At 62.3% G+C, this 57130-nt stretch carries 49 protein-coding genes and 1 pseudogene (1 of these 50 cut by a window edge); 22 read left to right on the top strand and 28 right to left on the bottom strand.

Going from position 1 to position 57130, the window contains the following annotated elements:
• On the top strand, positions 1-1108 hold the 3' portion of the coding sequence (locus tag LC343_RS00245) for an MFS transporter (protein WP_223475080.1). Its footprint begins 116 nt before the window's first position; only the last 1108 of its 1224 coding nucleotides appear in the window; its start codon lies off the left edge, out of view; the stop codon is at positions 1106-1108.
• Positions 1109-1161: 53 nt separating this feature from the next.
• Positions 1162-2541, top strand: coding sequence for a glutamate--tRNA ligase (gene gltX / locus LC343_RS00240; RefSeq protein ID WP_223475079.1), 1380 nt, complete (start codon positions 1162-1164; stop codon positions 2539-2541).
• Here the strand turns inward: gltX and LC343_RS25195 are convergent.
• The 4 genes from LC343_RS25195 to dgcA all read right to left on the bottom strand — a co-directional run bounded on the left by LC343_RS25195 (position 2459) and on the right by dgcA (position 8048).
• Positions 2459-3697: a DUF2865 domain-containing protein gene (locus LC343_RS25195; protein WP_223475078.1), complete on the bottom strand. Its 1239-nt coding sequence runs from the start codon at positions 3695-3697 to the stop codon at positions 2459-2461. The two genes, gltX and LC343_RS25195, sit on opposite strands and share 83 nt — an antisense overlap.
• 105 nt (positions 3698-3802) lie before the next feature.
• Positions 3803-6157, bottom strand: a complete 2355-nt coding sequence (locus tag LC343_RS00230) for an NADP-dependent malic enzyme (protein WP_223476079.1) — start codon at positions 6155-6157, stop codon at positions 3803-3805.
• 35 nt (positions 6158-6192) lie between these two features.
• Positions 6193-6969 (bottom strand): SDR family oxidoreductase, encoded by a 777-nt coding sequence (locus tag LC343_RS00225; protein WP_223475077.1) that lies wholly within the window; start codon positions 6967-6969, stop codon positions 6193-6195.
• Positions 6970-7052: 83 nt separating this feature from the next.
• On the bottom strand, positions 7053-8048 hold the full coding sequence (gene dgcA, locus LC343_RS00220) for an N-acetyl-D-Glu racemase DgcA (protein ID WP_223475076.1): 996 nt from the start codon (positions 8046-8048) through the stop codon (positions 7053-7055).
• A gap of 87 nt (positions 8049-8135) precedes the next feature.
• Between dgcA and LC343_RS00215 the strand changes: the two genes are divergently transcribed.
• The 4 genes from LC343_RS00215 to LC343_RS00200 all read left to right on the top strand — a co-directional run bounded on the left by LC343_RS00215 (position 8136) and on the right by LC343_RS00200 (position 12180).
• Positions 8136-9320, top strand: a complete 1185-nt coding sequence (locus LC343_RS00215) for an MlaE family lipid ABC transporter permease subunit (protein ID WP_428982478.1) — start codon at positions 8136-8138, stop codon at positions 9318-9320.
• The gene (locus LC343_RS00210; protein ID WP_223475074.1) at positions 9320-10117 is read left to right on the top strand and encodes an ABC transporter ATP-binding protein; all 798 of its coding nucleotides are present in this window, start codon (positions 9320-9322) and stop codon (positions 10115-10117) included. Before LC343_RS00215 ends, LC343_RS00210 begins: the two co-directional genes overlap by 1 nt.
• A 3-nt stretch (positions 10118-10120) precedes the next feature.
• Positions 10121-11494 (top strand): MlaD family protein, encoded by a 1374-nt coding sequence (locus LC343_RS00205; RefSeq protein WP_223475073.1) that lies wholly within the window; start codon positions 10121-10123, stop codon positions 11492-11494.
• Between the two features lie 92 nt (positions 11495-11586).
• Positions 11587-12180, top strand: a complete 594-nt coding sequence (locus LC343_RS00200) for an ABC-type transport auxiliary lipoprotein family protein (RefSeq protein ID WP_223475072.1) — start codon at positions 11587-11589, stop codon at positions 12178-12180.
• Positions 12181-12269: 89 nt separating this feature from the next.
• Here the strand turns inward: LC343_RS00200 and LC343_RS00195 are convergent, their stop codons facing one another.
• Complete coding sequence (locus LC343_RS00195) at positions 12270-17438, bottom strand: apolipoprotein A-IV repeat region-like domain-containing protein (protein ID WP_223475071.1); 5169 nt, start codon at positions 17436-17438, stop codon at positions 12270-12272.
• 308 nt (positions 17439-17746) lie between these two features.
• Here LC343_RS00195 and LC343_RS00190 point away from each other — a divergent pair, with 308 nt between their 5' ends.
• The 5 genes from LC343_RS00190 to folK all read left to right on the top strand — a co-directional run bounded on the left by LC343_RS00190 (position 17747) and on the right by folK (position 20357).
• A complete protein-coding gene (locus LC343_RS00190; RefSeq protein ID WP_223475070.1) occupies positions 17747-18112 on the top strand; it encodes an Hpt domain-containing protein in 366 nt (121 codons plus the stop codon).
• 135 nt (positions 18113-18247) lie between these two features.
• Positions 18248-18568 (top strand): 2Fe-2S iron-sulfur cluster-binding protein, encoded by a 321-nt coding sequence (locus LC343_RS00185; RefSeq protein WP_223475069.1) that lies wholly within the window; start codon positions 18248-18250, stop codon positions 18566-18568.
• Positions 18569-18594: 26 nt separating this feature from the next.
• Positions 18595-19461, top strand: a complete 867-nt coding sequence (folP, locus tag LC343_RS00180) for a dihydropteroate synthase (protein ID WP_223475068.1) — start codon at positions 18595-18597, stop codon at positions 19459-19461.
• 28 nt (positions 19462-19489) lie between these two features.
• Entirely contained in the window at positions 19490-19861 is a 372-nt protein-coding gene (gene folB / locus LC343_RS00175) for a dihydroneopterin aldolase (protein WP_223475067.1), read from the top strand.
• Positions 19854-20357, top strand: a complete 504-nt coding sequence (gene folK / locus LC343_RS00170; protein ID WP_223475066.1) for a 2-amino-4-hydroxy-6-hydroxymethyldihydropteridine diphosphokinase — start codon at positions 19854-19856, stop codon at positions 20355-20357. Before folB ends, folK begins: the two co-directional genes overlap by 8 nt.
• Before the next feature lie 12 nt (positions 20358-20369).
• On the opposite strand, the gene LC343_RS00165 is transcribed toward folK, so the two are convergent.
• From LC343_RS00165 to LC343_RS00150, 4 genes are all read right to left on the bottom strand, one after another.
• On the bottom strand, positions 20370-20903 hold the full coding sequence (locus LC343_RS00165) for a hypothetical protein (protein ID WP_223475065.1): 534 nt from the start codon (positions 20901-20903) through the stop codon (positions 20370-20372).
• Between the two features lie 109 nt (positions 20904-21012).
• A complete protein-coding gene (locus tag LC343_RS00160) occupies positions 21013-22092 on the bottom strand; it encodes a YcjF family protein (protein ID WP_223475064.1) in 1080 nt (359 codons plus the stop codon).
• Entirely contained in the window at positions 22089-23546 is a 1458-nt protein-coding gene (locus LC343_RS00155; RefSeq protein ID WP_223475063.1) for a YcjX family GTP-binding protein, read from the bottom strand. The genes LC343_RS00160 and LC343_RS00155 overlap by 4 nt, the downstream gene beginning before the upstream one ends.
• A gap of 80 nt (positions 23547-23626) precedes the next feature.
• Positions 23627-24154, bottom strand: coding sequence for a SixA phosphatase family protein (locus LC343_RS00150; RefSeq protein WP_223475062.1), 528 nt, complete (start codon positions 24152-24154; stop codon positions 23627-23629).
• A gap of 276 nt (positions 24155-24430) precedes the next feature.
• Between LC343_RS00150 and dksA the strand changes: the two genes are divergently transcribed.
• Positions 24431-24796, top strand: coding sequence for an RNA polymerase-binding protein DksA (dksA, locus tag LC343_RS00145; RefSeq protein ID WP_223475061.1), 366 nt, complete (start codon positions 24431-24433; stop codon positions 24794-24796).
• Positions 24797-24881: 85 nt separating this feature from the next.
• On the opposite strand, the gene LC343_RS00140 is transcribed toward dksA, so the two are convergent.
• Positions 24882-26228 carry a flagellar biosynthetic protein FliO gene (locus LC343_RS00140; protein ID WP_223475060.1) on the bottom strand — a complete coding sequence of 449 codons (1347 nt, stop codon included), beginning with the start codon at positions 26226-26228 and terminating at the stop codon, positions 24882-24884.
• Positions 26229-26404: 176 nt separating this feature from the next.
• Here LC343_RS00140 and cckA point away from each other — a divergent pair, with 176 nt between their 5' ends.
• Positions 26405-28963, top strand: a complete 2559-nt coding sequence (gene cckA, locus LC343_RS00135) for a cell cycle histidine kinase CckA (RefSeq protein WP_223475059.1) — start codon at positions 26405-26407, stop codon at positions 28961-28963.
• A 35-nt stretch (positions 28964-28998) separates the two neighbouring features.
• On the opposite strand, the gene LC343_RS00130 is transcribed toward cckA, so the two are convergent.
• The 5 genes from LC343_RS00130 to LC343_RS00115 form a co-directional block, all read right to left on the bottom strand.
• Positions 28999-29187 carry a hypothetical protein gene (locus LC343_RS00130; protein WP_223475058.1) on the bottom strand — a complete coding sequence of 63 codons (189 nt, stop codon included), beginning with the start codon at positions 29185-29187 and terminating at the stop codon, positions 28999-29001.
• A 110-nt stretch (positions 29188-29297) separates the two neighbouring features.
• The gene (locus LC343_RS00125; RefSeq protein WP_223475057.1) at positions 29298-29486 is read right to left on the bottom strand and encodes a hypothetical protein; all 189 of its coding nucleotides are present in this window, start codon (positions 29484-29486) and stop codon (positions 29298-29300) included.
• A 272-nt stretch (positions 29487-29758) separates the two neighbouring features.
• Positions 29759-29890, bottom strand: coding sequence for a hypothetical protein (locus LC343_RS25065; protein WP_274384713.1), 132 nt, complete (start codon positions 29888-29890; stop codon positions 29759-29761).
• A gap of 153 nt (positions 29891-30043) precedes the next feature.
• Positions 30044-30466, bottom strand: coding sequence for a hypothetical protein (locus tag LC343_RS00120; RefSeq protein WP_223475056.1), 423 nt, complete (start codon positions 30464-30466; stop codon positions 30044-30046).
• A gap of 91 nt (positions 30467-30557) precedes the next feature.
• Positions 30558-30800: a DUF3563 family protein gene (locus tag LC343_RS00115; protein WP_223475055.1), complete on the bottom strand. Its 243-nt coding sequence runs from the start codon at positions 30798-30800 to the stop codon at positions 30558-30560.
• A 92-nt stretch (positions 30801-30892) separates the two neighbouring features.
• Here LC343_RS00115 and LC343_RS00110 point away from each other — a divergent pair, with 92 nt between their 5' ends.
• Positions 30893-31681 (top strand): GNAT family N-acetyltransferase, encoded by a 789-nt coding sequence (locus LC343_RS00110; RefSeq protein WP_223475054.1) that lies wholly within the window; start codon positions 30893-30895, stop codon positions 31679-31681.
• Positions 31682-31686: 5 nt separating this feature from the next.
• On the opposite strand, the gene LC343_RS00105 is transcribed toward LC343_RS00110, so the two are convergent.
• From LC343_RS00105 to LC343_RS00095, 3 genes are read right to left on the bottom strand one after another with little or no spacing between them, the layout of a single operon-like run.
• Positions 31687-32439 carry a metallophosphoesterase family protein gene (locus LC343_RS00105; protein WP_223475053.1) on the bottom strand — a complete coding sequence of 251 codons (753 nt, stop codon included), beginning with the start codon at positions 32437-32439 and terminating at the stop codon, positions 31687-31689.
• A 60-nt stretch (positions 32440-32499) separates the two neighbouring features.
• On the bottom strand, positions 32500-33252 hold the full coding sequence (locus LC343_RS00100) for a gamma-glutamylcyclotransferase (RefSeq protein WP_223475052.1): 753 nt from the start codon (positions 33250-33252) through the stop codon (positions 32500-32502).
• A 47-nt stretch (positions 33253-33299) separates the two neighbouring features.
• A complete protein-coding gene (locus tag LC343_RS00095) occupies positions 33300-34163 on the bottom strand; it encodes a LysR substrate-binding domain-containing protein (RefSeq protein WP_223475051.1) in 864 nt (287 codons plus the stop codon).
• A 102-nt stretch (positions 34164-34265) separates the two neighbouring features.
• On the opposite strand from LC343_RS00095, the gene LC343_RS00090 reads away from it, so the two are divergent.
• The 3 genes from LC343_RS00090 to LC343_RS00080 all read left to right on the top strand — a co-directional run bounded on the left by LC343_RS00090 (position 34266) and on the right by LC343_RS00080 (position 35969).
• Positions 34266-34472 carry a hypothetical protein gene (locus LC343_RS00090; protein ID WP_223475050.1) on the top strand — a complete coding sequence of 69 codons (207 nt, stop codon included), beginning with the start codon at positions 34266-34268 and terminating at the stop codon, positions 34470-34472.
• 91 nt (positions 34473-34563) lie between these two features.
• Positions 34564-35451, top strand: a complete 888-nt coding sequence (locus LC343_RS00085; RefSeq protein WP_223475049.1) for a DMT family transporter — start codon at positions 34564-34566, stop codon at positions 35449-35451.
• A gap of 137 nt (positions 35452-35588) precedes the next feature.
• Positions 35589-35969 carry a DUF6481 family protein gene (locus LC343_RS00080; protein WP_223475048.1) on the top strand — a complete coding sequence of 127 codons (381 nt, stop codon included), beginning with the start codon at positions 35589-35591 and terminating at the stop codon, positions 35967-35969.
• Positions 35970-36012: 43 nt separating this feature from the next.
• Here LC343_RS00080 and LC343_RS00075 read toward each other — a convergent pair whose 3' ends face one another.
• Both LC343_RS00075 and LC343_RS00070 read right to left on the bottom strand, forming a co-directional pair.
• A complete protein-coding gene (locus LC343_RS00075; RefSeq protein WP_223475047.1) occupies positions 36013-36675 on the bottom strand; it encodes a spermidine synthase in 663 nt (220 codons plus the stop codon).
• Positions 36676-36694: 19 nt separating this feature from the next.
• Positions 36695-37570 (bottom strand): DMT family transporter, encoded by an 876-nt coding sequence (locus LC343_RS00070; protein WP_223475046.1) that lies wholly within the window; start codon positions 37568-37570, stop codon positions 36695-36697.
• Between the two features lie 148 nt (positions 37571-37718).
• Here LC343_RS00070 and LC343_RS00065 point away from each other — a divergent pair, with 148 nt between their 5' ends.
• Entirely contained in the window at positions 37719-37868 is a 150-nt protein-coding gene (locus LC343_RS00065; RefSeq protein ID WP_223475045.1) for a hypothetical protein, read from the top strand.
• A gap of 60 nt (positions 37869-37928) precedes the next feature.
• On the opposite strand, the gene LC343_RS00060 is transcribed toward LC343_RS00065, so the two are convergent.
• Positions 37929-38633, bottom strand: coding sequence for a hypothetical protein (locus LC343_RS00060; protein ID WP_223475044.1), 705 nt, complete (start codon positions 38631-38633; stop codon positions 37929-37931).
• A gap of 358 nt (positions 38634-38991) precedes the next feature.
• Entirely contained in the window at positions 38992-39267 is a 276-nt protein-coding gene (locus tag LC343_RS00055; RefSeq protein ID WP_223475043.1) for a hypothetical protein, read from the bottom strand.
• Between the two features lie 199 nt (positions 39268-39466).
• On the opposite strand from LC343_RS00055, the gene LC343_RS00050 reads away from it, so the two are divergent.
• The gene (locus tag LC343_RS00050) at positions 39467-39757 is read left to right on the top strand and encodes a GIY-YIG nuclease family protein (RefSeq protein WP_223475042.1); all 291 of its coding nucleotides are present in this window, start codon (positions 39467-39469) and stop codon (positions 39755-39757) included.
• Positions 39758-40130: 373 nt separating this feature from the next.
• Here LC343_RS00050 and LC343_RS00045 read toward each other — a convergent pair whose 3' ends face one another.
• Positions 40131-41201 (bottom strand): DUF4062 domain-containing protein, encoded by a 1071-nt coding sequence (locus LC343_RS00045; RefSeq protein WP_223475041.1) that lies wholly within the window; start codon positions 41199-41201, stop codon positions 40131-40133.
• Positions 41202-41955: 754 nt separating this feature from the next.
• Positions 41956-45807, bottom strand: a pseudogene (locus LC343_RS00040) (vitamin B12-dependent ribonucleotide reductase); the annotation flags it as partial.
• 1049 nt (positions 45808-46856) lie between these two features.
• Between LC343_RS00040 and LC343_RS00035 the strand changes: the two are divergent.
• On the top strand, positions 46857-48737 hold the full coding sequence (locus LC343_RS00035; protein WP_223475039.1) for a methyl-accepting chemotaxis protein: 1881 nt from the start codon (positions 46857-46859) through the stop codon (positions 48735-48737).
• 46 nt (positions 48738-48783) lie between these two features.
• Complete coding sequence (locus LC343_RS00030) at positions 48784-49368, top strand: cache domain-containing protein (RefSeq protein WP_223475038.1); 585 nt, start codon at positions 48784-48786, stop codon at positions 49366-49368.
• Positions 49369-49429: 61 nt separating this feature from the next.
• Here the strand turns inward: LC343_RS00030 and LC343_RS00025 are convergent, their stop codons facing one another.
• From LC343_RS00025 to LC343_RS00015, 3 genes are all read right to left on the bottom strand, one after another.
• Positions 49430-51595: an autotransporter outer membrane beta-barrel domain-containing protein gene (locus LC343_RS00025; protein ID WP_223475037.1), complete on the bottom strand. Its 2166-nt coding sequence runs from the start codon at positions 51593-51595 to the stop codon at positions 49430-49432.
• A gap of 136 nt (positions 51596-51731) precedes the next feature.
• Positions 51732-52229 carry a xanthine phosphoribosyltransferase gene (gene gpt / locus LC343_RS00020; protein ID WP_223475036.1) on the bottom strand — a complete coding sequence of 166 codons (498 nt, stop codon included), beginning with the start codon at positions 52227-52229 and terminating at the stop codon, positions 51732-51734.
• Positions 52230-52384: 155 nt separating this feature from the next.
• On the bottom strand, positions 52385-53146 hold the full coding sequence (locus LC343_RS00015; protein WP_223475035.1) for a competence/damage-inducible protein A: 762 nt from the start codon (positions 53144-53146) through the stop codon (positions 52385-52387).
• A 324-nt stretch (positions 53147-53470) separates the two neighbouring features.
• On the opposite strand from LC343_RS00015, the gene LC343_RS00010 reads away from it, so the two are divergent.
• Complete coding sequence (locus LC343_RS00010; protein WP_223475034.1) at positions 53471-54664, top strand: tyrosine-type recombinase/integrase; 1194 nt, start codon at positions 53471-53473, stop codon at positions 54662-54664.
• A gap of 41 nt (positions 54665-54705) precedes the next feature.
• Here LC343_RS00010 and LC343_RS00005 read toward each other — a convergent pair whose 3' ends face one another.
• Positions 54706-57072: a hypothetical protein gene (locus LC343_RS00005; protein ID WP_223475033.1), complete on the bottom strand. Its 2367-nt coding sequence runs from the start codon at positions 57070-57072 to the stop codon at positions 54706-54708.
• Between the last annotated feature and the right edge of the window lie 58 nt (positions 57073-57130).

Raw genomic sequence — 57130 nt, 5'->3', positions numbered from 1 at the left:
CCGGTCCGAATACGACCTGTCGCATGGCGAATTCGGCATGATCTACATGCTCGCGACGCTGGCCAGCGCGTTCTCGCTGACCTGGGTCGGGCGGATGGTCGACCGTTTCTCGCCGATGCAGGTAACCCTGATCATCGTGCCCATGCTGGCGATAGGGTCCGTGGCGATGGCGCTGTCGCAACACCTCGTCGTGCTGGTTTGCGTGATCTATTTCCTGCGCCTGTTCGGACAGGGCATGATGACGCAAAACGCCATGACGGCCACCGGGCGCTGGTTTTCCGCCAATCGCGGCCGCGCCATCTCGATCGTCGCACTGGGCCAGAATGCCGGCGAGGCGGTATTCCCCTTCATTTTCGTGATCGTCGCCGGAGCGATCGGCTGGCGCATGAGCTGGGTCGCGGGAGCCGGCTTGCTCGTCGTCGTCGCCATGCCGCTGATCGCCTTGCTCTACCGGCAGGAACGCGAACCGCGCTCGTCCGACCCTGAGCCGAAAGTCACTGCCGCACGCGACTGGACGCGTGGCGAAGTGATCCGCGACCGCGCGTTCTGGCTCATGCTGATCGGTATCCTGGCGCCGCCGTTCATCGGCACGACAATCTTCTTTCACCAGGTCTATCTGGTGGAATTGCGCGGCTGGTCGCTCGACACATTCGCCGCGTCCTTTGCCTTCATGTCGTTGATGACGATCATCTTCGCGCTGGTTTGCGGCGCGCTGATCGACCGTTTCTCGGCCGTCTCCCTGCTGCCGAGCTTCCTGTTGCCGCTCAGTGCGGCGTGTCTCGTGCTGGCGGTTACGCCGGCTGCCTGGGCGCCATTCGTCTTCATGGCGCTGCTCGGCATCTCCTACGGGTTTTCGACCACGCTCATCGGCGCACTCTGGCCCGAGGTCTACGGGACGAAGCATCTCGGCTCCATCCGATCGCTGATCGTCGCCTTCATGGTGTTCGCCACGGCGGTCGGACCGGGGCTGACCGGCGCGCTCATCGACTTCGGCGTTCCCTATCCGGCGCAGATCTTCGCGATGGGTGTCTATTGCCTCGCGGCGAGCGTGGTGCTGTTCACCGTATCGCGCCAGCTTCGCATCCGCAGCGCGGACAACTTGCAATGAGGCGCGCCGAAGGTTAACCGCTGCCTCGAACCCAGACCCGAAAGCCCCGCCGCATGCCTGTTACCGTTCGTTTCGCGCCGTCGCCCACCGGCAATATCCATATCGGCAATGTCCGCACCGCGCTGTTCAACTGGCTGTACGCGTTGCAACACGAAGGGCGCTTCATCCTGCGCTTCGACGACACCGACACGGCGCGCTCCAGGCAGGAATATGCCGACCAGATCGCGGCCGATCTCGAATGGCTGGGCGTTCATCCGCATGTCGTCGCCTATCAGTCGAAACGCGGCACGGCGCATGACGCGGCCGTGGAGACCCTCAAGCAGGCCGGTCTGCTCTATCCCTGCTACGAGACCTCAGAGGAGCTGGAACGGCGGCGCAAGATCCGCCTGTCGCGCAAGCTGCCGCCGGTCTATGGCCGCGAAGCGCTCAAGCTGACCGATGCCGAGAAATCCGCCTTCGAGGCGGAGGGTCGCAAGCCGCACTGGCGCTTCCTCCTGCCGAATTTCGACGGCGATCCGTTTTCGACGCGCCGCACGGAGGTGCATTGGGACGATGTCGTGCGCGGTCGGCAGACCGTCGATCTCGCGTCCATGTCCGACCCGGTGCTGATCCGTGAAGACGGGACCTATCTCTACACGCTGCCTTCCGTCGTCGATGACATCGATCTCGGTGTGACGCATGTCATTCGCGGCGACGACCATGTGACCAATACGGGCGCGCAAATCGCGCTTTTCGAGGCGCTTGGCGCGACAGCGCCGGCCTTCGGCCATCACAATCTGCTGACGACGGCGTCGGGCGAAGGCCTGTCGAAGCGCTCCGGCGCCCTTTCGATCAAGGCCCTGCAGGAGGATGGTTACGAGCCCATGTCGGTCGCATCGCTCGCGGTCCTGATCGGCACATCGGCCGCAGTGGCCGCCGCGCCTTCGCTGGAGACGATGGCCTCGACCTTCGATCTCGCAAGCTGCTCGAAGTCGGCTGCGAAGTTCGATCCGGCGGAACTCGATGTCCTCAATCGGCAGATTGTCCATGAATTGCCGTTTTCGGCGGCATCCGAGCGGCTGGCTGCGGCCGGTGTCGATACGGCCGATCCGCGCGCCGAGGCATTCTGGACCGTCGTTCGCGCCAATATCGAGAAGGTGCCGGACGCTGCCGAATGGTGGCGGATCCTGACGGTCGGTCCTGACGATCAGGCGGCGCTGGAAGGCGACGATCTCGACTATGCGCGCGCCGCATTCGACCTGCTGCCGGAAGGCGAAATCGACGCCTCGACATGGGGGGCATGGACGGTGGCGGCGAAGGCGCAAAGCGGCCGCAAGGGCAGGGCGCTCTTCATGCCCCTGCGCATCGCCCTTACCGGTCGCTCGTCAGGTCCTGAGATTGCGGATCTGTTGCCGCTTCTGGGGCGGGAAGGAATTCTGGCCCGACGACCCTGACGCGTTTGCGCGTGTTTGCGGGGTCCTCGACAGTATCGGCGCTCGCTTCCTCGACGGCTTTTCGCTCACCATCCGCCGCGAGGTCAGGCTCTTCTTCAGGTCCGGGGACAGCTGTGTCCGCCGTTTCGATATCTGTCTCAGGCATCATCTCGGGCTTGTCGAGCGGCGTCGGGATTGCGCTGAGCCGTGTTCCGCCGGAGTCGGGAAGTTCTTCTTCCGGCGTGCGCGCGATCGTTTGCGGCGTGCCGCAGGTGCAGGCGGGATCGGCGGTGTCGGTGCGCTGTTCGCGATAGAGGAACGCGTTGGGCAGCGCGGTGTAAGGCCGCCCCTGCAGCGAGATCATCTCTTCGCTTTCCTGGTCCGGCACACGGTGGAAGAACAGCTTCGCTTCCGTCGCCGGGCACATCGCCTGACAGGTCTGCGCGTCGCGCTGGAGGAAATCGAAGCCGGTCGAAAACGATACCGGGAAGTAGTAGCCGTCGCAGGTCCGCACGCACAGGGTTCGGAACGTTCCGGGCATGTAGGGCAGGGTAACGGCATTCGGGTCGTCGGGTGCGACCGCCGCCTGGTCTTCCGGCAGGGCCTGCGGCGCAGCTTGCGGATCGTAGAGGCGCTGGCGGCCGATGCCTTCACGCACGATGATCTTGGTCCTGCGGTCATTCCTGTCCATGCTTGGCGGGATGACGGTCACCCTGCGCTCTTGCGGTTCTCGGCTGGCGAGGCGTTGCGGTTCGTCGCAGCGGAAGCGGGCCATGCGTGCCTCGATGGCGCGCACCCGCGATCTGTTGATCCGTCCGGAAAGCCGGTCGCGTTGCCTCTCCAGCGAGTCGAGATTGGCTCGCATCTTCTGGATGGTACGATTGAGCGACTGGCAGGCCGCTCCGGGATCGCGGAAGCATCCGTTGGAGCGCTGGATTGCGATTGTCTTGTCGATTTCGGCCGATTGGCGGATCGCCGCTTCGGCATAGCGTCGCGCTTGCGCCGAGGTTCCCGGACCGGGCCTGGATGCGTCGCGCAATTGCGCGCGCAAATCCGCGCAGACGTCGGCCGACACCGGCGTGGCCGCGATCGCCGCGAGACCGGCGAGGCACATGGCAAACAGCCGAACTCGCCCGGAGATGGCTGCAATCCGGCTCGATCTGATTTGTTCCGTCACCCGCGTCCACTCCCCAAAGGAGTCCCTTCGACGGCCAGCTTACACGTCAAATGTGGCGCAGCCGGTTAAGCCCGCCAGAATTTGCGATACTCCATCGTGGCAGGCTTAACGGGCGGCTAATGCGGAGGTCTGCGCCCCGGACACCTCGGAGGTTTCCTTCTGCGCCGCTTCCACGACGGCGATCGCGGTCATGTTGACCACGCCGCGCGACGTGACCGACGGGGTCAGAATGTGGGCCGGCTTGGCGGTCCCGAGCAGGATCGGTCCGACATGCAGCGCGTCGGTCATCGATTTCACGGCGTTGAGTGAGATATTGGCGGAATCCAGATTGGGGAAGACCAGGAGATTCGCTTCGCCGTCGAGAACCGAGTTCGGATAGACGCGTTCGCGCAACCGGGCGTCGAGCGCAGAATCGGCGTGCATTTCGCCATCGACGCAGAGATCCGGCGCCATCTTGTGCAGCAATGCGGTCGCTTCGCGCATCTTCATCGCCGATTGCGAGTCGCGGGATCCGAAATTCGAATGCGACAACAGTGCCGCTTTGGGTTCGATGCCGAAACGCGCGATTTCGCGCGCGGCCAGCACCGTCATCTCGGCCAGTTCCTCTGCGCTCGGATCGACGGTCACGTAGGTGTCGGTGAAGAAGGTGACGCCGCGCTGCGAGATCAGCATCGATAGCGCGGAGAGGTCCTGCGCGCCCTTTTCCATGCCGACTATCAGGCGAACATGGCGCAGATGCCGGTCGTAGCGGCCTTCCAGACCGCAGATCATCGCGTCTGCCTCGCCGCGCAGCAGCGCGATGGCGGCGATGACCGTCGAATTGGTGCGCACCAGCGTTCGCGCCGCGTCCGGCGTGACGCCACGGCGACCGACGGTCTGGACGAGGTGATCGACGTAGTCGCGATAGCGCGGATCGTTTTCAGGGTTGATCAGTTCGAAATCCCGTCCGGGCCTGATCTTGAGGCCAAACCGCTTGAGGCGGGTTTCCACCACGTCGGGACGTCCGATCAGGATCGGTTTGGCAATCCGGTCTTCCAGTACGACCTGGGCGGCGCGCAGCACGCGTTCGTCCTCGCCGTCGGCATAGACGACGCGCTTGTCGGCCGCCGTCTGGGCGGCGGCGAAGATTGGCTTCATCACGAGGCCGGAAAGGAAGACGAAGCGGTTCAGCCGGTCGATATAGGCGTCCATGTCCTCGATCGGACGCAGCGCGACCCCGCTGTCATGCGCGGCTTTGGCCACCGCCGGCGCGATGCGAAGGATCAGCCGCGGATCGAACGGCGAGGGGATCAGGTAATCCGGCCCGAAGACCGGCGTCTCCCCGGAATAGGCGCGAGCGGCCACATCGGATGGCTCCTCGCGGGCCAATTGGGCGATAGCCTGCACGACGGCGACCTTCATCTCCTCGTTGATCGTGGTCGCCCCGGCATCGAGTGCGCCCCGGAAGATGTAAGGAAAACACAATACGTTGTTGACCTGATTGGGAAAATCGGACCTGCCCGTGCAGATCATCGCATCCGGACGCGCCTCTCGCGCCACATCGGGCATGATTTCCGGCACGGGGTTGGCCAGCGCCATGATCAGCGGCTGATCCGCCATTTCCTTGAGACATTCCGGCTTCAGGACGCCGGCGGCCGACAGGCCGAGGAACACATCCGCGCCGGGAATGACATCGGTCAGTTTCCGCTTGTCCGTTTTCTGCGCATAGACCGATTTCCACCGGTCCATCAGCGTCTCGCGGCCTTCATAGACGAGGCCCTCGATATCGCAGACCCAGATGTTCTCGCGTTTCGCGCCGAGAGAAACCAGCAGGTTGAGGCATGCGAGGGCGGCTGCGCCCGCGCCCGACGTGACGATCTTTGCCGTTTCGATCGGCTTTCCGGCCAGTTCCAGCCCGTTCATGATCGCGGCGGCGACAATGATGGCGGTGCCGTGCTGGTCGTCGTGGAACACCGGGATGTTCATTTTCTCGCGCAGTTGCGCCTCGACCTCGAAGCATTCCGGCGCCTTGATGTCTTCCAGATTGATGCCGCCGAAGGTCGGTTCGAGCGCTGCGGTGACCGAAACCATCGTGTCGACGGTGATCGCATCGATTTCGATGTCGAAGACATCGATCCCGGCGAATTTCTTGAACAGGACGGCCTTGCCCTCCATCACCGGCTTGGAGGCGAGGGGGCCGATATTGCCGAGGCCAAGCACGGCGGAGCCGTTCGAGACGACCGCGACGAGATTGCTGCGCGCGGTGTAGTCCGCCGCCTTGCCGGGATCGTCGGCAATGGCGAGGCACGGGGCCGCGACGCCCGGCGAATAGGCAAGTGCGAGGTCGCGCTGGTTGCCCAGTGGCTTGGTCGCCTGGATCTCCAGCTTTCCGGGGCGCGGATACTGGTGGTAGAACAGCGCGGCCTCTTCGAGGCTCGCCTTTGCTTCACCGGCCTGATCCGGAGTCGTTTCCTGCTGCATGCCGGTCCCTTTCGCCATTCCTATATCGACCGCGCCTAGAATGCGCTGGCGAACAGGCCGCCGTCGAGCTTGATATTCTGGCCGGTGATATATCCGGCGTGGGCCGAGCAGAGAAACGCGCAGGTGCGTCCGAATTCCTCCGGTGTGCCGAAGCGTCCCGCGGGGATCGCGTGTTCCTGCCGTTCGCGCTCCGCTTCGATGCTGCTTCCTGACTTCTTGGCGCCGAATTCAAGCCCGGCGCGAATGCGGTCGGTGTCGAACTTGCCGGGAAGGATCGCGTTGATGGTGACGTTCCGGTCGATTGCCGAGCGGGAGATGCTGGCGAGGAACGAAGTGAGCCCGGCACGCGCTCCCGAGGACAGGTCGAGGCCGGCGATCGGCGAGTAGACGGACATCGACGTGATGTTGACGATGCGTCCGAACTTGCGTTCGGCCATGCCGTCGAGAACCTTCTGGATAAGCTCTATCGGGGTGACCATGTTCTGCGTCACGCCGGCGAGGATCGCCTCGCGGTCGAGTTCCCTGAAATCGCGCAGTTTCGGCCCGGCGTTGTTGTTGACCAGGATATCCGGTTCCGGGCATGCGGCGAGCAACGCGTCCTGCGTCGCGGGGTCCGACACGTCGCCGAGCACGACCGCGACCTCGACACCGCGCGCGCGCAATTCGTCTGCCGTGGCGTTGGTCGCGTCGGGGTTGCGGCCGTTGATCACAAGATCGACGCCTTCATCCGCCAACGCGGCGGCGCATCCCTTGCCGAGCCCCCGGCTCGACGCGCAAACGATCGCCTTGCGGCCCTTGAGTCCCATGTCCATGTAGCTATCTCCCGTTCTCGGTTTCTTATAGGGCGCGCGAGAAGCTGCCGAAAGGTCAATCCGGGTCCGAATTCATTGGATTTTCAACCCCACAGTTCGGCACGCGGCGGCGAGACCATGTTTCCCGAATAGGAAAGCGCGGGCATGCGGTCACGGGCGAGGAGAAGCGGGCCGTCGAGGTCGATATAATCCGCGTCCTGCGCCAGCAGCACGGCCGGCGCCATCGACAGCGATGTGCCGACCATGCAGCCGACCATCACGCCGAAGCCCAGTTCGCGGGCCCGCTCGCGCATACGCACCGCCTCCGTCAGGCCGCCCGTCTTGTCGAGCTTGATGTTGACCGTGTCGTAGCGGTCTCTCAACGCTTCGAGGTCATCGACGATGTGCGCGCTTTCATCCGCGCAGATCGGGATCGGATGCGGAATTTCGGCGAGCAACTCGTCTTTGCCGGCAGGAAGCGGTTGCTCGATCAGCGCGATGCGGACGCGCGCGGCCTCGCGCATCAGTTCGGGCAGCGTGTCGGGGGGCCATGCCTCGTTGGCGTCGGCGATGATGCGGCTGCGTGGCGCGGCGGCGGCGACCGCATGCATGATCGCGATGTCGTCCTTTCCGCCGAGCTTGATCTTCAGCAGCGGGCGGGAGGAGACGCCTCGCGCGACATTGGCCATCGCGTCCGGCGTGTCGAGCGACACGGTGAAAGCGGTTTCCACCGGGCGGGGCGGCAGCCGGCAGACAAGCGAATGGACATGGCGTCCGCTGATCTTGGCCTGGAGGTCCCAGAGTGCGCAGTCGAGCGCATTGCGCGCCGCGCCGGGCGGCAGCGCTTCCTGCAGGCGATCATGGCCGATATCGCCGCCGAGTTGCTTCGCCGCATTGTTGATCGCGTCGAGAACCGATTCCGTCGTCTCACCGTAGCGCGGATATGGAACGCACTCGCCATAGCCCGACCTCTCGTCGGACGATATGCGGCAAACGACCACTTCCGCCTCGGTCTTGCTATTCCTCGAAATGCGGAACTGCCCGTCGATCGGGTATCGTTCCGTCCATGCATCGACGCTGCATTTGCTGTTTTGCATCATACACCCGTTTGCCGGCAGCGCCGTTATTATTCCGTTGATGTGGCCCGTACGCCGCAGACTCGGTGCGACGGCAAGGATATTAATAGCGTGATGGCGGATACGTTACACAGGGAAATTGGCGAAGGCGGTGCGTCGCCGCAGGTTGCGACCGTCGAAGCGCGGTCGGAAAATGGCCAAACGCGTCTTGTCCTCGCAGGGCAGTGGGCGACCCATACGGTGTCGTTCGTCGATGCGGATATGCGCCGTCACGAAAACCGGTCATCCGGTGATGTTGCCCTCGATTTGTCCGGCATCACCTATCTGGATACCGCCGGTGCATGGCTGATCTACCGGCTGGCGCTGGCGATTCGGGAAAAAGGCGGGTCTGCCTCGCTCGAGGGTGTTCGTGCGTCGCACGAAGTGTTGCTGGAAGCCGTTCGCACGGCGATGGAAGACCTCTCCGAACCGGATGAGGGCGAGAGCCGCGACTCATGGATAACGCGGCTGCTGGTCGGAACCGGGCAGGGCGTGTTCCGGTTTCGCGACGACATGCTGATGGCGCTGCACATGGTTGGCGCGGCGGTTCGCGGATCGCAAATGAAACTCGGTCACGGCAGCGGCCTTTCGATCGCCGCTGTCGTCAATCAGCTTGACAGGACCGGCGTGCGCGCCATTCCGATCATCGCGCTGATGTCGACCATCATTGGCGCCATCATCGCGCAGCAGGGCGCGTTTCAGCTTCGCTATTTCGGCGCCGAGATCTTCGTCGTCGATCTCGTCGGTATTCTCGTCCTTCGCGAGATCGGCGTTCTCTTGACCGCCATCATGATCGCCGGCCGATCGGGCAGCGCGATCACGGCCGAGATCGGCTCGATGAAGATGCGCGAGGAAATCGATGCCCTGACGGTCATCGGGCTCAATCCGGTGGGCGTGCTGGTCTTCCCGCGGCTCGTGGCGCTCGGCATCGCGCTGCCGTTGCTGACGGTCATCTCCGATATCGCGGCGTTGGGTGGCGCGATGTTTGTCGCCAAGGCCTATTCGGGGATCTCGCCCGACGCTTTTATAACCCGCGTGCGCGACGCCATTGACCTTTCGACGGTCTTTGCCGGTTTCATCAAGGCGCCCTTCATGGCCTTCATCATCGGAATCATCGCCTCCGTGGAGGGGATGAAGGTTGGGGGCAGCGCCGAATCGCTTGGCGAAAGGGTGACCGCGTCGGTGGTGAAGTCGATCTTCGTTGTCATCGTCGTCGACGGGGCGTTCGCAATCTTCTACGCGGCGATCGACTTCTGATGGTGGACCAGACCCCGATCATCGAGGTGCGCGATATCCACGTCCAGTTCGGGCGGCATGTCGTGTTGCACGAACTCGACCTCGATGTCTATCGTGGGGAAATCCTCGGATTCGTCGGCGCGTCCGGAACGGGCAAATCGGTGTTGCTGCGCACGATTCTCGGCCTGAATCGCAAGCAGGACGGCCGGATTACCATCCTGGGCCGTGATCTCGACAAGATCAAAGACGAAGAACGTATCCAGGTGGATATGCGCATGGGCGTGCTTTTCCAGCATGGGGCTCTTTTTTCGTCGCTGACGGTCAAGGAAAACATCCAGGTGCCAATGCGCGAGTATCTCTCATTGCCGAAGGCGCTGATGGACGAACTCGCATTGTTGAAAATCGAACTGGTTGGACTGGCGCGCAATGCCGCGGACAAATATCCCTCCGAACTGTCGGGCGGGATGATCAAGCGCGCGGCGCTTGCGAGGGCGCTGGCGCTCGATCCGGATATCGTTTTTCTGGACGAGCCGACGTCGGGGCTCGATCCTGTCGGGGCGGCCGAATTCGACGAATTGATCGCAAAGCTGCGCGACACGCTCGGCCTGACCGTCTATATGGTGACGCACGATCTCGACAGCCTTTTCACGGTCGCTGACCGGATCGCAGTGCTGGGCGGCAAGAAGGTTCTTGTCGTCGGGACCATCGAGGATATGCTGAAAAGCGAAGACCCTTGGGTGAAGTCCTATTTTCGCGGAAAGCGGGCACGGCGCATTGCAACCACCGATAAGAAAGCCGCAGCTGGGGCGGGCGTCTGACACATGGAAACCAAGGCAAATTACGTTACCGTCGGTGCTTTCACGCTTCTCGTCTTCCTGGCGGGTTTCGCGATCGTCTACTGGGTGGCCCGCGTCGATACCGGAGGCGATACCGCCCGGCTCGATGTTGTCATCGAAGGCTCGGTAACGGGTCTGGGCGTCGGCAGCCTTGTGAAGTTCAACGGCATCGATGTCGGCAAGGTAACCGGTTTGAGCTTCGACGAGACCAATCCTCGGCTCGTCATCGCGCGCACCGTCGTCAGCCGCGATCTGCCGATTTCGCGCGCTACCAAGGCGGTCCTCGGCTTCACGGGCCTCACCGGCATCGCCCATATCGAATTCGAGGGCGGAGACCAGTCGGAAACGAGTATCTTCGAACTGGCCGAACAGCAGGGAAAGGTCGCGACCATCCGGGCCGATCCGTCCGCCGTCAACAATCTGCTCGCGACCGCGCAGGACATTTTCACGCGCACCGATCGCGTTCTCAGCAGCCTCGAGTCGATCGTCGGCGGCGCGCAGAACCCGCTCAACAAGACACTTGAGAATGCGGCCGCCTTCAGTGAAGCGTTGAAGAACAATGCCGACGAGATCGACTCGTTTCTCAAGGGTGTTGGCGGGGTCGGCGAGGCTTTGGCCGATGTCTCGGGCAAGCTGGACGGCACCTTGCAAGGCGTCGAGAACCTGCTTGCGGCGATCGATCCTGACAAGCTGTCCTCGATCGTCGACAATGTCGACGGGTTCACCGAAAACCTGAACGGCGTTTCCGGCCAGTTCCAGGAGGTCGCCGACAAGGTCGCGGCCGTCGCCACCGATCTTGAAGGTGTCGGAGGCCGTATCAGCGGAACGTTCGACAGGCTGGACACGGTGCTGGCAGCGGTGCCGCCCGAAGATATCACATCCGCGCTGCAGAATATGGCCGAGGCCGGAAAGTCGGCGCGCGCCTCGCTTGCCGAGTTCGAGAAAGTGACCGAGGGGATCGGCGACCGCCAGGAAGATATCCAGGCGATCATCTCGAACACGCAGCAAATGGCGGAGCGGCTCAACGCGGCATCGGTGCGCGTGGATGGCATTCTCGCGAAGGCTGACGGTCTGCTGGGGTCCGACGAGGGTGAATCGCTGATGGCCGAGACGCGCAAGACGCTTGAAGCGTTCCGCGAGGTCGCGGAGACGCTGAACACACGGGTCAATTCGGTGTCGGCCGGGCTGGAGCGGTTTTCCGGGCAGGGGCTGCGTGACGTGCAGTCGCTGGTCAACGAGACGAGACGCTCGGTCGGCCGGATCGAACGAGCGATCACCGATCTCGAACGCAATCCGCAGCGTCTGATCTTCGGCGGAGACGGTGACGTGAAAACCTATAACGGCCGGACGAGGCGTTGACAGTCGATGACGGAGCGGTATCAAACCAGATGTCGATTGATCGGGCGCCGGGCAGGACCGGGGCGGCGAAACGTGTTGTGTAGGACGACGCCATGAGACTGATGCGCACCGGACATCTGGCCCTGTTGCCCTTCATACTTGGCGGCTGCGCCGCGATTGGCGGCGTCATGCCGAGCGACGACACCTACGAACTCGGTGTCCCGACGATCAGCAAGGCCTCGCCCGTGCGGCGCGGTACGCAGATTCTCGTGGCCGAACCGCAGGCGCTCAAGGCGCTGGATTCCCAGAATATCGTCGTCCAGACCGATCCGCTGACGATCCGCTATCTCGGCCGCTCCCAGTGGAGCGACCGGCTGCCGCGCCTCGTGCAGGTCCGGTTGGCGCAGGCGTTCCAGAATTCGGACCGTTTCAAGGGCGTCGGGCTTCCGGGGCAAGGGCTGGCGATCGACTACCAGATCGTCACGGAAATTCGCTCGTTCGGCATCAATTCCGCCTCGAACACCGCGCATGTCGCCATCGCCGTGAAAATCCTCAACGACCGGAATGGCGTCGTCGCGAGCGAGCGAATTTTCGAGGAACGGGTCGTCGCCGGTGGATCGGACAACGCGTCCTACATCGCGGCCATCGACCGGGCCTTCGAGAGCGTTACGCGCGACATCGTGGCCTGGGTCACCGCGCGTCTCTGATACCTCTTCCTCCGTTCAACGGCAGATAAAACAAAACCGCCGGGTCAATCTGACCCGGCGGTTTTCTTTTCCAGAGACCGTGACGGCGCTTATTTCAGCTTGCCCGCCGCATGCGCCAGCATGGTGTAGACCTTGCCCGTATCGGAGGACAGATAGGTCTGCGTCATCATGTTGTCGCGGTCGTTCTTGGCGATGTCGCGCAGCAGCTTCTCGAAATCGCCGACATAGCGGTCGACCGATGCACGGAAGGTGCTGTCGCTTTCGTATTTGCGCTTGATCTCGTCAAAGGTCTGCTGGCCCTTCAGCGTGTAGAGCCGGCGCGTGAAGATGTTGCGCTCTCCACGGCGATAGCGTTCCCACAGTTCGATCGCCGCATCATGGTCGATCGCACGGGCGATATCGACCGAAAGCGAGTTCAGCGATTCGACGGCATGCAGCGGTTCACGCGGCTGGTCCACGCGCTGTGGTGCGCGCGGTGCCGGCTGATCCTCCTTGGAGGCGCGGCGCAGCAGATCGCTCACCCAACCGCCGGACTGTTCGCCCTTGTCCGTGCCCGCCTGTTCATTGCGGGCCGGGGCGCTTTCCGTCGCACCATGGCTGCCGCGCAGCTGCGCGGACTGGGCCGGAGCGGCGGCTTTCGCCGTTGCCGGCTGCTGGCGCTGCTGCGGCGCTGCTGCCGGCTGTTGCGGCTTGGCCGGAGCCGGAGCGGTCGCCACGGCAGCGGCCGGAGCGGCCTGGCGAGCCGGAGCAGGGGCGGGCGCCGGAGCGGGAGCCGGTTGCGGAGCCGGGCGCTTTGCCGCCTTTTCCGCACCGCCACCGCCGACATCGAAGGCACGTCCGGAGCTCTCGACGATCCGCGACAGTTCCTTGAGCGCATTGATCTGCTCGGAGACCGCACGGCGCATCGCGCCGGTCGATTCACGCGTTTCCTCGGGCAGTTCGAAGATGCCCTTGCGGACTTCCTCGCGGGTCACGCTGAGATCCTTGCTCATTTCGCCGGCGACGCGGCGCATGTCCGTTGTCGCCTCCTCGAAGCGCTTGAGCGCGGATTCGACGATTTCGGACACGTTCTCAGATACTGATGCCGCGGAGGAGCGCGCCGTCCCTTCGGCTTCCTGGGCAGCTTCGCGCAGCTTGGCCGTGAGTTCGTCGGCGGATTTGCGTGTCCGCTCCTCGGCCTTGCCGAAGGCTTCGGTCACGACCGATTCGAAGGAGCGCATCAGCTTCTCGATTTCCTCGGACTTGCCGACCAGTCCCGTAGACAATGCTTCGAGCGCTTCGCGGCGTTCTTCCAGCTTGCCGGAAACGCCCGACTGCGCGGTGTTCAGGAGTTCCGAGGCGGAGGCGAGAACCTTGCCATGCTCCTCGAAGCGCGCGGCGATGGAAGCGACTTCTTCCAGTGTCTTGCCGGACACTTCGCCAAGCTTGCCCATGTTGTTGTCGAGAACGTTGACCGAGTTGGCGATGGAATCGGCAGCACGGTTCGCCTTGTCGGCGAAGTCCGTCGTCGTCTCCACGAGCCGGCCGTCGAGCTGGCCGAGATTGTTCGCGGCCTGCGAGATCAGTTCGCCGAGATTTGAGCTCGAAGACGTCAGGCGATTGATCAGGTTGTCGACATTCTCGATCAGGCCGCTCTGGGCCTGTTCCACGGCAGAGACCGTGTCGGCCGTGCGGCGCGCGATCGCGGTGATGAGCGCCGCATTTTCGGCCTTGAGGCGTTCGGTGGCCGCGGTGGTCGCCTGTTCGAGCTGTTCGGCAAGCTTGGACCCGTCGCCGGTGAGGCGTTCGAGCAGCGGCCGCGTCGAGTTCTCGATGAGATCCTCGAGCCCCTTCGTATGAGAAGAGAGCAGCTCCGACATCTCCTGGGTGCGTTCGACGAAGGAGGATAGGGCTTCCTCGGTCGAGCCGCCGATACCCTTGGTGGCGTCGTTGGCGCGGGTCTGGAAGGACTCGAGCATTTCCTCGGCCTGGTTGCGGATCAGTTCCGCCTGGCTGGACAGGCGCTGTTCGTTGGCTGCCAGTTCCTCGGCGATCCTCGCCTGGTTGTCGGCAAGTTGCTTGGCGAGCTGCGAGGAGAAGTCCCGGCCATGGGTGTTGATGTTTTCGCCGACCTTGGCAGCTTCTTCTTCGAGTTCGACACGGGCAACGGCGACACTGTCACGCAGCGTGCGCGCAACGAGGCCGGCGCTGTCTTCCAGCGTCTTGCGGACGTTCTCGATACCGAGCGAGAGCGCCTTGCGCATCGTTTCCGCGCGCTCGTCGACGATGCCGGTGTTCTGCTCGAACAGGGCTTCCAGCGCCTCGGTGCTGCGCGACAGCGCAACGATCGCGGAGTTGGTGCGCTCCTCGACTGCCGCCTGAAGCCCGCCGGCCTTGTCGCTCAGAAGAGCTTCCAGACGCGCATTGCTCTCGTTCATCGCTGTTTCCAGCGCATTGGTCGCGCTCGAGATTTCCGCAACGAGGTCGCTCGAACGCTGGCTCAGCGATTCGGTGAGACGCAGGGTCTTCTCGTCCAGCGAGGTGTCGAGGAACGCGGTCTTCTCCTCCAGGACGGAGGTGAGCTTGCCCGTGTTTTCCGACAGGTGTTCGGCCAGACGGTCGGCCAGAGCGCCAACGCTTTCGCCAAAGACCGCCGATTTGTCCTCGAACATTGCCGTGTGCTGCATCAACCGCTCGGACATGCTCTCGGTCAGCGAACCGATATTCTCGCCGATCTGTGCGGTCTTGTCCTCGAACATTGCCGTGTGCTGCATCAACCGCTCGGACATGTTCTCGGTCAGCGAACCGATGTTCTCGCCGATCTGCGCGGTCTTGTCCTCGAGCAGCGCCGTTTGCTGCATCAGACGCTCGGACATGTTCTCGGTCATCGAGCCGATGTTCTCGCCAATCTGTGCGGTCTTGTCCTCGAACAGCGCCGTGTGCTGCATCAGCCGCTCGGACAGGTTTTCGGTCAGCGAACCGATGTTCTCGCCGATCTGCGCCGTCTTGTCCTCGAACAGCGAATTGTGCTGGAGCAGGCGCTCGGACAGGTTCTCGGTCAAGGTGCCGATATTGCGATCGACCTGCTGTGCTGTGGCCTCGAACTGTGCCGTGCCTTCCTGAAGGCGATTGCCGAGCGTGTCGGTGAGGCCGATGATGTTCTGGTCGAAGCGGGCCGTGTTGGCTTCGAACTCGGCCGCGCGTTCATGCAGCCTTGCCGCGACCGACTCCACCTGTGCCTCGATCGATTCACGGAACGACGAAGCGCTGCTGTTGAGCATCTGCGCCTTCTCGTCCAGAGCCTCGGTCAGCTGCGAGGAGTAGCCGCTGACGCGGTCGATGAGCAGTTCCGCCTGGGCGTCGAAGGCCTGGCCGAACTGCGTCGCCGTGCGCGCGAATTCGTCGGAGCGCGAGTCGAGCGTACCGCTGAATTCCTCGACCTTGCGGCCGAGTTCGTCGGTGAGGGCCTGCGTGCGCGAATCCAGTGTCTCGCCGATGCGGGCCGTTTCCAGATCGACGGCCGCCGAGAGCTTTTCGGTGGTGTGACCGACGGCGCCGTAGATCGCGGTCGTCTTCTCGTCGAGACGGCCGAGGAAGTCGCCCGTCTTGAGCTCGATCGCATCGGCGGTGCCGGAGGTGATCGCGGTCAGCTTGTCGGCGAATGCGGTCGACTTCTCTTCCAGGATCGCCGACAGCGACGTTTCCATGGACTCGGTCTGCTCGGTGAAGGCCTGGCGCGCCTTGTCGGCGATGACACCGGCCTGCGCATTGCCGTGAGCATAGGTCTCGGCGATGGCGCGGGTGCGCTCCAGAAGCGTCTCGTTGATCTGGCGGGCGCGGGCGTCGAGTGCCGAATTGAGCTTCTCGGTGCCGTGATTGATCGCCTGCACGCGGGTTTCGAAGTCGTCGAGCAGGTGCTTGCCGCGGGAGTTGAAGGTCTCCTCCAGGCTTGCCATGCGCTGGTCAAACTCGTCCGTCATGTTCGTCGCGGTGCTGGAAAGCAGCGTCACGAGGCCGGTTGCGCGCGATTCCAGCGATTCCGCGAGGCGGCTTGAGGCCTCGTCGGTCTGCTCGCTCAGATTGGCGATGCGCATGTCGATCAGGCTGGCGAAGGCCTCGCCGGAATTGGAGATACGGTTGGAAACCTCGTCGAGGCGCGCGGCGATGGTCTCGTTGACCGCCTTGCTGGACTGATCCATGCGGCCGATGAGCGACTGGCCTGCCTCATTGAGGGACATGGTCAGCTGGGTCGAGGCGTTGCGGACATTGTCGCGAATGAAGTCCGCCGACCCTGTCAGTTCGTCGCGCAGCTGCTCATGCGCACCGGCGATGGAGGCACGCAGCCGTTCCGCGTGGGTGACGATACCCTCGCGCTCGTCGCCGAGGTCGGTAAGCAGGGAGCGCACGCGCGCTTCGTTGTCGGTATAGGCGCGTTCGAGCTCGGAAACCTCCGACTGCATCAGCGCTTCGAGTTCGCTGGCGCGCGCGATGGTGCGTTCGATGCCTTCGCCCATGGCGGCGACTTCGCGGCGCACAGCCTGGCCGACTGTGACGATGCGTTCCTGCGCAAGCGTTTCAGGCTCGGCTAGGCGCAGGGCGATTTCGCTCATGGAATGGGCGGTGAAGCGCATTTCCTGCGTCCGCCGCACCATCGAGGAAATCGCGAAGAAACCGAGGATCGGCACAATGATCGAGACGAGAAGGGCGACGGCGCCCGGCGAATTGCGCAGGCCGTCCGGCGTGAAGATCGCCGCGACGCCGGAATCGTACATGCTCTGTGCGAGCAGCAGACCGGCGATCGCCCACAAGACGCTTACGATGATCGCAGTAAGATGCGGCCGTCCCGACGGGCCATTGCGAAGACGCGACAGGATCGCGGCGTAATCGCGCTGCGTGTCGTCGTCATTCGCGGGATTGAAGGAAGGGGTCTCGGCACGGCGCTTCGGTGCATCCGTCTTGGCCTTCGGAGCAGGCGCGCGCATCTGCGGAGCACGGGATTCCGGCTTTGGCGGCGCCGATTTGGCAGGGGGCGCCTTTGCCGCGGGCGATTTGGCCGGAGCCGACTTGGATTGCGCCGGCTTCGATTGTCCCGATTTGGAAGAGGACTGCTTGTTCTCCTCGGCAAGCTCGCTGGCGGCGGCCGCGACCTGATTTTCGAAATCGTCGAGCGACAATTCGTCGTCGAGTGCGATCTCGTCGTCCAGACCCGCTTCCAGAGCCTCCTCAAGCGCCGCTTCCATATCGCGATCGATATTTGCAGCGTTTTTGTTCACAGCCATTCCCGCCTCACTCAAATACTATTTCCGGCGCAATGCCGCCGGGTCCGATCAGAGACCCGTCACTCACACTGAAACAGGGCACAACTGTGGTCACGATGTGTCCTGATGTGAACCCGTATCGTAACGGGACACTTTTCCAATTGGAACTCGCGATTGGCCCAATCCGCAAAAGTTTAAAGATAAAGTTAACGCCGGTCGAAAGGGCCATCGACTGTCCCGCACGTCTTTGTAATCACGGAAGTGGTTAACTCCTCGGCCATCTTTGGGTGACATCATCGTGAAAGGGTCAACAGGGGAAATGAATGGTTATGAACACCGCTCCAATTTTCGCCCCGCCGGACACACCCTGCGAACTGCGCGGGGAACACAGGCCGGTGGATCTCGTTTTTCTCGCGCGCCAGACCGGTGGCGATCGTGCGCTCGAGGAGGAGGTTCTGCGACTTTTCGCCAAGCAGGCCGCGATTCTCGGCAACGATCTGCGCTCCTCGTCCGACTGCGATTTCCGAAAACGCCAGGCGCACACGCTCAAGGGTGCGGCACGCGCGATCGGCGCTTTCGGACTTGCGGATCAGGCGATGCTGATCGAAAGCGACCCGGACAATACCGCTCCGGTAACGGCTCTCCTGAGGGAAGTCGAAACCGTTCGCGACTATATCGCCTCGCTGCTGCGTTAATCCGCAATCGCGGCAAATCGACCGCTTGAAGGCATTTCAGGCTCATTCCGGCGCCTGCCGGTTGACTTTGCCGGTTGTCCGGTTAAGTCGCGGCATTATCACCATTATCGCCCGTTGACCCATCCGGAGAGCATGATGCCGAAGTTGACCGTTGTCGCGTTTGACGGCACCCGTTTTGAAATTGATGCCGAGACCGGTTCGACGGTCATGGAAAATGCCGTGAAGAACAGCGTTCCGGGTATCGAGGCGGAATGCGGCGGTGCCTGTGCCTGTGCGACTTGTCATGTCTATGTGGACGATAGCTGGACCGAGACTGTCGGAAAGCCCGACGTTATGGAAGAGGACATGCTGGATTTCGCCTTCGAGCCGAAGCCGGTTTCGCGTCTTTCCTGCCAGATCAAGATGACGGATGAGCTGGACGGCCTCGTCGTCCACGTCCCTGAGCAGCAGGCCTGACCGGGTCCGCGACCACCGGGCAGCCCGTGACACCTCCCCGAAATGACGTCTTTTCCCCGCACCGGTGGGCGCTCGCGCATGGCCGAGAGCTGACGCTCGGGCCGGCGGGCGTGTTGATGGGCATTCTCAACGTCACGCCGGACAGCTTTTCCGACGGCGGCCGTTTCGAGGGCGTCGAGGATGTCGTGGCGCATGCGGCGGCGATGGCCGAAGGCGGCGCGGCCATTCTCGACATCGGTGGCGAAAGCACGCGGCCCGGCGGTGATCCTGTCGATGGAGAGACCGAACAGGCCCGCGTCTTGCCGGCCATTGCGGCGGTTACCGAGGCCTTGCCGGATGCGGTGCTGTCGATCGACACCTACCGTGCCGAAACCGCGGAAAAGGCCGTCCTCGCAGGCGCGCATATCGTCAATGACGTGTGGGGGCTGCAGCGCGAGCCCGATATCGCCCGTGTCGCGGCGGCGACCGGGGCGGGGCTTTGCATCATGCATACGGGTCGCGAACGCGAAAAGCTGCCGGATGTCATCGAGGATCAGGTCGCCTTTTTCGAGACCTCGCTGGAGATTGCCGCAAAGGCCGGCATCGACGATGCGCAGATCGTGCTCGATCCCGGCTTTGGTTTCGCGAAGGACCCGGCGGAAAACTTTACATTGATGGCCCGGTTCGCGGAACTGCATGCGCTTGGCTACCCGATCCTGGTCGGCACGAGCCGAAAGCGCTTCATCGGCCATGCCACGGGGCGCGACGCGGCCGAGCGCGATGCGGGAACCGCGGCGACGACTGCGTTGCTTCGGGCGGCCGGCGCCGCCGTCTTTCGCGTGCACGATGTCGCGATCAATCACGATGCGCTTGTCGTCGCGGATGCTATGATTGCGCAACGGCCCGCGCGATGAGCGCCTGCAAACGGGAAATTTCCGCGTGATGTACCAGATCAGGATGATGAACTGCGCGTTCTTCGCGCGTCACGGCGTGTTCGAGCAGGAGGAGTTTCTCGGCCAACGCTTTTATGTCGATGCCGTCCTGACCGTCGATCCCGGCGATGCGCTCGAAAAGGACAGTATCGAAGGGACGGTGGATTACGGCGTCGCTTTCCAGGAGATCGAGAAAATCGTCACGGGCGAACGCCGGTTCCTGATCGAGGCCATCGCGCTGGAGATCGCAAAGGCGCTTTGCCGGCGGTTTCCGCAGATCGTCACCGCCGACATTACCGTTCGCAAACCGAACGCGCCGGTGCCTGGCGTTCTCGATCATGTCGAGGTGCGTGTCGTGCATGAAGCCCGGTCCGATGGCTGAGGCAGTCACCGCCTATCTCGGGCTGGGCGGCAATGTCGGCGATGTCGCCCGGTCGATGCGCGATGCGCTCCGGAAGCTCGATGCCGATCCCGAATGCCGCGTCACTGCCTTTTCGCGAGTCTACAAGACGCCGCCATGGGGGCCTGTCGAGCAGGACTGGTTCCTGAATGCCTGCGCGGCTGTCGAAACGGGGCTTTCGGCTCCAGACCTTCTCGATCTCGTGCTGCGCACCGAGCGTGAGCTCGGGCGGATCAGGATGACCCGCTGGGGACCGCGTACGCTCGACATCGACATATTGCTCTATGGAGACGAGCCGGTTTCGCTCGAAAATCTGACGATCCCGCATCCCCGGATGGTTGAACGGGCATTCGTCATGGTTCCGCTCGCCGACATCGCCGGCGATGTCATGTTGGCCGGCCGGACGATTCGCGATCACGCGAAGACCTTCCGCGACGAAGGGCTGGAAGTGACTGAAATCGAGCTGGGAAACCGGTAGACGGCGCTGCGCCTAGCGGACGGAGCCGACCGCTACCGAATCGATTCGGTCCAGCTTCATTCCGATCACCGGAACGAGCGCTTCTCCGACCGTGACGGACACGGTGATGTTGAGCTGGTCCTTGGACGCGAGGCGGGCGAGCATCGCGCCGTCCAGCTGGTTGCGCTTGAGTGTCAGCACAGCCCGGTCCGACGTGACTGTCCCGGCGATCACATCGAGACCTTCGCCCCGTGCTCCGTCGAGGAAGCTGCCGGTGTAGCCGCGGCCCTTGCGTTTGACCGTCGCCTTCATCTTTTGGGAGAACAGTCCCACGCGGCAGCCGCCGTCGAGGGTCATGCCGAGCTTGTTGTTCGGCGTCAGCCCGGAAAATTCACAGGTGAACTTGGTGCCCTTGTACTTGCCGGCGACGATCTCGCCGGGTCCGCGCCACTTGCCCTCGATTTGACGGAAGAACCGCTGCTCGCGCTCGCTCGCATCGGCAGGCGCGTCAAGCGCCGCGAGCGGAAGCATGGCAAGGCAGGAAACGGCCATTGAACGTAGAAGCATGGCAGGCGGCTCTCGTGGTCGGCATTGCGATCAGCGCATCATTGGCCGGAATGGTTAACACATACTTTGCAAATCGCGCCAGTGCACGACTTGTTTAACTCACGAAGTATTACACCGTGTCGCCGGCCTTGTCGGCATTGTCGTCGCGCGATGCGGTCAGCGTCGCGAGAACCGAGGACAGTCTTGGCCGATTGACGGCGTGGAAGGGGGCAGGGCGGCTGACCTCCATCGCGGCGAGGCCGACCCGCGCGGTCATCAGTCCGTTCAGCACGCCTTCGCCAAGCCTCGCGGACAGCCGCGACGCAACGCCGTGGCCGATGACCTGTTGCACGAGGCCGTCGCCGAAGCTTGCGACGCCGGTGACCGCGAGATGGCTGAGGACCTTGCGCAGAAGGCCCAGGTTGCCGAATGCGCCGGTGCGGCCGTCATAGAGTTCGCCGAGCCGCCGGACGAGCCGGAAATTCTCGTAGAGGACGTAGAGCACGTCGAGAAAAGCCCGCGGGCTGACCGCCGTGACGACGGACACGCGCTTTGCAGCACCGTTGACGAGCAGGAAGGCATCGCGATCGAGGCTGCGAAACAACTCGTTCTCGGCGAGCGCATAATAATCCGCAGCGTCGAGTATCTCGCCCTTCTGCTGCGCAAGCACGGACCGTCCGGCCGAACTCTTAGGATTGGAGGCCATGAACTGGACGAGCTGGCGGGTCGCTCGCGACAGCCGCTTGTCATCGATGCCGGCGAGCGCCTCTTCCAGTTCCTTTCGCAGGTGGTCGACCGAACGCAGCCGCCATACGGCCGCGACTTCGCGAATGACGATCCCCGCGACGGCCAGCGCGAGGAGGGCGGCCACACCCAGGGACAGCCATCCCAGCCATTCGTTGCGTTCGAAAAGCGCCCGGACGACCGAATCGATCCACAGCCCGGCTGCGAGGCTGGCGAACAGGCCGATTGCGGCGATGGCCAGCGAGGCGAGCGACAATCCGCGCCTTTTCCGGTCAACCTCCTCGGCAACGGACCGGTCGGCCACCATCGCCTCGCGCTCGAAGAAGTCGTCGGCCTCCATTTCGAGCGCCGGACCGGGCGCGATGGCACGCGGTCTGCGCGGCGCCGCGGTTTGCGGCTCGGGAGCCGGCGTCTCCGGCTCGACGGCGAAGGCACGCGGTTTGCGGCGGTTGGTGTCGTCGCTCATGTCACGCGGTCCCCGATCAGGAATTGAAGCGCCTTGTCGAGGCGGATATGCGGCAGCGACAGCGTCAGGCCCTCGGCGTCGCGTTCGAGTTTCGGCGGCAGGAACCGGACAAAGCGATGAAGACCCTGCGCCGACGGTTCTCGTTCCTCGAAAATCGAATCAGGTTCGTCGGGCAAGTCTCCGGGAAATATGGCTGTTTCGGTTTTCCCGTCGAATGTCTCGCCATCGATGGTCTCGCCGGCGATCGGGGTTCCGACAATGACGGGAAGGCGGTCCTTGCCCTCCTTGACGGTTGCCTCCCGGGTGGCGCGGACGGCGGCGAGCGCCAGCGATTCCACGCGCGCGCCCTTCATGCCGGCCTTCGCGATCGAGCGCTGGACGAGGCGGCGCACGATGGCCTCCATTTTCGGGTGGTCTTCGTGGTGCAGATGGTCCGCCTTGGTGGCCGCGACCAGGATCCGGTCGATGTTGCGTTGCCAGAGGCCCGTCAGGAAGTAGTGCCCACCGGGCCGGAAACAGGACATGATGTCGCCGAGCGCCCTTTCGAGATCATGCACCGCCTCGGCGCCGGCATTCATCGCCTGCATCGCGTCGATCAGCACGATCTGCCGGTCCAGCCGCGCGACGTGGTGGCGGAAGAACGGTTTGACGACCAGTGATTTGTAGGAATCGAAACGCCGCTCCATCATCGCCTGGAGCGAGCCCTGAGACGGTTTCGAAACGAGATTCGGTAAAGGCGCAAAGGTGAGGGCTGGCGACCCGTCGAGGTCGCCGGGCATCAGGAAGCGTCCGGGCGGCAGGGTCGAGAGCGCCAGATTGTCCTGGCGACTGGCCTGCATGTAGCGCTTGTAGGCTTCGGCGAGGTTTTGCGCGGTCGTTTCGTTGGCAGGGCGGTCCGGCTCAAGCGGATCGGCCAATTCGAAGAACTCACGCGAGAGCGCCGCGCGACTGCCGGACCGTGCGAGGTCGAGCGCCTCGGCGGAGAACTCGGCATAGGACTTGGCGAGCAGCGGCAGGTCCAGCAGCCATTCGCCCGGATAGTCGACGATGTCGATGGTCAGCTTGCCGCTGGGGAACAGGCGGTTCCAGCCGCTCGCGGACTCGTATTCCAGCGTCAGCCGCAATTCGGAGATCGCGCGGGTGGAATCCGGCCATATCCTGTTCTCGACGAGATCGTTGACGTGGTTCTCATAGGCAAATCGCGGCACGCCGTCGTCCGGCTGCGGTTCGAGATAGGCGCGCGCCAGCCGATTGGAATGCGCGAGGTTGAAGAGCGGCAGCCGCCCGCCATGGATGAGATTGTGCACGAGCGCGGTGATGAACACCGTCTTTCCGGCCCGCGACAGTCCGGTCACGCCAATCCGGACATTGGGCGCGAATACGCCCGCCGCCCTTTCCGCGATCGTGTCGAGGGCGATAAGCGCTTCATCGCCGAGCGAAACCAGATTTGCCACGTCTTCCCCTTGTCCGGCGTCGTGCCGTCAGGAACCGATATAGGTGCTGACGGTGTCGGTGCAAAAGGGCGCGGTGCCGATCAGGCGTCGGTCGGCGTCAGATAGGTTTCGAGAAATCCGGTTTTCGTCGTGAAATCGAAGGCGTTTCCCTCGAAGCGGATTACCGCGAGCGCCGCGGTGCGAAAGCCCATATGCAGATCGTCAAGTGCTGCTTCGTCGCCCTCGCGCGACAAGGCGAGAGCGGCATCCTCGAGCATCGGATTGTGCCCGACCAGCATCACGTCTCCGTCGGAGCCGGTCGCCGCGGCGATTTCCAGATATCCGGGTGCATCGGTCGCATAGAGGTTCTGGTCGTAGCGGGTTGCATCATCGAGATGCAGCGAGGTGCTGAGCGCTTGCAGGGTCTCGACCGCGCGCGCGGCCGTCGAACAGATCACCACGTCCGGTACGAGGTGGCGCGCCGCCATCAGGCGCCCCATGGTGGTGGCTTCCTCGATCCCCTGTTCGTCCAGCTTGCGGTCGAAATCGCGCATGCCGGGCTCCGCCCAGGCTGCTTTTCCATGACGAAACAAGAAAAGGCGGCTCAATTCGTAACTCCCAGATGCCACGATGCGATGCGATTACCCTGCGGCGTCGGCAAGCGCAAATCATACGTTCGTGGCAAGGCTAGCCTCCGTCTCCATGCGCGCTGTTTGCTATCCATTCGCATTCGCAATTCAAGGGATTCCTAGGCGTTTATCACTTCGTTGCGAATTGCGTGAAACGGAACTTGCCGCTAGGGCGCGGTGCGATTATAGAGCGCGCAAAGGTATCATGCTGGGAGTGAATCAGTGGCACCCAAAGAAGTCCCTGCTGACTATATACCGGCCGAAGACGAGCCTTTCATGAATGAAAGGCAGCGCGCCTATTTCCGCAAGAAACTGCTGGCCTGGAAGAACGATATACTGCGCGAAGCGCGTGAAACGCTCGACCACATGCAGACCGAAAACTCCAATCATCCCGACCTTGCGGACCGGGCTTCGTCCGAGACCGATCGCGCCATCGAATTGAGGGCGCGAGACCGTCAGCGAAAACTTATCAACAAGATCGATCTTGCGCTTCAGCGCATCGACGAAGGCACCTACGGCTATTGCGAGGAGACCGGCGAGCCGATCGGCGTCAAGCGGCTGGACGCGCGTCCGATCGCCACGCTGTCGCTGGAGGCGCAGGAACGTCATGAGCGCCGCGAAAAGGTCTATCGCGACGACTGACGGGTTGCGCATCGCATCCATGATTGACGAACAAAGGGCGGGACCTCGGTCCCGCCCTTTCTCATTTCCCGAATGTCTTTCCCTGTCAGCTTCTGCGCGTCAGTTGCGCGAGCAGACGATGCATCTCGTCTTCCAGGGATTCATTGCTCGGGGAGGGCGATGAATCCTCTTCTTTTTCCGCGCCTTCGGCTTTTTCGGCCTCGTCGTCCGATGCCTGAACAGGCTCTTCGGTCTCATCTGCGGCGACCGGCTCCGGCTCGGGCGCCGCTTCGCTCACGGTCTCGACCGGGGGCTCCTCGGAGCGCTCGACATCCGCCGAAAGCGCAAAACGCTGCGGAAAGACGATCGGCGCTTCGGGTTCGGGGGCCGTTTCCCGGGACTCGACCGCTTCCGGTTCGTCGTTACCGGTTTCCACCGACGCGATCATCGGAGCATTTTCGTCGGTTTCGTCGGCAGGCGCTTCCGATTCCGCCTCGTCGAGCGAGGTCAGCACGGAAAGCGGTGGCACAACCGGTTCCGCTTCCGATTCGGCAGGCGCCACGTCTTCAGCCGTCGTCTCCGGGGTTGTCGCCGGTGTGTCGGCCGGTTTTTCCGGTTCAGGGGATGGCATCACCGGCTCTTGCTCCATTGCCGGGCGCATGGTGGCCGCAGCCACCCGCTGTGGAGGCTCGGGCGGCTCGAACGGTTCGGGCGCGGCCGGAGGTTGCGGGGCATCTGCCTCGACAGGCCCGGGCTCGAAGACCGGTGCGGCGGGCTCTTCCTGCTTTCGGAATGTGGCGAGTGAAGCGGCGGTTTCCGGCTCGCGAAGTGTCGGCTGCACGGTCTCGCGCGGCGCAACGCTTTCGGCGGCAGGCTCCGGGCGCGGGGCGGGCGGCGGCGGGGCAGGTGCCGCCACAGGTGTGGGCTCGCGTCGCTGATAGGCCGGCGTGGACGCCAGCACGGCGGCCGGGGTCATTTTCGGCGGATTGGCGGGCGGCGCCTCGCGTCTTGGCTGAGGCGGAGTAGCCGGCGGTGCCGGACGGTGAGCGGTTTCGCGCGCGGGCGCTTCACGCGACGGCTGGCGGCGCGCCGTTTGCGCGGCTTCACGCGCGCGGCGCTGTTCCTTTGCCGATAAGGGCTGGCCTGCTTCCGCGGGCACCTTGGCGATATTGGTTTCGATCACGAGATCGTTCTCACCGCCGATCATCACCAGATGCTCGACATCATCGCGGCGCACCAGAACGATTCGCCTCTGGTTATCGACGGCGGTCGCATCGACGATGCCGAGTCGCGGCCGGCGATTTCGTCCGCCCTCGACGAAAACGCCGCCGGCGACGCGGCGGGTCCAGAACCAGGCCACCCACAGGAGAATGAGAACAGCCAGAGCGCCAAGGAAATAGAGCGTGTAGGTCGCTGCTTGCTCGCCGAGCAATTGCGTCAGCCATGCAGTCATTGAATGTCCTCTTCCCTGTCCGGCGCGATTTGGCTGCCTGATACATCGAAGGTGTTAGCAACGACAAACCCGAATGACAAATTTTACGGGCAGGACTTTCGCCCTGTGGATGTTTGTGATTCAAACCAGTCTAATGCGGCGATTCGAGGGATACGGCGCGAGCCGGCAACACCGCCATGGCAAGTGAATACAGGGCGCTTGGTCAGATGGGACCCCGGCCGAGTGCTGCGGTTCGGCTTCTGATCCTTGGCGTCGCTTCTCTGGGCGCCGCCGCGTTTCTGTTCTTCTACCGCGAGAATCTCAACGAGACCTTCCTTCTCGTCATGCTCGGCCTGCTTGCCATGGTCGGCGTTTTCTACCTTTTCGCATCCGCCATCGGGTTCGTGGAATTCGCGCAAAACGATAGTGCCGAGGATTTCGGCCGCGCCTATGCCGATTCGATGGCCGACGGGATCTGCATCCTCGATGAGAAGGGCAGCATCCTCTACTCGAATACGGCCTATGAGGAGATGATCGGCGCGTCCGGCGCGGAAGACCTGCAGTCGCCGGAGTCGATCCTGTCGCGCCACGACGATGCCGCCAATGCCGTCTATCGGCTCGCGAACAGCCTGATCAGGGGTGTCGAGGCCGATGAGGAGTTCCGCTTGCCGAACGGTCTTGGTGCACGCGACGGCGGCGCGCATTGGTACAGGGTGTCGGTACGGCTGATGGCCCGCAAGGGCCGTGGCGAACCGTTCCGCATCTGGCGGCTCGCCGATATCACGGCCGAACGCGACGATCAGGAACAGACCTTCCTGGAGCTGCAAAAGGCGATCGATTATCTCGACCAGGCCCCGGCGGGCTTTTTTTCCGCAGACGCGCAGGGCCGCATCCAGTATGTCAACGCGACACTGGCTGGCTGGCTGGGTATGGACCTGGCAGCCTTCGCGCCGGGCTCGGTCTCCCTTTCCGATCTCGTTACCGGCGACGGCGTGGCGATGCTCAACGCCGTGCGGGCCGAGCCGGGCACGGTGCGTACCTCGACCATCGACATCGAGCTTACCCGGATGGATGGCGTCAGCCTGCCGGTGCAACTTATCCACAGGGTTCACGCCGACCGTGAAGGCGGAACCGGTTCGACGCGCACCATCGTCCTGAACCGTTCGGAACTGGGCGAGGCCGCCGACGATCTGCGGCGCTCGGAAGTCCGTTTCACGCGCTTCTTCAATTCCACGCCGATGGCGATTGCCGCGCTGGACAATGATGGCCGGCTGCTGCGCACAAATGCGCCCTTCATGAACCTGTTCGGCTCCGTCACGGACGCCGACGCGGTCGACGGGCGCATCCGCTTCCGCGAATTGCTGCAGGGCGATTCGGTGGAGCGGTTCGAGAAGGCGTTCGCCGCAGCCTGCGCGAATCAGGCGAAGATCGAGCCTTTCGACACAGTGATCGATCCCGATGCCGACGAGCGCCATTTGCGGGTCTTCGTGAATGCGGTCGCCGGGCATGGCGGCAATGCGGAAGGTCCCGCGACCGAGGAAGCGGCCATCGTCTATGCGATGGACACGACCGAACAAAAGGCGCTCGAGGGCCAGATGGCGCAAAGCCAGAAGATGCAGGCCGTTGGGCAGCTGGCGGGCGGCATCGCGCACGATTTCAACAACGTGCTCACGGCCATCATCATGGCCTCCGACCTGCTGCTGACCAGCCACCGGCCCTCCGACCCGTCTTTCCCGGACATCATGAACATCAAGCAGAACGCCAACCGGGCCGCATCGCTGGTGCGTCAGCTCCTGGCGTTTTCGCGCCGGCAGACTTTGCGTCCCGAGGTGCTCGCTCTCACCGACGTGCTTGCCGATCTGCGCATGCTGCTGTCGCGCCTCGTGGGCAATTCCGTACATCTACACATCGAACACGGCCGAGACCTGTGGCCGGTGAAGGCCGATCTCGGTCAGTTCGAACAGGTGATCGTCAATCTTGCGGTCAATGCGCGCGATGCGATGCCGGAGGGTGGCGATCTGCATATCCGTACGCGCAATGTCGATACCGCGAATTGCACCGAGTTCGGCTATCGCGGTTTCGAAGCGGGCGACTATGTGCTGATCGAGGTGGCGGATAGCGGCACCGGCATCGCGCCCGACGTGCTGGAAAAGATCTTCGAGCCCTTCTTCACCACCAAGGAGGTCGGCAAGGGCACGGGGCTCGGCCTGTCCATGGTCTACGGGATCATCAAGCAGACCGGTGGTTTCATCTATGCCGATTCCGAGATCGGCGAGGGGACGACGTTCCGGATTTTCCTGCCGCGCCATATTCCTGCTGAAAGCGAGTTGCCCGCCCCGAAGGCGGAAACGCCGGAGACGGAGCGCAAGCGCGATCTGTCAGGCACCGCGACAGTGCTTCTCGTCGAGGACGAGGACGCGGTGCGCATGGGCGGTGTCCGTGCGCTCACGTCACGCGGTTACACCGTGCACGAGGCGTCAAGCGGCGTCGAGGCGCTGGAACTGATGGAAGAACTGGACGGCAAGGTCGATATCGTCGTCTCCGACGTGGTCATGCCGGAAATGGACGGCCCGACGCTTCTCACGGAACTGCGCAAGACGCATCCCGATATCAAGTTCATCTTCGTGTCGGGCTATGCCGAGGATGCGTTCTCGAAGAACCTTCCCGAAGGAGCCAAGTTCGGATTCCTGCCGAAGCCGTTCTCGCTCAAGCAATTGGCGACGACCGTCAAGGAAATGCTCGAGGACGACGACTGATCGTCGTCTCTGCGAATAGTTGATGAGATGCGGTTTCAGGCAGCCCTGAGGTCGAGGCTGGCCGCTTCGCCTGATGGGCGGATCCTGCTCAGGGTCCGCAACTCGGCGGCCCTGTTTTCCATTCCGCAGGCTTGGGCGATCTTGCCGGCCCTGCGCAGCAGGAAGGCTTGTTCCTGGATCGCAAAAGCAATCCGTTCGAGCTTTTGTTGCTGTTCGACCATCATGTCTACTTCTTCATGACATCCCGACACATTTCGGGGGCGAGAAGAAGTAGGCCATATCTTGCTTGCGCGAAACTTGTTACGCGCCGCGACGGAAACCGGGATTTACCGTGTCAGCGACGGCGTCTTGTACGCACCGGAACCGGCTCGAGCCGCGCGGAGGCGTGGCCGACATGGTTCAGTTCGATCGCGCGGCGCGCCATGGAACGCGCTTCGGCAAACAGGCCCTGGGACTTGAGAAGCTTGGCCTGCTTGATCATCAGCCGGGCGAGATCGAGCAGCAGGGTGGGGCGACTGGACATGACGGCTATCTCCTTTGCCTGTTGTCCGTTGCGGTGGGAGCATGACGCGAATTTGCATTCCGCGTCATGCGCAGACCCTGAACGAACGCTCCACCTTTCGGGCTGCTTTCGCAAGCAACGTTCGTTCACGACTGCGTGACGCCGCCAAGACTAACACCGATTCTTCTTACGCCGCACGCGAAATTCGGATCACCGAACGCCGGTCCTGCAAAGCAAACGGGGCGCCCCGTTTCCGGAGCGCCCCGTCAGGCGTCGATGTTCATGCCGTCTGCTCAGCGGAAGCGGAACAGGCGTGCGGCCAGGCCGCGCCGCTTGCGAGGCGCCGGCGAAACCGCGCCGGCTTCGCGCCGGGAGGCGATGTCGAGCATGCCGGAATAGGCGGCGAAGATGCCGTGGTTGTTCATGATGGAGATCCCGTCTTCATTTTGATTGTGATCGCCCGGTACGCCCGAAGGGCGTGTTGCACCAGCGCGATTTCGGCATCCCTGACATTCCTGCCGGTCATGGGTCGCGTCGCCAGGTGACATGCGCTGTTTCGTTTGCGACCTGGAGGAAATTCAGCTCACCGGAACGCGACAATCCGGGATATGCTTGCCCGAACCGGATCGTACGCCGTTCCAGGAGAAACGGTCCGTGCCGCCGCCACTCATCCAGTAGCCGTCGAAACGCGAGCCGTCGTCAGCGAAGGTGAAAACGGCCGGCCCCTCGCCATAGACGTCGCTCCAGATGACCGTGACGGGATCTGCGGATTGCCGATCTGCCGGTGTGATCGCGCCGGCGACCCGCCGGCCGGTGGATTCGATGAAGACATATTTGCCGGCGAGCCCGTCAACGGTCGCGACAAGCGTCGTTTCGATCGGCACCAGCTCACCGCCGGAAACCGCGCAGCCGAGATAGCGGCCGGCAAAACGGTCGAGCGTGTCGGCTGATGCGGCGAATGCCGGGAGAAGAAGGGAAAGAAGGAAAGCGAAACGGACCATGCGGGCAAACCTGCCACGTCTTGGCCGTTTCGCAAATCGCAAGAGCGCGCCCCGCGCTGGAGGTGCCGCGGGAGCGCCCGGTGTCGCGCGATCAGAAGTTGCGGAACTTGCCGCGGTCGATTTCCTGCATACGGCGTTCCAGATCGTAGATCGATGCGGAGCCTTCAAGGTAGCGCTCTTCGGCTCTCTCGCGCGTCGGCGCGCCGAAGGAATGGGCGAAGCGGCTGAGGGCTTTGGCAAAACGATTCTTGGCCATGGAAATTCTCCTTTCGTTGAGCGGAATATGATGCTGCAGCGCATCATTTTGCAGATGGAGAAGTCGCAATGCAGCCATGCGAAATCGGTATGGCGCATGAAGAAAAGCGCCAGCGGGTTGCGGGAAGGGCGTACCGGGGTATCCTGCCTTACGTTAGGTGAGGCAATCGGATGAAATGCTATCGCGGCACGGCGCACCAGATTGTGCTCCAGGAAAAAGTCGATGCACTCGCGGACTGGACGCGAAGTACGCCCGGCGCCTGCCAGACCGGGCGTCTCATTGGCACGGATAATCCGGACCGGCTCGGCTGGGAGACGGTTTTCGGCCATCTCGAAGAAGATGGCGTGTTCGGGATGCGAATGATCCCGGCGGCAGACGTTCCGGCAATCGAAGCCCGGCTCGAAGCACGGGATTGCCGGTTCGACACGTGGAATGTCTTTCAGGCCGAAGCGCCTGCGATCCGAAGCGCGCTGGCACAGCTCGATCTGACCCTTCCACCCGGTTTCGTCCCGCTCGATCGTTCGCTCCGGCAGGAAGCCAGCACGATCGGCCGCGTTCAGGATTTCCTGGTCGAGAACGGCATCGCCCCTTTTTCGGGCGCGATGCTTGCCGGGTTGCATGGACGCTCGGCGCTGACTGTCATCCTCACGCCCGGCGGGGACATCGCGGCCACGGCTTACGCCTATTTTCCGCATAATCGTCACAGCCCGCATTCAGCCTGTGCCTGGGGCGGTCTTGTCGCCGTCGCCCCATCGCATCGCGGGCGTCGTCTCGGGCTCATCGTCAACGCGATGATGCTGCTGGAGGCTGTGGACGACCTCGGCGCGGCAAGCGTTCATGAGCTCGTTTCCACCTCCAACGAGGCATCGCGGCGCATGGTGCGGCGCTGCGGACTTGTTCACCATCCGGAGCTGGTCTGCGGCGTTGCAACACGCGGTTCGGGTCGTTTCACGACCTGAGACCATCACTTCCGGAAATCCAGCGGTCTGACTTCGCCGGTTGCGATCCGGCGGCCGCTGTCGTCGGTCGCCAGAAATCTGGGCGGGGCGTCACTTGCCAGCACTGCGCAGGTCAGGTGGCCGGAGCCGAACGCGCCGGTATCGACCGCGATGCGGTTTCCGTGGACCTCCGGCAGGAAGCTGTCGGTGGGCGTATGTCCGTGGACGACAATCTTTTCCAGCGGTCCCTGAAATTCCAGGAATTCGTGGCGGATCCAGCGTGTGGTCACCGGGTCCTGCCGGTCGAGAGGCAGGGCGGGATCGATGCCGCCATGAACGAAGACATGGCTGTCCGTCTCGATGCTCCAGTCAGCGGCACGCAAGGCCGCGATGTGGGTTGGGAACCCGGTAGAGAGGCCCTCCGCGATCGTGTCGATGCCGTCGCGCTCGCTGAAACCGTAGGAGGCGATGGTGGCGAGCCCGCCATTGGCGAACCAGTGCCGCGCAACCGTCTCGCGATGCACCACGTCGTCCAGGAAGCGCAGCAGGAATTCCTCGTGATTGCCAAGGACAAGCGCCGATCCCGGATGGGTCTCGATGGTTTCCAGAACGCGCTCCATCGCCTGCCTGCTGTGCGGACCGCGATCGATCACGTCGCCGAGAAAGACGATCTGCGTGCGTGCGCCGCGCTTGGATGCATCGATGCGGATCGCCTCCAGCAGCGCGTCGAGAAGGTCGGACCGTCCGTGAATGTCGCCGATGGCGTAGGTTATAAGCATGCGGTCAGATTGGCGAAGTCGATGGCGCAAGTGTGACGGGTCGCGCGAGGCTGTGGACAGTTAACGGCCGTCGGGCGCCGTTTCCGGTCCCTCGCGCCAGGCGCGGACGTCTTTCAGCAGGCCGAACACCTCCTCGTCGTCGATGTCCAGCGCCTCGAAATGGTCGGCGAGGTTTTCGAGATATTCCCGGCTGGTGCCGAGCCGGCCGGACCCGCTGGCGATGAAGCGGACCTTGTCCTCGTGCGCAATGTCGGTGCGGATCTGCGGCGTGTCATGATTGGCGACGAAGGCGAGCGCCTCGACCGTGCCGGCCCTGGTTTCGCAGCCGACGAATTCCGGCACGTAGGACCCCATCAGCATTTCGCGCTTGAAAAGGATGCGGCTTTCGGCCTCGACGAGGTCGGCAGCGATGCGGAAGACCAGCCCGTCGCAGTGGTCTCCCGTGTCGAGCGCCGCCATCAGACCCGGGCGCTCCGGCGTTCCGCGGCCGCCGCGGACATCGTAAAGGCAGAAGGACCGGGCGTATCCTTCGATGCGGCCATGACGCACCTCTGCGAACAGGAAGGCCGGATTCCACATCAACGATCCGTAGGCGAATACCCAGATATCCTGGCCCTCGCGTCCGGCCAGCGCCGCCTTGCGAAGCGCCTCGCGGTCCTCATCACTGTAGCGCCAGTTGTCCGGCATCCCGCGCGCCTTCATTTCAGCGTCGAGGTCCGAGGGTTCGAAGGTGCGGAAGCGGGATTTCTCCGGCTCGATGATCCTGCTGCGCAGGACCGGGTGATGGACGAAGGGATCGGCGGCTTCGGTCATATATCCTATCTGTCGCGGCGGCGGCGGGTTTGCAAGCCGCATCGGCGTCAAGCGGTGCGGTCGTGCTCGTAGAGCGACACCAGCGCTTCGACATTGGGCGAGGAGACGCCCTTGCGCCACGCGAGCAGGGTCCGCGCGCGGTCCTTGCCCGGGGACAGGCTGTGGATTTGCAGCGCGTCGCCGGCCGGAACCGTGGGAATGACCGCCGCCGGCAGCAGCGCGACGCCCATGCCGACGGCCACGCAGCCGAGCATCGCGTGGTAGGAGCCCAGTTCGACGATGCGCTCGGGCATAACGTCGCGCGACGCGAACCAGTCCTCCAGCCGCTTGCGGTGGGCGCAGCCATGCTCGAAGGCCAGCATCACGCGTGACGGGCTTCCGGGCGGTCCGTCGAGCGTTATGCCCTTCGCGGTGACGATGGCGAGGTCCTCGACATAGGCGGTAAGCATGTCGAACGGCCCGTCGGGCAGAGGCTCGCCGGCAAAGGCGGCGTCGATCTCGCCGGCCATCAGGGCGTTGGCCAGTTCCAGCGTGTTGCCGGTGCGCAATTCTATGGTCACGTCGGGAAAGCGGCGTCCGAATTCGGCCAGCGCGGCGGGAAGGCGCACGGCGGCCGCGCTTTCCATCGATCCGAGCCGCAGCGGACCGCGTGGCAGGCGGTCGGTGACGGCGGTTTGCGCCTCGGTCGCGAGATCGAGCATGCGGTCCGCATAGGTGAGTAGCGTGATGCCGGCCGGCGACAGCTTCAGTCGCTTGCCCTCGCGCAGGAACAGCTCGACGCCTAGCTTCTCCTCGAACTGGCGAATGCGGGTCGTCACGTTGGACTGGACGCGGTTCAGCTTCTCGGCGGCGCGCGTGATGCCGCCTTCGCGGGCGACGGCGCGGAAGATGCGAAGGTCCGAGAGTTCCATTCTTAAATCTCTAATTGAGAACCATATCATCTCTATAATTCATTTTTTCTGATGATGTCACGCTGATATCACCCTTTGCGACACGCAACGGGACGATTGGCGATGAAGACGATCCGCAAATATGCCGAGTCGGGTTACGACCTTTCCGCGCTCTCTTCGATGGAGCGGGATAGGCTGATGGACGAGGCGCGGCTGGTGGCCCCCGCCTTGCGCGAGGTCGCGATCCGCAAATTCTTCAGGCGCATCGGGAAATTCTTTCGCCGTCCCGCGCCGGGCTATCCGGGCAATGCCGTCTCCTGCGATCCGTGACGCCCGTCGGCAGGGCTTGCAATGGTGAAATCGCTCTGGCTTGTGACCGGAGCGGGCGACACTTGGTTGCCCGCTGGCGGAGGAGCAGGCGATGCAGAAGGGATTGGAAGACACGCGTCCGAAGGCCGCCGCCGGGATCGCGCTCATGGTGGCCGGCGTCGCATGCCTCAGCGCCAATGACGCCTTTGCCAAGACGCTGACGGCGGATTACCTGCCGATCCAGATCCTGTTCATCCGAAATCTCATCGCGCTGCCCGTCGCGGCCCTGATCGCCTGGAAAATGGGCGGAACGGCGGCCTTGCGCACCACGCGGCCCGCCGCCCATCTGGTGCGGGGGACGATCTGGATTGCCGCGGCGACGCTGTTCTTCACCAGCCTGTCCTATCTTGGCCTCGCGGAGGCAACGGTGCTGATCTTCGCCGCGCCTGTCTTCATCACGGCGCTGTCGGCGCTGGTGCTGAAGGAGCATGTCGGCTGGCGGCGCTGGTCGGCGGTGCTGGTCGGTTTCCTCGGCGTGCTGATCGTCGTCCGGCCGGGCGCATCGACCTTCCAGGCCGCGTCGCTTCTTCCCGTTCTCACGGCGCTTCTCTACGCGGTGCTGATGATCAGCGCCCGCTGGGTCGACCAGCGCGAAACCGTCTGGACGCTGATGTTCTATCTCACGGGGGCGGGGACGCTGCTCAGCGCGCTGGTGATGCCCTTCGTCTGGACGCCGTTGCGTCTGGAGGACCTCTGGCTGTTCGTCGGTATCGCGGTGGTCGGCACGGCCGGCATCACCATGATGACACAGGCCTTCCGGTTTGCCCCGGCGGCGGTCGTCGCGCCATTCGATTACACCGCCCTGATCTGGGCAACGCTGATGGGCTGGCTGTTCTGGAACGAGATCCCCGACGCGATGACATGGGTCGGCGCGGCGGTGATCATCGCCAGCGGCGCGTTCATCGTCTGGCGCGAGAGCCGGGTGGCGAAGGCGGTGTAAGGCCGCGGAAATAAGCCGGGCGGAAATGGCGGCGGGGGTTGCGGTGTCGCTTTTCGAACGCCAGTTGTCTATGTGTGCGCGGGGTCGCCGCGCATTGGGCCGGTTCAGGCCTCATTTCAACAAGGGACGAATTCCATTTGACAAATCAGGTACACAAGAATTTTTCGGATCGCCGGCAGGATGCGGCGGACGCCAAGAAGAAACTTCTGGAGAAATTCAAGGCCGCTCCGGGGCCGGACGATCCGCAGGTGGCCGCAAGGCGCGCCGAACGTGCGGCGATTGCCGAGGCCCGCGAAGAGCGTAGAGCCGAGCGCGAGCGCCTGGCTCTCGAGGAGAAAGAGCGCAAAGAGGCCGAAGCCGCGGCCGCAGCGGAAGCCGCCGAGTTGGCCGCGAATGCGGACCGGCTCGCACGCGAGGCCGAGGAAGCGAGCCGCATCGAGCGCGCTGTCGCGGATGCCGCCGCAATGAAGGCGAAGCGCGACGAACGTTACGCGGCGCGCAAGGCCCGGCAGCGCTAGGCAAACCTGCCAAGCGTGGCGGCGGGGTGTCCTGCCGCCGAACCTATTTCGTCGCGATCCATATGACATGCCGGGCGCCGCGCTTGCCGCGCGCCCGCGCCGTCACCTCCTCGACCGCATAGCCCGACTGACGGAGCCGCTTGGTGAAAGCCGGGCTCTTGTGGGACGACCAGACGGCAAGAATGCCCTTCGGATTGAGCGCGCGCCGGGCGAGCGCCAGGCCCTCCAGGCCGTAAAGCGCGTCGTTTTCGTCGCGGGTCAGGCCCTCGGGGCCATTGTCGACGTCGAGCAGGATCGCATCCCATCCGCCCTTCGAGATCGCCTCTGCGACGTCGCCGACATGCACGGTGACGCGTGCGTCGTCGAGGCTGCCCTCGAACAGCCCGGCAAGCGGTCCGCGCGCCCATTCGACAACCGCCGGAACCAGTTCGGCGACAGTGATCCGTGCATCACTTCCGAACTCCGACAAGGCGGCGCGCAGCGTGAAGCCCATGCCGAGGCCGCCGATCAGGATCTTTGGCGGCGTGCGGTCGCCGACCCTCTCGCGGGCAAGCCGGGCCAGCGCCTCCTCGGACCCGAACATGCGGCTGTTCATCAGCGCCGTCGGGCCGGTCATGATGGAGAATTCGTCGCCGCGCTGGATCAGCCGCAGTTTCTGGCCGTCTCCGGGCACGGTCGCGGTGTCGATTTCTATCCATGGCTGCATGTGGCGGATTTCCCTTCCGTTACACCCTGGCGCGGCGCTGCAGCAGGACAAGTCCGGCGGCGACGATGAAGGCGGCGCCGACGATCGTCGCCAGCCCCGGTACCTCGCGGAAGGCGAGATAACCGATGGTCGCCGTACCGATCAGTTCCACATAGACAAGCGGCGACAGGGTCGTCGTGTCGGCATAGCGGAAAGCGGTGATCGACAGGATGTGGCTGGCGGCCGAGAACAGGCCCAGCCCGGCAAACAGCAGCAGGTCGCCGACCGCCGGCGTCGACCAGGCGAAGAGCGCCTGGGGCGTCAGCAGCAGCGCGCCGAAGACGCACTGGAAGGCGAGCGTGCGGATCGGGTCGCTCTGGCGCGAGGCGAGCCGCGTCGCGATCATGTAGAGCGCGAAGAAGACGCCCGCCCCGAACGCCATGAGCAGGCCGGGATCGACCGCGCCGCCGGGTCTCAGCATGATCAGCGCGCCGACAAAGCCGAGCGCAAGGCTCAGCCCCTTTCGCCATGTCAGCCGCTCCCCGAAGAAGGCGACGGACAGCACGACGGCGACGATCGGCCCGACGAAGAAGGCGGTGATCGCCGTCGCCAGCTCGATGCGCGCGATGGCTAGGAAATAGAGCGTCATCGATGAGACCAGGAACAGCGTGCGCAGCGCATGGGCGGGCCGGTCGCGGCGCGGGAAGACCTGCTTTCCGTGCATCGCCACGGCTACGGGCAGCACGGCGAGGCAGGCGACGGCATAGCGCGCCCAGGCGACGAAAAGCGGCGAATAGTCGGCGCTCAGATATTTGGCGATGCCGTCGACGGCGGGGATCGTCAACATGGCCACCGTCATCAGCGCGATGCCGCGCGGCGTGGAGGAGGGGGACTCGGTAGTGTCGGGAGAACTCATGGGGACGCTGTAGCGCGATGGCGTGGCGTGGGGAAGCGGTTCCGCGCGCTCGCGCGCCGTTTCGGTCGCGTTTTCGGCGATCTCTGGACATTGCGCGGGCAGGGGCCAGATGCAAGGGTGGACCGGAAATGAAGCCTGAGGTTTTGCGTTGAGAGCCTTGCAGGAAAAACTCGCATCCATCTGGGAAGCGCTCAACCCGCCCGAACCCACGCCCAAATACCTCGCCACCTTCATGGGCACCGTGATCGTGCTGTTCACGGCGGCCTATCTGATCGGGCAGGCGCTGGCGGCCGCATAGGCTGCGCCCGCCGACCGCGCGACGCGGCGACGTCCGTGCAAACGGCGATATGCCGCCGCGTCATGAACTATCGGGCGACAGGGCGCCCATGGCGAGCCCGTGAAGATCCGCCAGGACTTCGTCGATCTCGTGGTTCCGTCGCGCGCGGCGGCCGGGCGGCGGGCCGACCCGTATGGGCGAGCGGCGGACGGCTTTCGCGTTTGTCCGGTCGCGCCGTTGCTGCAGGCGGGCGAGGCGGCGGGCCTCCGCGCCGATATCGCAGAGCGCGCGGCCCATCGACAGGATGCGCCGGCAGAGCGGCCGCGCGTCGATTTCGTCGTCGGGATACCGATACCAGCCGGCGGGCACCGGCGTCGGTTCGGACAGGCCGATGACGGTGATGCGCGGGAAGCTTTTCGGCGACCGCGGCGGCGGGGCGAAGGAAAACCGCTTCACCGGGTCGGTGAGAGGGAAGGGCGGAACCGGCGTATCGGCGCTGCCGCCGGCTGCCTTGCGGGACGGCTTGCTCCCCGTTTCGCCACCGCCCAGCCCGTACATGTGGACGCCGACCGGCGGCGGGATGTCGGCGATCCGGCGCGCGGCGATGACGATCAGCCGGCGCAGTGCGGATTCGGCCGCGCGCAGGATGCGCCGTACCGCGATGTGGCGATGGCGCGGCAAGGTTTCCGGCATCGCGCCGTCCGCCATCTCTGCCATCGCCGCGAGCATGGCGACGATGCGCAGCAGGATCGCGCGGTTGCGGTCGATGGCCAGCGTCCAGTCCATGCGTCCTTTTCCGTTGTTGCGGGCGGAAGAAGGGTAACGGCGGTTTCCGGGCGGTGGATAAGGTTTCGTGGATGGAAAGGCGTACAGGGGGTTAAGTCCCTGTCCTAAAAGAGTCCTTCACTGGTCGCGTCGCGACGACCCCCACCCTGTATCCCTCCCCACAAGGGGGAGGGAGGACATGAAAATCGCGCTTTCACCTGCACCGTCCAGCTAAGCTCTTCGTGTTGAGCATGGCTCGATGTGGGAGTGCTTGTGCGCGATGCCCACGCATTCCCTCCCCCTTGTGGGGAGGGATGAAGGGTGGGGGTATTCCAGAAGGCTCGGATCAGTGCATTGATGGCGCGATAGCCACTCAGGCTTACTTGTTGCCGTGGCCGAAGCCGGAGCGGCCCTTGAGGAACTTCTCCATGTCATTCCTCTCAAGCGCCTTGTCGCGCGAGATGAGCCAGGCCCCGGCGCACAGGCCGATCAGCGCGGCCGCGCCGACGCCGATGGCGATCGTCGTTTCGGTGTTTTGGCGGCGGCGGTCGAACAGGCCAAGCGAGGGTAGGTTGGAGCGGGACGGCAGGTAGTCGGCGAACGTGTCGCGGTCCGGGAGATGGTCGCGGTACTTGCGGGGCAGATGCCAGTTCATGGGAAGCCTCCTGGGTTCGTGGGTCTCGAACGGAGAATGTTCGGGGAGGCGGAGGGGTTCCCGGGGGGCACACGTGTGCGATTAGCCGCGACGCCGATCCCACCCGCCGTCATCCTCGCGTTCCGGCCGGCAAACGATTCACTGGATCGTTTGCTTTTCGGCCTCCACACCCGAGGACCCATTCCGCGAAGCTAGAACGATGGGCGGTTATGTCTACATGCTGGCGAGCAAGAAGGGCGGCACGATCTATATCGGCGTCACTGCGGACCTGTCACAACGTGTGTGCGACCACAAGCAACGCATCAACAAGAAGGACTTTGCCTCCCAATATGGCGCTTTCCGGCTCGTCTGGTACGAGGAATATGATGACATCACCGACGCGATCCAGCGCGAGAAGTCGCTTAAGCGCTGGCGGCGACAGTGGAAGATCGAGCTGATCGAATCCATGAACCCCGACTGGAGGGAGCTATACGGCGGAATGGGGTGGTGACCGTTCTGCATCTCCGGGCGCGGCGCGGGCACCACGGAATGGGTCCTCGGGTCAAGCCCGAGGATGACGGAGGAGGGGATGGGCTTTGAGGCAAGTCTCGGACGTTGGCGATTGGACGGATTGGCTTGCGTTGTTTGCCAGCCGGTCGCGGATTTCGGCGATTGGCGCTTTACGTCCCCCAGATGCGTCATCCTCTGGGCAAGCCCGAGGATGACGGACGGGGTGCGCCCTATTCGTCTACGTATTCAGCCACAAAGGTCGGGATACCGTCGTCATTCAAGCTGTCGAGATAGACGCGGACCGCTTCCTAGATGTTGCCCTCAGCTTCCTTAGCCGTTACGCTATGACGTCGCCTGTTGCCTCAATAGTATGGTCAGGTCTTCAGCGATATTTGATGACGCAGTACGCAGTTTTGCTCTGGAAATTGTTGGTGGTGCCAAAAAACTGGCGCGTCTTTTTTCTCTCCCCATGCACGATTCATTGTCATGGAATTGGGGCTTCGTCGCTCTTCTTCGCGGGATCGCCAAGCGGAATAACCGGAGTCTTCAATTTTAGCTGCCAAAGCGAATGCCCGGAGGCGTTCCGTTTCGTCAACATGAGAAAAAACTAGGTTCGCCATTCGCAGGGATTTGTTCAATAGTTCGTTGACATCTTCTTCAATTATGGCACCGAGGTTTGAATTCCTCGGCAAAGGCGTTCGAATTCTCAACGCCCCGTCGGCAAACAATCTGATACTTCCGTTTTCTTGATATGCTTCGATAAAGTTTGAAACCACTCTGGTTTGGATTCCGGCAGCTCGCGATAGTATCGCGTGTTTACCAAGAATAGATGCGCCAGACAAAAACTGGTCCAACTCCTCACTCTGAAGTTCGGCGGGTCGAAGAAGATTGGCCGGAGGGCCTCCTACGAAAGCGACCACCAGTTTCGGGTCGCCTCCGCTCCAGTTTCGCTCCTCGTCAGATAGTATTGTTTGAACTCTGCTTTCTAAGGCCTCGTTGTCGACCGACCCACGGGCGGCGTCAATTTCGCGTTTGTGCAGGAACCTTGTGACTTTGCGTCTTAGATCGTCTGGAGATCTGAAATTCTCGGTAAACACACCACCTTGCCAGTCCTGAACTTCCTTCAAGAATGCCGCCTGCGCTGAATCGCGTTGAACATCCTCCTCGATTAGAGCGATTATTTCTTTTGATTCTTTCGCTTCTCTGAATTCTTCGTGTGTTGCTGAAAGCCCAGATTGTTGCGGATAGCCGTATCTTTCGCCTACGATTAATACGACAAGATCTGCGTCCCTGACTCCCTGAAGGCAGGCGACCCTCGGGGACGAAGTCGATACTCCGAAATCTTCCGCCCGAATTATTTCGTGACTGAGCGTTTCCACGGCCTCAAATACTGCCGCCCTACGATCTTCGTATCCAGTAATGATGGAACTTACGAATATCTTCATGATTGTGTTTCTCGTAGCAGCGCTCCGAACGAGCGGAGCGCTGCATGTTTGCGTTGTTACTCGCGACGGAGGTCGGTGCGATTGCAGTTCGGGCAATGAACGGAAGACAAAGGCTGCCGGCGAAGTTCTGCATCGCGAGCTTCGTCTTTTGTCAGGACTTGGGTCTGAAATTCATGGCCACAATTCAGGCAGTGGTAGCGTACCAGTTGAGGCATATTGCGCGCATCCTTTCTCCCGCATCACTCGACGTCCACGCAATTCGTCGCGCTTGACATCCATTAGTCTGCGGCCCAGCATGCCCACGCTTACCAAAGCACATGGACGCAAGGGCGGCGGGTCCGCCTTGGCTGTTCCGAAGGCGGCGTGATGTAGGAGTCATGCCGCCTTTCTTTTTGATGCTTTCCGATTGACGGTTTCGAGTCCATTCCTTTTTCGCTGACTAGGTTGTCCACAGGCGAACTTGACCTAGACCAAGAATCGCTTCATCAGTAACACAGGGTATTTTTGCCTCAATATGTGGCGTTCCCTCTTTGGCTGGATACAATATCTAGTCCGTTTTCCGCGGCAAGCTTTTTTTGGTTTTTGCTGTGGATATATTCTTTTTCCACAGCTTCTACACAGATGTCCGCTTGCTAAAGCGCTTCGTCTTTATTGTCGTTAACTGCCCAAAGGCCAAGTATGGGCGAATCGCAACGGCCCGATCTTTCGACCGGGCCGTAAACGTTTGCTTGGGGGGGCTGAGTCCCTCCGGGCCTCAACTACACCCTGACGTGCTCCCACACGTATCGCACTTCAAACACGTCCCGTTCCGCACCATGGTGAAGTTCGAGCATTCCGGGCACATGTCGCCGGTGTAGCCTTGCATCATCGCCTTCATGCGGCGGTCCGCTTCCAGCTTCTTCGCGTCGATGGTGGCTTCCTTTTCCGCGAGCGGCGAGAGGCCGGTGGCTTCGGCCTTGGCCTGGTCGGCCGCGGCGTCCGCTTCGGTCTCCGTCTGGAAGTCGGCCTGGCGGTCGGCGTAGTCCCGCTTGAAGGCGGAGGCTTCCTCGAAGAGTTCGCCCACCGGCTTGGCGGCGGTCGCCAGCGAGGTCTTGGCCGAGGCGGCCGCCACGGCGGTCACCCGGTTGACGTTCGATGCCTTCGGCGCGGCGGCGCGGGCGGGCGTGCCGCCGGCCGAGCCCGCCGGGGCGTCGGATTTGCCGGAGACGACCGACAGCTTGTGGCCGCGTGTCCAGCCGGTCGAGACGGGCTGAGTCTTGCCTTCGGAAATGCCCCGGCCGAGCGGCGTGGAGTCGAATTCCGACTGGTCGACATGGGCGAGGTCGTGGCGGCCGAGATAGGAGACCGCCAGTTCGCGGAAGACATAGTCGAGGATCGACGTCGCCGACTTGATGGCGTCGTTGCCCTGGACCATGCCGGCCGGCTCGAACTTGGTGAAGACGAAGGCGTCGACATATTCCTCGAGCGGCACGCCATATTGCAGGCCGAGCGACACCGAGATGGCGAAGTTGTTGATCAGCGCGCGGAGCGTCGAGCCTTCCTTGTTCATGTCGAGGAAGATCTCGCCGAGACGGCCGTCATCATATTCGCCGGTCCGCAGGAACACGGTGTGCCCGCCGATCTTGGCCTTCTGGGTGTAGCCCTTGCGCCGCGTCGGCAGCTTTTCCTGTTCGCGCGACACCTTCTCGATGATCCGCTCGACGATGCGCTCGGACACTTCCGCCGCGCGGGCGGCGGCCGGGGCCTCGATGATCGCCTCGATCAGATCGTCCTCGTCCTCCTCGTCCTCGATCAGCGAGGCGTTGAGCGGCTGCGAGAGCTTGGAACCGTCGCGGTAGAGGGCGTTGGCTTTCAGCGCCAGCTTCCAGGACAGCATGTAGGCCTGCTTGCAGTCGTCCACCGTGGCGTCGTTGGGCATGTTGATCGTCTTGGAGATCGCGCCCGAGATGAAGGGCTGGGCGGCGGCCATCATGCGGATGTGGCTGTCGACCGAGAGGTAGCGCTTGCCGATCTTGCCGCAGGGATTGGCGCAGTCGAAGACGGCGTAGTCCTCTTCCTTCAGGTGCGGTGCGCCTTCCAGCGTCATCGCGCCGCAGATGTGGATGTTGGCGGCCTCGATGTCGGCCTTGGAGAAGCCGACATGCGTCAGCAGGTCGAAGGCCGGGTCGGAGAGCTTTTCCTCCGGAACCTCGAACTTCGCCATCTGCTCGTCGCCGACCGTCCAGCGGTTGAAGACGAACTTGATGTCGAAGGCGGATTTCAGCGCCTTGTTGATCGTGTCGATCGTCTCTTCGCCGAAGCCCTTGGCCCGCAGCGAACCGGGGTTGATGGCCGGCGCCTGGTCGAGCGTGCCGTGGCCGACGGCGTAAGCCTCGATCTCGGCGATCTCGTGCTCGGAATAACCCAGCGTGCGCAGCGCTTCCGGCACGGCGCGGTTGATGATCTTGAAGTAGCCGCCGCCGGCGAGCTTCTTGAACTTCACCAGCGCGAAGTCGGGCTCGATGCCGGTCGTGTCGCAATCCATGACGAGGCCGATCGTGCCGGTCGGCGCGATGACGGTGGCCTGGGCGTTGCGGTAGCCGTTCTTCTCGCCAAGCGCGATTGCCTTGTCCCAGGCGGCCCTGGCATGCGTGATCATCTCCTGGTCCGGGCAGTCCTCGGCCTTGAGCGGCACGGGATTGACGGCCAGCGCCTCATAGCCCTGCGCCTCGCCATAGGCCGCGCGGCGGTGGTTCTTCATCACGCGCAGCATGTTCCTGGCGTTCGGCTTGTAGCCGGGGAAGGGGCCAAGCTCGCCGGCCATTTCGGCCGAGGTCGCATAGGCGACGCCGGTCATGACGGCGGTCAGCGCACCACAGATGGCGCGGCCCTCGTCCGAGTCGTAGGGAATGCCGGAGGTCATCAGCAGGCCGCCGATATTGGCGTAGCCGAGGCCGAGCGTGCGGTATTTGTAGGAGAGTTCCGCGATGCGCCTGGACGGGAACTGCGCCATCATGACGGACACTTCCAGCACGACGGTCCACAGGCGCACGGTATGCTCGTAGCGGTCGATGTCGAACTTGCCGGTCGCCACGTCGCGGTACTGCAGCAGGTTGATCGAGGCCAGGTTGCAGGCCGTGTCGTCGAGGAACATGTATTCCGAGCACGGGTTGGACGCCCGGATCCGGCCCTCGGCGGGGCAGGTGTGCCAGTCGTTCATCGTCGTGTTGAAATGGATGCCCGGATCGGCGGAGGCCCATGCGGCGTAGCCGACGCGCTCCCACAGTTCCTTCGCCTTGACCGTCTTGGCGACCTTGCCGTCGCGGCGGTTCATCAGGTTCCACTCGCCGTCGGATTCGACCGCGCGCAGGAACTCGTCCTTGACCGAAATGGAGTTGTTGGAGTTCTGGCCGGAGACGGTCAGATAGGCTTCCGAATCCCAGTCCGTGTCGTAGGTCTTGAACTCGATGTCGGTGTAGCCCTGCTTCGCAAACTGAATCACACGCTTGATGTAATTCTCTGGAACCATTGCCTTTTTCGCCGCCTTGATCTCGCGCTTGAGGGCGGTGTTCAGCTTCGGATCGTAGCAGTCGTCATTGTCGGCCTCGCAATTGACGCAGGCTTTCATGACGGCGGTCATGTGTTTGCGGACGGTCTTGGAGCCGGTGACGAGGGCGGCGACCTTCTGCTCTTCGTTCACCTTCCAGTCGATATATTGCTCGATGTCCGGGTGATCGATGTCAACGACGACCATCTTGGCCGCGCGGCGCGTGGTGCCGCCCGACTTGATGGCGCCGGCGGCGCGGTCGCCGATCTTCAGGAAGGACATCAGGCCCGACGACTTGCCGCCGCCGGAGAGTTTCTCGCCTTCGCCGCGCAGTTCGGAGAAGTTGGAGCCGGTGCCGGAGCCGTATTTGAACAGGCGCGCCTCACGCACCCACAAATCCATGATGCCGCCGTCATTGACGAGGTCGTCGCCGACCGACTGGATGAAGCAGGCATGCGGCTGCGGATGCTCGTAGGCGGAATCGGACTTTTTCAGCTTGCCGGTGAAGGGATCGACATAGAAATGGCCCTGGCCGGGGCCGTCGATGCCGTAGGCCCAGTGCAGGCCGGTGTTGAACCACTGCGGCGAGTTCGGGGCGACGCGCTGGGTGGCGAGCATGTAGCAAAGCTCGTCGAAGAAGGCGCGGGCGTCTTCCTCGCCGTCGAAATAGCCGCCTTTCCAGCCCCAATAGGTCCAGGTGCCGGCGAGGCGGTCGAAGACCTGCCGCGCATCGGTCTCGGAGCCGAAGCGCTCGTCCTCGGGCAGTTCGGCCAGAGCGGCCTCGTCGGGCACGGAGCGCCACAGCCACGAAGGAACGGAATTTTCCTCGATCTTCTTCAGCCGCGCGGGCACGCCCGCCTTGCGGAAATATTTCTGCGCGAGGATGTCGGCCGCCACCTGGCTGAACTGCGATGGCACGTCGATGTCTTCCAGACGGAAAACGATCGAGCCGTTCGGGTTCTTGATCTCGCTCGTCGCCTTGCGGAAGGCGATTTCGGCGTAGGGTGACTGACCTTCTTTGGTAAACCGGCGTTCTATGCGCATCTCGTTTAACCTTCGTCCCTCTATATATAGTGTGCCTGTCCGTTTGGCCAAAGCCGTGTCCACGGCACACGAATTCCTTTTCGGGCCGCCTGTGACCGCCCGTCCCACTCCGCTGATGCGAACTTCCCGAAAACGCTCGGAAATTCGCTCTCAACACTGACTACTAATGATTGCCACCCGGTTTTTTCGGTATCCCGATTCCGTCTGGAAGGGTCACCTTATGTTGTGTCAAAGTTGGACGCAAACACTAAATATAGCGTTAACTTCCCCTTTGCACATCCTTTCGACCGATTGACCGGACCCCCTGCACGCACGCAATTTCCCTGGCTCGCGGTGAATGTGAAACACCCGCCCGCAAGGCCGAAAACCTGAACAAAACCTGAGATCGCCGGCTGAAAAACAACATTCCGGCATCGCGACTCCTGTCACGCTCCGTTCATAAAAAGCGACTCGGGGGACCCGGTCAAGAGCTAGGATTCCGCAAATGCATTAACGCAATATGTTGTGTGTGGAAGTGTGGAAGCCGGGGATAAGTCAAATACCGGGGTTTCCCCGGACTTCACGACATGCCCAGCCGCGAGATCGCCGGGGCACGCTTCAAAAAAGAAATTTTCTCGCCGCGCGGCAGGTGCCGTTGTTGGACGCGATTTCGGGCATATGCGCTACGGAGGAGGCGTGCGCGAGGCCGAATCGGTTCCCGATGGCGGGGCGCCGGCAAGCCTTGTTGTGGAGAGCATCGGCATAACTGTCGGAATTCACGCTCTCTAACCCGGCATGTCGCTCTGCGCCTGACTGCCGGCGATCGCGATCGGTCTCGCCGGATCGCCATTGACAGCCTCTGAAACTGCACCTTCGCCGTTGGGCAAAAGGTGGGTAAACATCTAATCGCGACTACATGATATTTTCCGCAGCCATTTTTACATGGTCTTAAGTTGGGTGCTGTTTAGTAAGCCGGCACGAACGGTAGAACCGACCCTTGGCATGAGCGCCAAATCCGGCGTGTGCATGTTTCCGGACCGTATTGTCCGGCCGCTCCGCGATATCGCTTCGCGTCGAGCTTGCCGGTACGAAGGGCTTGCAGGTTCATGCTCAACAAACTCAATAACATGTCGCTGACCGCGAAAATCGCCATCTTCATGATTGTCGTGAACCTGTGCGGGATCGCCGCTTTGGCCGGCTATACCTGGACAACGGAAATCCGCACATCCGTGGCGGCCGCTGTCGACAAATGGACCCGCGATACCGAACAGTTCGCGTCGCTCGCCGCCGGCGGCATCAAATGGGGCAAGGCGGAAGTCGTGCAGGATTCCTACGCGCTCTACCGCGACGACCCCTCGCTCAATCTCGTGCAATTCGCCGCCTTCAATCGCGACAACGAGATCGTCGATTCTTGGACCCGTGACGGCGCCGATGCGCTGCTGAGCGCAGCCGAAATCGCCGCTCTCGCCGAACAGGCCGCTGCCGAAGGCGAGGGGACGGGCGACCATCTCGGAGATGGTGTCGCTGCCGTCACCGTGGTTCTGCCGAAGAACGCTGCCGGCCAACAAAGCGGCGAGGTCGTCACGGTCTGGACCACCGCGCCGATCTACGCGACCGCCGAATGGAACGCGGTCATGCTGTTCGCGATCCAGAGCGTTCTCGTGGTCGCCGCGTTCGGGCTTCTCTTGCTCATCATGCGCCGTCTGATCGCGACGCCGCTCAACGCGATGTCGCACAGCATCGGCCGCATGCAGGAGGGCGATTTCGAATCCGAAGTGCCTTACCAGCACAAGGGCGACGAGATCGGCTTCGTGGCCAGGTCGCTGGAAACGTTCCGCGGCGAGTTCATCGCCAAGCAAGAGGAGAGCCGTCTTGCCGACGAGCAGCGCCAGGGCTTCGAGGCCGAGCGCGCGGAGAACTCGAAGCGCACCGTCGCCGCAGCGGAAGCGCAGTCGCGCGCCGTGGGCGAAGTCGCCGCCGCGCTCGCAAAGCTGGCCGATGGCGATTTCACGTGCCACCTCGACGATCTCGGCCCGGATTTCGAGACGCTCGTCACCGATTTCAACCGTATGGTCGATTCCGTCTCGGCAACGCTTGCCGATGTGAAGAACGCTTCGCGCGAAGTCGATTCAGGCTCGGTCGAACTGGCCAATTCCGCCGACACGCTCGCCAGCCGGACTGAACAGACCGCAGCTTCGCTGGAGGAGACGGCGGCAGCGCTTCACGAGATGACGTCGACCGTCAAGGAATCCTCCGACCGTGCGGCCGAGGCGGGATCGCTCGTCACCAAGACGAAGCAGGACGCCGCCAGCTCCGCGACCGTGGTCCGCGAGGCCATCACCGCCATGGACCGGATCCAGAAATCGTCCTCGCAGATCGGCCAGATCATTTCCGTGATCGACGAAATCGCCTTCCAGACAAACCTCCTGGCGCTGAATGCCGGCGTCGAGGCGGCGCGTGCGGGCGAGGCGGGGCAGGGCTTTGCCGTGGTCGCTCACGAAGTCCGCGAACTGGCCCAGCGGTCCGCCAACGCGGCCAAGGAGATATCAAAGCTCATCGGCGAATCCGGCAAGGAAGTCGAGAGCGGCGTAAAGCTCGTCAACCAGACCGCGGAATCGCTGCTCGGCATCGAGGGGCAGGTCAACGAGATCACGACGCGCATCGAAACGATTATCGGCGGCTACCGCGAACAGTCGACCGGTCTCGACGAGATCAATACCGCCGTCGTCAGCATGGACCAGGCCACCCAGCAAAACGCGGCGATGGTCGAGGAGACCAACGCGGCCTGCCAGGAGCTGCGCGCGCAGGGCGCCCGGCTGAACAAGATCATTTCCCGCTTCGCGATCGCCGAAAACCTTGTGGCGCCAGCGCCTCGCGCCGTACCGGCGAGCAGCCCGCAGGTTGCCAAACCGAGGCGGTCAGCGGCCCCGGCGATTGTCGGCAACACCGCGCTCGCCGCGGCGCCCGGCGACTGGGAAGACTTCTGATCACAGCATCTATCCAAATCATGCAATCGAAAAGTTAGGAGTAAGCATGAAGACCACGATCCTTAAGGCCGCGCTTGCCGCCACCGCCATGACCTTTGCCGTCAATGCCTCGATGGCATCCGGCGAACACATTCCGGCGGTTACCGACTACGCCAACGCCAACATCAAGCCCTGGCTGTCCGACGCGGCTGTCGTCGCTGCGATCAAGGCGCAGAACGAGGCCAACTCCGGCCTGGCGCAGGCCGATATCGACTCGCTCGACCAGAAATGGCGCGCCGGCGTCGATGGCGGCGACATGACGCTGATCGACACGGTGCTCGCCAATTCTCTGTCGGACTATCTGCGCGAGAAGCAGATGGGCTCGAACGGCGTCATCACCGAAATCTTCGTGATGGATTCGAAAGGCCTCAATGTGGGCCAGTCGGACGTCACCTCCGATTACTGGCAGGGCGACGAAGGAAAATTCCAGAAGACCTACGGGTCGGGCGACGCCGCGGCGATCTTCGTCGATGAAGCCGAGAAGGACGAGTCGACGCAGATGCTGCAGAGCCAGGTGTCGATGACGGTCGCCGACGAAACCGGTCAGCCGATCGGCGCGATCACGGTCGGGATCAACCTGAACACACTCTGACGTTCGAACTCCAGTCGAACAAAAAAGGGCCCGCTTGCGGGCCCTTTTTTGTGTCGGGACTTCAGAACTGTTGCCTTAGCTTCAGGTTCAGCGACATCGAATTCATCCCGCCATCGAAACCGGTTCCGAAGACAATCCGGCTGTCGATGCTCATGTCGTTGCGGAACATCGCGCGCATTCCCGCGGTGAACGTCGCTCGCGTCGATGCATCCTCGACGACCGTGCTGCCCACTGCCAATGAACTCGCATTGTCGAAATCATGGTGCAGCTTTGCACCGCCAAACGGCGTCCAGCTCCTCACAGGCCCCTGGAGGGAGAGGAAGGTTCGCTCGATTTCCAGGCCGGCGGAAGCTGTGGCCGTCTCGTTTCGGCTGCCAGGGACTACGCTACTGCTGCTGTCGGTGTATCCGGCTCTCTGGCTCCACGCGTAGCCGAGTTCGGCGGAGGGGCGGATTACGATCCCGCCGGACGCGTTGATTCTTCCAGAGAGGCGAGCCGAGAGTGCGGTCTTTCCCGCGTCATAGCGCCCCGTTGTGCCTGACGATCGCGTTTCAATCCATGCATGATCGTGCGAGATGGAAACGGACGCCTTCAGGCCAGTCCCCATGCGACGTGTCAGCGACACCGATATGCCGGCCGCGGTGTAGTCGTTCTCGCGGTCGATGCCGGTCGTGTCGAGGGAGCCGAACCGCAGCTTGAATACCGAGGAAATCGCGGTTTGAGGCGCGAGGCGATAGGCGATACCCGTGCCAATGCTTCCTTCCGCGCCCTGGCGCCCGATTGCCGAGCCGTCGTCGAACAGCGTGATACCGCCCGCGATCCAGCTCGACAATCGACGGTTGGAGGATAGCGCGCGATAGGAGTCGATGCCGTTAAAACGCATGGCGAACCGGGCGGACTGATCGCTCCCGTCCATGAAAATGTCCATTGGTGACGTCGGCGCAGTCTCGGGGGCATAGGTCAGCGGCACCTGGCCGTTCACCAGTTCGTCCCTGATCGGATCGACCTGCGGAGCCTGACCGGCGGCGTTACGAAGCTTGTTGAGCAGGAAGTTTTCGTCGATCCGCAGGTTTCTGATCGTGTCTTGCAGGGCCTCGTCCTGTTCCTGCAACTGCTTCAGATAGGCTTCGTCTCTCTCTCGTGCAGCATTCGGGTTCAGGTCTGTCTCGGGGACGTCATCGAAGGGCACGCGGGAGATATATGCGTTTCGGTCGATCCTGGATTTCAAGGCTTCGGCGCGTGCACGAATGTACTTGTGCTGGAATTCAAGCCATATCATTTGCTCCCACATGCTATCTTCGATGACGCGCTTCATCTCCTCGATGAGCGCGATGCGCCTGTTCCAAAGCTCGGCACGGATGGATAAAACCGTGTCGCCGGCAAGCAGATCGTCAATCCTGGTGATTTCCTGAAGCAGCGAGGCAGCGCGTATTCTGGCGTCCGGTATCAGTATGCCGAGGTCGATCTTTTCCGTCCGGCCATCGGGACGCGCCACGGTCCCTACGGATGGCGCGCGCTCATCGATGGGAACGGACAGACCGCCTGGCCCGCGATCTTGTCCACCATCCGGCAGAACTTCATCGACAGCATCGCGATCGAAGCCGGAATACAGGTCGGAGGTCGTCTTTTCCTTCGAGAGCAGGATGTCGGCGATCGCGTCAGCCTCGCGTGCCGCCCGTTCCTCGGAACTCGTCCCGCCACCATCTCCGCCGCCTGTTCCGCCTCCGGTTCCATCGCCGGTGCCGTCTCCGGATCCGTCGCCGCTTCCGTCACCACCCCCGCCCCCGGACGCCTCGGTGCAGGTGACGGTTACTGTGGAATCGGGAAACCCGCCGGATGAATCATAGGTCTGAAAAAACTGGTAGAAATCGTGATAGCCGTCCTGCGCGATCGTATATTCGGCGCTTGCGGGGACGCTGCCGGGACTGGCGTTGAGGATCGAGCCGTTCGCGGCCGGGTTGCTGCCGCTGTCGAAGCTGTTGAAGGATATCTGCCAGGAATAAAGCGGATGGCCGGACTGGGTGAAGGTAACCGTTTCGCCCGTCTCGAACGTACCGGTGACGGAAAACACATGGCCGCCGATCGAGGTGCTGGCGGTTTCCGTGCGCGTGTCGGGCAATGCGGCGCAACCGGTAGACAGCGCAACCGCGTCGACTGTCGTTCCCGCCCAGGAAAAGGCACAAGCGGCAAGCGCCATCAAAGGGATGGCAAACGGTCTGCGATGCATGCGGTCCCCCGACCCAAAACTGCACTGCGATGACTATACGTAAGCTTCGCAGCCCGCGGGGAGCCAAAATTGCCCGTTTGGGCAGTTGGTCAGGGGATTTCGGGGAAAAATGTTGCCGTCTGGCAACAGTCCTTGGCTAGCCCTTGTGGCCTTCGGCGATCGGCTCCTGGTAGGTGAAGCCGAGATCCCAGGGGAAGTAGATCCAGGTGTCCTGCGAAACCTCGGTGACGAAGGTGTCGACCAGCGGACGGCCTTTCGGCTTGGCGTAGACCGTTGCGAAATGCGCCTTGGGAAGCATGGCGCGCACGAGGCCGGCCGTCTTGCCGGTGTCGGTCAGGTCGTCGACGATCAGGATGCCTTCGCCGTCATTGACGAGCAGGTTGGCGTCGACTTCCTTGAGGACCTCGATGTCACCCTGCGTCGTGTAGTCGTGATAAGAGGCGACGCAGACCGTTTCGATGATGCGGATGCCCAGTTCGCGGGCGATGATCGCCGCCGGGACGAGGCCGCCGCGTGTGATGCAGACGATCGCTTTCCAGCCATTGCCGGTGCCGGCGATGCGCCAGGCGAGCGCGCGCGCGTCGCGGTGAAACTGATCCCAGGAGACGGGGAAGGCTTTTTCGGGCAGGGACATGCCGGTGGTCCGATCGTGTCGTTTGGAATGTGGAAACCGGATTTAGCCGGATTGGGAATGCACGGCAAGTTCGCCGCCGGTCGCGGCGGGGCATGAAGTTGTGGAGAGCGTGATTTCCGGACGGGCGCAGCGCGCCGCCATGCGCGATGACGTGGTCAGGCGCTTAATTCCGCAACCAGCGCCGAGACTGCAGCTTCGGCTTCCTCGAGGCGCGCCTCGTCGCCGCCGCGCAGCACGATCTCGGTCCAGAAACGGCCTGAATCGTGTTTCGGATAGGAGCCGATCGCGATGTCGGGATAGTCGTCCTGGATCCGGGCCAGCGGTTCGCCGATCGTTCCCTCGCCGAACGGGCAGTGGACGGAGCGCGAGAGCAGAACGCGGCCGGTGCGCAGGGTCGGCACGACATTGTCCAGCATGGCCTGGAAGACGGCCGGGACGCCCGCCATGACATGCACATTGCCGATAACGAAGCCGGGCGCGACAGAGACCGGATTGTCGATATGGCCCGCGCCCTCCGGCATGCGGGCCATGCGCTTGCGCGCGTCGGTGAACTCGATGTTTCGCCCGGCGTAGAACTCGCCAAGCAGTTGCATCGCGGCCGCGTCGTGATCGCAGGGCAGGCCGAAGGCCTTGGAGATGGCGTCGGCGGTGATGTCGTCATGGGTCGGGCCGATGCCGCCGGAGGTGAAGACATAGGTAAAGCGTTCGCGCAGCGCATTGACCGCCGCGATGATCGCGGCTTCGTCGTCGCCAACGATCCGGATTTCCTTCAGGTCGATGCCGATGGCGGTCATGACCGCGGCGAGGTGCCCGGAATTCTTCTCGCGAATGCGGCCGGACAGAATCTCGTCGCCGATCACGACCATGCCGGCGGTGACGATGGAAAGGCCGGTTTCTTCTTTCGATTCGGTTGGCATGCGCGCGCTCCGGTGGTGCGGCTGTTTTAGGCGGCGGAGCGGGCGTTGTGAAGCGGGATTGAACGGCCAGTGCTCGCGGCCTCCACAGCCTTTGCGCTTGATCGTCCCGCCGCGCTCGGCTAGCGCTTGTCGCGGGCCCCCTTGGCGGAACTGGTAGACGCAAGGGACTTAAAATCCTTCCAGTGCGGGTTCGAATCCCGCCTTGAGCACCATAAATTCAATAACTTAACGTTACTTTTCTAATCATTTTTTGCCGATTCAGGCGTGCACAACACGTGCACAGTTTGGTATAATTTCCATGGGTAAAGGACAAGGAATCCTCCGATGGAAAAACACACGATTATGGGCGGCAAGGTGCGGGTGTACCGGCGGCCCGAAACCAGGAAGTGGCAATGCTCCACCTACCTGCAAGGCAAGCACCGCCGGGTTTCGACCGGCGAGGAAAGCCTGGCCCTGGCGAAGGAATTTGCCGAGGACTGGTACTTCCGTTTGCGGGCCAAACAGAAAGGCGGCGCGCTGCGCGATGAGAAAACGTTCCGGGAAGCGGCCCGCCGCTATCTGGACGAATATGACGTCATTACCGGCGGCCAGCGCAACCGCACCTATGTGGACGGCAACGAGCGCCGTCTGAGGCTGTATCTGCTCCCCTTCTTTGGCGACATGGGGCTGTCCGAGGTGACGGCAGGCAAAGTGCAGGAATACCGCATCATGCGGCACCAGACTTCGCCGACCGGCAAGCCGCCAGCCAAGAACACCATGCATCAGGAAATCGTGGTGCTGCGCCAAGTGCTCAAAACCGCCATCCGGCACGGTTGGCTGACGCACCTGCCGGACCTCTCCATGCCCTACAAACACGCCGAGAAGATCTCGCACCGGGCCTGGTTCGCTCCCGAGGAGTACAAGAAGCTCTATACGGCCACGCGGAACCGCGTGGAGAAGCACAAGGGCAAACGTTGGTCATGGCAGGCTGAACAGCTGCATGACTACGTTCTCTTCATGGCCAATACGGGCCTGCGCCCGGACGAAGCCAACCGGCTGCAGTACCGGGATGTTGAGATTGTGGAGGATGAGGAAACGGGCGAGACCATCCTCGTCATTCAGGTGCGCGGAAAACGCGGTGTGGGTTATTGCAAGAGCACGCCGGGCGCTGTGATGCCATTTGAGCGGCTGCTACGCCGCAACATGCCCCGGCCTGAGGATCCGCTGTTTCCCGGCAACCACGTCATCATGTTGAACAACGCGCTGGCGGAGGAGGAGCTGAAATTCGACCGGGAGGGCAACCGCCGGACGGCCTACAGCCTTCGGCACACCTACATCTGCCTGAGGCTGATGGAAGGCGCGGACATCTACCAGATCGCCAAGAACTGCCGCACCAGCGTGGAGATGATCGAGAAATACTACGCTTCGCACATCTCAACGAGCATCAGCGCCGCTGCTGTGAACGTGAAGCGCAAGACGAAATCCAAGAAGAAGATTATCGAGCATGCGAAGCGCAATGCTCATCGGGTAAGTCAATAGGTCACAAGCCTCGGGTGTTCGTTAAATATTGGACTAGCTTATTATCCTGTACGATGCGTAGCCTGCCCGTTTGAAACTTGCTTTTTCTCCATTTTCCTACGCCACTCCATTAATTCATGTACAGGGGGGCTCGTTTCCCCTTCCGGGATGATAACATCATCTCTTGGGGTGACAGCCATCGAGTCCATATCGTTGCAACCGATTTCCCATGCGTGACGTATATGCAGTTTATGTTTCAAAATCGAATGGTCGAGAAAGATCTGAGGTTTCCCTTTGTTGTCAAGCACGGCAGGGATAAGATAATAAGAACCTACTGAGCCAAATACGTTTGAAAACATATCCAAATTGGTATGTTCTTGAACCGTCATGACCGTCATTCGAGCAACTGTTACGAATTGTCGGAAATCGCTCTTTGCCGTCAAATCCATGTCGCGACTAATACATCCCCGGTAGTAAAACGGATTTTTTTTATCAATTCCTTTGATCAAGCTAATACGAATCTCGTCGTTACTATCGTCGCGGCCAAACCGCTTCTGCCACTCAGTGAAAATCGCTTTGGCCACTTCCTCATTGTCAAAAACGAGTCCCAAGAATGGGGGCATGACGGGCGAACTAATCCCGAACATCATGCCTTGCCAGCCCGCCTTGTCCCAAAGCGACTGATTAATAATTGAGCTGACGGCTAAATCCCTGTGGTTGTTTAGCTCCCCGAATGAAAAGTCGTTTTTCTCGGTATCAAACTTTTTATCTGCCGACCCTTTCGGGGTTATGCTCGGTGCATCGTCCTTGAGCGGATACTCGCGCTCTATCAAATATGTCCAGTCGGCGACCCTACTGACGGGACTGCCGAGGAATCTATTGCGAGTATTACCAGTGCGGCAGAACAAAGTAGCACGCTCCAATCCTCTCTCTATCCCAATCAACGTTTCAAGCATTTCTTGAGGATCAGGCAGCGCAAAACATTTTACGAGCACTTCGCAGCCGAAATTAACGAGGTGTTGGTTAAGCTCCGAATGACTGTCAACTTCATTCGGGTTCCAAGAATGGGGCAGAGTCACCGTTAAAGTTCCAGCCACATCGCTGTAGCGTATGCGCGCTTTATCCAAGTCAGCGCCCTGGACAATATCAACATTGAGATTTTCGCGATGTGGATATACACCGGCATTCAGTAGCGTGGAGTAGAATGCTTCCGCAAACGAAACGTGAGCCTCGGCAAGAAGAAAGCCCTCCACGTTCCTTGGCGATGAGACTCGAATATTTATGCCCATGATTCTGGTTTCGAGGTAATAATGTTCGTCATCTAGCAGCACCACTTTTTTTGGGAGATCACGGGAAGCTGGTTGAGACGCGAGTATTGACATCATCTCATGGATTTCATCATCACTTGTATGGTCAGGGATCGATCCGTCATTTTTCAGAAGATCAAGATAACCAAGCCTATACAAGATTGTCATTCGTGCGGTGAAAAGCTGGAGCTCATCTAATATATCAGGAAATGATACTAGCCGACTAATTTGGTCATTAGAGACCGAAACCAAAAAACAAGCGAAGAGCCGATCAAATTCCTGAAGCTTATCCGAAAGTCTCTCACGGCTATCGTCATCAAGAGGCAGAGACTGATGAGCGGCAATCAGAAATTGAATTCCATTTAGGAAATCAGTGACATGCCCCAACTGGAGAGCAATCATCGTAAAGAGATTGAGGGTCGGTATCAGTTCGGCTGGGGTCTCCCCGTCAGTTTCGGCGATCGTGCAAATTTGGGCAACGGCCCCCATAGCTGCACCCCTGGCAGCCCATAAAAGACCAGCCTCCTTGTAGGCAACGGCTAAGCAATAGAGTGCACGGTGCTGATCTTCCTTGCTCTCGTCCTTCATCAAATTGACAACAGCTCGCCCGAGAAATTTGATTGCAGCCACGGGTTTTTCAGCTTCGAGTTTGCGTAAACCGCGATTGAGATAGGCGCGGCCAGCTTGAAGATCTCTGCTGCGGTCGGCCATAAATTCAGCCAGTTTCTCAATGAGATCGTCAAGTGCTTCGCTATCTGCTCCCAATGGTGAAAGAACCTCGAGCACAGAATCCAACATCTCTGCAGGATACTCTCCAAGCCCGCGAGCTCTATCTATAATGTTGGAGAGTCCTATCCATATCTCATCAAATTCTTGCTCGCCACTTAGCGCAGCCTCATTAAATCGGTGAAGTAAAAGCAACGTTTCGGCATAAAGCGCGTTGTTCGGGCGTGACTTGTCTTGAGCCAATTCACTGAGTTTTGTTTTCAAGCGTTTGGATCGGTCGTCCAAACTTAATTCCTCAGCGCTTTCGTGTCCTTGAAGCACCCGTCCGACTGTAACTTGTAGCAAGTTGCAGACTTTACTGATGTGCTTGGCTTGATTAGAGCGTTTTCCGATCATTCTGGGTCATATCCGCACGATCTGAAGTAGTTGTCGCATTCGTCAGGCTGGAAGATGT

Origin of the sequence: Oricola indica (assembly GCF_019966595.1) — a bacterium.
In the GTDB taxonomy this organism is placed as follows: Bacteria; Pseudomonadota; Alphaproteobacteria; order Rhizobiales; family Rhizobiaceae; genus Oricola; species Oricola indica.
Note: the sequence above shows the minus strand (reverse complement) of the source record. Positions and strands in the feature narration are given on the sequence as shown.

What these genes read in the sequence shown, in the direction of transcription:
- gltX (WP_223475079.1), top strand. Translation starts at nt 1,162, where the DNA reads ATGCCTGTTACCGTTCGTTTCGCGCCGTCGCCCACCGGCAATATCCAT.
- LC343_RS00230 (WP_223476079.1), bottom strand. Translation starts at nt 6,157, where the DNA reads ATGCAGCAGGAAACGACTCCGGATCAGGCCGGTGAAGCAAAGGCGAGC.
- LC343_RS00225 (WP_223475077.1), bottom strand. Translation starts at nt 6,969, where the DNA reads ATGGACATGGGACTCAAGGGCCGCAAGGCGATCGTTTGCGCGTCGAGC.
- dgcA (WP_223475076.1), bottom strand. Translation starts at nt 8,048, where the DNA reads ATGATGCAAAACAGCAAATGCAGCGTCGATGCATGGACGGAACGATAC.
- LC343_RS00210 (WP_223475074.1), top strand. Translation starts at nt 9,320, where the DNA reads ATGGTGGACCAGACCCCGATCATCGAGGTGCGCGATATCCACGTCCAG.
- LC343_RS00205 (WP_223475073.1), top strand. Translation starts at nt 10,121, where the DNA reads ATGGAAACCAAGGCAAATTACGTTACCGTCGGTGCTTTCACGCTTCTC.
- LC343_RS00200 (WP_223475072.1), top strand. Translation starts at nt 11,587, where the DNA reads ATGAGACTGATGCGCACCGGACATCTGGCCCTGTTGCCCTTCATACTT.
- LC343_RS00195 (WP_223475071.1), bottom strand. Translation starts at nt 17,438, where the DNA reads ATGGCTGTGAACAAAAACGCTGCAAATATCGATCGCGATATGGAAGCG.
- LC343_RS00190 (WP_223475070.1), top strand. Translation starts at nt 17,747, where the DNA reads ATGAACACCGCTCCAATTTTCGCCCCGCCGGACACACCCTGCGAACTG.
- LC343_RS00185 (WP_223475069.1), top strand. Translation starts at nt 18,248, where the DNA reads ATGCCGAAGTTGACCGTTGTCGCGTTTGACGGCACCCGTTTTGAAATT.
- folB (WP_223475067.1), top strand. Translation starts at nt 19,490, where the DNA reads ATGTACCAGATCAGGATGATGAACTGCGCGTTCTTCGCGCGTCACGGC.
- folK (WP_223475066.1), top strand. Translation starts at nt 19,854, where the DNA reads ATGGCTGAGGCAGTCACCGCCTATCTCGGGCTGGGCGGCAATGTCGGC.
- LC343_RS00165 (WP_223475065.1), bottom strand. Translation starts at nt 20,903, where the DNA reads ATGCTTCTACGTTCAATGGCCGTTTCCTGCCTTGCCATGCTTCCGCTC.
- LC343_RS00160 (WP_223475064.1), bottom strand. Translation starts at nt 22,092, where the DNA reads ATGAGCGACGACACCAACCGCCGCAAACCGCGTGCCTTCGCCGTCGAG.
- dksA (WP_223475061.1), top strand. Translation starts at nt 24,431, where the DNA reads ATGAATGAAAGGCAGCGCGCCTATTTCCGCAAGAAACTGCTGGCCTGG.
- LC343_RS00140 (WP_223475060.1), bottom strand. Translation starts at nt 26,228, where the DNA reads ATGACTGCATGGCTGACGCAATTGCTCGGCGAGCAAGCAGCGACCTAC.
- cckA (WP_223475059.1), top strand. Translation starts at nt 26,405, where the DNA reads ATGGCAAGTGAATACAGGGCGCTTGGTCAGATGGGACCCCGGCCGAGT.
- LC343_RS00130 (WP_223475058.1), bottom strand. Translation starts at nt 29,187, where the DNA reads ATGATGGTCGAACAGCAACAAAAGCTCGAACGGATTGCTTTTGCGATC.
- LC343_RS00125 (WP_223475057.1), bottom strand. Translation starts at nt 29,486, where the DNA reads ATGTCCAGTCGCCCCACCCTGCTGCTCGATCTCGCCCGGCTGATGATC.
- LC343_RS25065 (WP_274384713.1), bottom strand. Translation starts at nt 29,890, where the DNA reads ATGAACAACCACGGCATCTTCGCCGCCTATTCCGGCATGCTCGACATC.
- LC343_RS00120 (WP_223475056.1), bottom strand. Translation starts at nt 30,466, where the DNA reads ATGGTCCGTTTCGCTTTCCTTCTTTCCCTTCTTCTCCCGGCATTCGCC.
- LC343_RS00115 (WP_223475055.1), bottom strand. Translation starts at nt 30,800, where the DNA reads ATGGCTGCATTGCGACTTCTCCATCTGCAAAATGATGCGCTGCAGCAT.
- LC343_RS00110 (WP_223475054.1), top strand. Translation starts at nt 30,893, where the DNA reads ATGAAATGCTATCGCGGCACGGCGCACCAGATTGTGCTCCAGGAAAAA.
- LC343_RS00105 (WP_223475053.1), bottom strand. Translation starts at nt 32,439, where the DNA reads ATGCTTATAACCTACGCCATCGGCGACATTCACGGACGGTCCGACCTT.
- LC343_RS00100 (WP_223475052.1), bottom strand. Translation starts at nt 33,252, where the DNA reads ATGACCGAAGCCGCCGATCCCTTCGTCCATCACCCGGTCCTGCGCAGC.
- LC343_RS00095 (WP_223475051.1), bottom strand. Translation starts at nt 34,163, where the DNA reads ATGGAACTCTCGGACCTTCGCATCTTCCGCGCCGTCGCCCGCGAAGGC.
- LC343_RS00090 (WP_223475050.1), top strand. Translation starts at nt 34,266, where the DNA reads ATGAAGACGATCCGCAAATATGCCGAGTCGGGTTACGACCTTTCCGCG.
- LC343_RS00085 (WP_223475049.1), top strand. Translation starts at nt 34,564, where the DNA reads ATGCAGAAGGGATTGGAAGACACGCGTCCGAAGGCCGCCGCCGGGATC.
- LC343_RS00075 (WP_223475047.1), bottom strand. Translation starts at nt 36,675, where the DNA reads ATGCAGCCATGGATAGAAATCGACACCGCGACCGTGCCCGGAGACGGC.
- LC343_RS00070 (WP_223475046.1), bottom strand. Translation starts at nt 37,570, where the DNA reads ATGAGTTCTCCCGACACTACCGAGTCCCCCTCCTCCACGCCGCGCGGC.
- LC343_RS00060 (WP_223475044.1), bottom strand. Translation starts at nt 38,633, where the DNA reads ATGGACTGGACGCTGGCCATCGACCGCAACCGCGCGATCCTGCTGCGC.
- LC343_RS00055 (WP_223475043.1), bottom strand. Translation starts at nt 39,267, where the DNA reads ATGAACTGGCATCTGCCCCGCAAGTACCGCGACCATCTCCCGGACCGC.
- LC343_RS00050 (WP_223475042.1), top strand. Translation starts at nt 39,467, where the DNA reads ATGGGCGGTTATGTCTACATGCTGGCGAGCAAGAAGGGCGGCACGATC.
- LC343_RS00045 (WP_223475041.1), bottom strand. Translation starts at nt 41,201, where the DNA reads ATGAAGATATTCGTAAGTTCCATCATTACTGGATACGAAGATCGTAGG.
- LC343_RS00035 (WP_223475039.1), top strand. Translation starts at nt 46,857, where the DNA reads ATGCTCAACAAACTCAATAACATGTCGCTGACCGCGAAAATCGCCATC.
- LC343_RS00030 (WP_223475038.1), top strand. Translation starts at nt 48,784, where the DNA reads ATGAAGACCACGATCCTTAAGGCCGCGCTTGCCGCCACCGCCATGACC.
- LC343_RS00025 (WP_223475037.1), bottom strand. Translation starts at nt 51,595, where the DNA reads ATGCATCGCAGACCGTTTGCCATCCCTTTGATGGCGCTTGCCGCTTGT.
- gpt (WP_223475036.1), bottom strand. Translation starts at nt 52,229, where the DNA reads ATGTCCCTGCCCGAAAAAGCCTTCCCCGTCTCCTGGGATCAGTTTCAC.
- LC343_RS00015 (WP_223475035.1), bottom strand. Translation starts at nt 53,146, where the DNA reads ATGCCAACCGAATCGAAAGAAGAAACCGGCCTTTCCATCGTCACCGCC.
- LC343_RS00010 (WP_223475034.1), top strand. Translation starts at nt 53,471, where the DNA reads ATGGAAAAACACACGATTATGGGCGGCAAGGTGCGGGTGTACCGGCGG.
- LC343_RS00005 (WP_223475033.1), bottom strand. Translation starts at nt 57,072, where the DNA reads ATGATCGGAAAACGCTCTAATCAAGCCAAGCACATCAGTAAAGTCTGC.